The organism is Cesiribacter andamanensis AMV16, assembly GCF_000348925.1.
Lineage (GTDB): Bacteria > Bacteroidota > Bacteroidia > Cytophagales > Cyclobacteriaceae > Cesiribacter > Cesiribacter andamanensis.
The window spans coordinates 1-43,601 of the sequence record NZ_AODQ01000026.1; the positions used below are offsets into that span (position 1 = coordinate 1).

Below are 43,601 nucleotides of genomic sequence, written 5' to 3' on the forward strand. Positions count from 1 at the left end.
CTCAATTGCGCTTTGATTCAAAAGTTGCTCTAACGTTCTAATTCGTGGTGCATCTGCATCAAACTCATTTTGCCCGATAGAATCACTTTCAATTGGTCCCTCAGCAGAGTTCCCTACCGGATTGTTCCCACTAACTTCTAGTAAAACCTGATTAGGAAGCTTCCCTATGCTTACAGAATAGTTATCATTCACCTCTGATCCAGATGCCTCTTGACCTGCAAGTTGAGAACCATCTAAGGTACTTCCTTGGCTCCATTCTGATTTTAGACCCTGGATCATATTTTCTGGGACATCAAAGAGTATTTCAGGGCTACTTTCTTTATTCGTATCAATATTTCTATTTGTAATTAAATTCATTTTTGATATTATTTTTATAATTTTTTGTTTTATTTAACTAGAATGTTCATAAACTATTAAAGCATTTACCCAAGAAGCCGCTACTCCTTCAATCACCTTATTTAATGCTTATATAAGCGGTTTTAGGCAAGGGGCAGGGTATATTGCTCTAAGAAGATTACAGGATTGATTTTGGCCCAATTGGTAGATAAGGCCTATTGGGTACTACTAAATGGGTTGGCAGGAATAAGTAAGGGTATTATACTACCCCTACTTCATTAATGCTTTCGCAGAGAAAAATGGAGCATCTTGGGTGAGCTCAATTAAAGTTCTCCTACTGCCTGATTTAAGCCAAGCTGTAAGCTCTTTCTTGGAAAAGAATAAGCGCTTCCCTTTTTTCATAAAGGGGATAGCCCTACGGTTTACCAGGCCATAGATCGTTGGCACAGCTAAGTGGAGGAATTGACTTGCACCCTCTACTGTAATAATCTCTTCTTCAGGAGCATTTGTTATATTATTAACCTGGCTCTCCTTTATGAGGATCTCGAGCTGGTCTAGCCGCTTCAGGATATGTTCAAATGGGTTCGACATATGAGTGTGTTTTAATTACACTCAAATATCAGGAGATGATCAGTTCCAATATTTCCCCTGGTTTTCCATGGAACAAATGGAACAAAAAATTACTGATTCAAGATCTGAATGATTATTTCTTTCTTGGCGGCTACCGGTTTTTCAAGATCTTTCTTTATAGCATTATTATCTCTGTGATTCGGATCATTTCTTTTATAAGCTTCGGTGAAGCCTTTTCTACCAAACTTGACCTTTAAATCCTCATTGATGGCATTAAATAGAGTTGATTGCTTTATCTGAGAGCTTCCAGGCAGAAACCCCAAACTTTGCAAAGCAAGTATCGTAAGTGAGATATCATTACAAGTGTCCGCTCCAGCATAGTTACGGAGAAGCACAGGCATTAACTTCTCTGCATGCTTTCCTAAATAATCTCTTAAAGAAGGTAGGCTCTGTTTTAAGGTGTTCTCGGATAAATGTTCAGTACTGCCTTCAGGCGCATTTGTTGGAGAACCAATAAGCCGATCATATTGGGGGTAATCATCTAAAAAAGTACTATCGTAGTCTTCTAGCAGAAGAGATATCGTCCTTTCATAGGTCTTGTGATAATCGAAGCCAAATTCTCCAATATAATCTCCTACTAGGTCCATTGTAGTGTTGAGGGATGAATAGAATGTACATAAGGTAAAGTATATGTCATCTTCCTCAATCAATTCTTCATGTGGCTTCCTCCTAACCAGCAGGTAAAGATAAGTGACATCCCTATACCCTTCATCCAGGGGGACAAGCCCTTTCATGAAGAGGTCTCGAAAATACCTGTCGTAATTTACATTTGTGTAATAGAGGTTTTCCTTCAACTCCTCAATGAACAGCCTTGTCAACTCATCCAGGGCTAAAAAATTTACTGTACCTGGGTCAAGAGACTGCTCCGAAGAACGCACAATCCCTTTGAACGAATCTATAGCTTTCGTATGGTACTCTACCAATGCTTTTCTTTGACTGAACTTCAGCATTTCACTTAAGATTTTATTTTTTCTGGAAATTTGTGAGCAAGCCTGCATAATGTTTCTTCACATCATCCTCAAAGCTATCCAGGTAATGCTCCGTTGTCTTCAGATCATGATGCCCTAAAGATTCACTGATAAATTCGATGGGAGCACCAGATCTTTTAAGTATGGTAGAGAAGCTGTGCCTGGCTGTATAGGTGGTAACATCTTTATCTATGCCTACTGATGTAGCGATCTTCTTAACATACTTATTGATCGTCTTGGTAGCCTGCTGCACTAAAGCTCGCTCACGTTCTGGTGTCACCCCATCGGCAAGTATTCCAAAAACATAGGCCTCTGGAAGTGCAGGAGACTTTCCCCACCTGCTTATTATTTGCAGTGCTTCAGGTGTAAGCATAGCCACAATAGGCTTGAGATTCTTGATACTGGTACGCTCTGTCTTCGCCCTAATGAAGGTTATCTTGTCTTTTCCAATATTGGAGTACTTGAGCCTGGCCACATCCTTTATATTGATCCCATTACACAGGTAGCTGAAAATCCAGAGATCCCTGCTCCAGCACTCAGTATCTGATTGAGCCTGGAAGTCCATGATCTTTTTGATATCATCCAGCGTCAGTGCTTTCTTGATATTACGCCCAGCAGGGATCTGGTACTTTCTTTTACCAAAGGGATATGCTTGCATGTCTATTGCCCCTTTTTCTATCCCCAGGTTACAGATAGTTCTTAGTGCCCTCAGATAAATACCTACTGTGGTGAGGCTATTGCCTTCTGCTACCATCCATCGCTCATATTCCTTTAGGAGCTCAGGAGTTACTTTATCGAAATAGAGCTTTCTGGCATGAAATGACTTCAGGGATTTTAGGCTGCAGCTGTAGCTACTGGCAGTGCCTACCCTACCCTCCTTTGACAGCATTTTAATATAGTGATCGTAGAGCGAATAAACATCTTGCTCCACCTGTGTTTGACCCAGGTATTTTTTCTCAAAGGCACCAAAGGTAAACTCCGGTAGATCCTTGATGATATCAGCTGCTCGTTTCTCCAATGTATTGAAGCGCAGCTGAAGTTCTTTAAACTCCTGCCTGGGCCTGCTGCCATACACCTTTTGAAAGTCCTCTTCTGTCAGATCAAACCCAGTACTGTAGTACTTGCGCTTTCTTTGATAAGTAATCCGGAGCTTTACAGGATAAGACCCATCCTGCTTTGCCCGACGTGTATCCAGGATTATAGCTGTGGTAGTCAACATATTACTCGTGTCTCAAATGATAGTACAAGATAAGAAATTTGCACACAATTTGATACACAACTATAATAAATATCTGTTAGTGAGCACAAAAGATGAAGTCAAAAAATGGGCTTAAAATAGCTCTAATACGATTTTTACAAACTATATTTTCCTAACGATAAATATAAACATCTGACTACGGATCAGAAGGTTTCAGGTTTGAATCCTGACAAGGTCACTCAAAGCCCTTTAGCGAAATGCTGAAGGGCTTTTTCGTTTTTGCACATCGCCAAAGCCCTTTCCTCCAAAAGAAAAAGTGGCCCGGCTGCGGTAAATGACAGGCGAGCCCTTATTTTTAAGGACCGGTACGCTGGAAGAAGCTATCGCAGGCGCCCCCCTTTATTAGCCGTACCTACAAGGGGGCAGCAGCCAGCAGAATAGCGCCAGCACGTTTTTTTCTTCCTGCTCTGCCGGCAACAGTCCTGAACCTCTCCACAGCATGAAAAAACATTTCGCTCTTGCCAGCCTTATTGCCTTAGCAGGTGTATACTGCTGCGCGCCTGCCTCTGAACAGCAAGAAGTTATGCCTAATCCTGAACAGCAAAAAGTGGTTGTCTATCAAATTTTTACCCGCCTTTTTGGCAATACCAATACTGCCAACATCCCCTGGGGCACCCCGGAGCAAAATGGGGTGGGCAAATTCAATGATATTACTGACAAGGCCCTGGAAGAGATTCGGGCCCTGGGCGTTACCCATATCTGGTACACCGGCGTGCCGCACCATGCCGTGATCCGCGATTATACCGCCTACGGAATCTCCAACGACGATCCGGATGTGGTAAAAGGGCGGGCCGGCTCACCCTATGCCGTAAAAGATTACTATACGGTAAACCCCGACCTGGCCGAAGACCCCGCCCGGCGCCTGGAAGAATTCAAAGCGCTGCTGGAGCGTACCCACCGGGCCGGCATGAAAGTGCTCATCGACATTGTGCCCAACCATGTAGCCCGCCGTTACGAGGGCAAAAACAACCCGGAAGGGGTAAGTGATTTTGGGGCGAACGATGATACTTCCGTTACCTACGCCCGCGATAATAACTTCTACTACAATCCCGGCGAATCCTTCCGGGTACCCGAGCCGCTGGATGGCTACCGGCCCCTGGGGGGCGAGGCACATCCCCTGGCCGATGGGCAGTTTGAAGAAGTGCCTGCCAAGTGGACAGGCAACGGCTCCCGCCTGGCACAACCCCATTTCCACGACTGGTACGAGACCGTAAAAATCAATTATGGCATCCGGCCCGATGGCAGCAAGGATTTTGACGAGCTGCCCCAGGACTTTGCCGGCAAGGGCTACCAGGAGCACCAGGCCTTCTGGCAGGACAAGTCCGTGCCCGATTCCTGGAAGAAATTCCGCGATATAGCCCTGTACTGGATCGATATGGGAGTAGATGGCTTCCGCTTTGACATGGCCGAAATGGTGCCGGTAGAGTTCTGGAGCTACCTCAACTCGGCCATCAAAACCAAAAATCCTGATGCTTTTCTGCTGGCTGAAGTATACAACCCCTCGCTCTACCGCCAGTACCTGCACATGGGCAAAATGGATTACCTCTACGATAAGGTAGAGCTGTACGATACCCTTAAAAACATCATGCAGGGCCACGGATCTACCGATCATATCGTTCACATTCAGAATGGCCTGGCCGATATTGAGCACCACATGCTGCATTTTCTGGAAAACCACGACGAGCAGCGCATTGCCAGCCCCGATTTTGCCGGCAGCGCCCAGAAGGGCAAGCCAGCCATGGTGGTATCGGCTACCATCAGCACCTCCCCTACCCTTATTTACTTTGGGCAGGAGGTGGGCGAACCCGGCGCCGAACGGGCCGGCTTTGGCAGCCCCACCCGCACTTCCATCTTCGATTATATAGGGGTGCCCCACCACCAGCGCTGGGTAAACAACCACCAGTACGATGGCGGCCAGTTGCGGCCGGAAGAAAAGGAGCTGCGTGATTTTTACCAGCGCCTCCTCACCTTTACCCTGAACAGCCCCGCCCTGATGGGCCGCTACCAGGAGATCCACAGCCACAACCGCGCCCATACCGAGTACTACAACGACCGCGTATTTTCCTTTGCCCGCTGGTCGGATGGCGAAAAGCTGCTGATCGTGTCTAATTTTGATGCAGAGAATACCTTTGGCTTTGATCTTGCTTTGCCCCGGGAGCTGGTAGCGGCCTGGGGGCTCGCCGATGGGGACTATATGCTGAAGGATCAGCTGTACCAGACGGCAAGCACCCAGCTGCAGATCAGGAATGGGGAGGGCCGAACCCGGGTAACGCTGCCACCACTGGCCTCCATGATCTACCAACTGCAATAATCAACACTATACCCTTTGCCCATGCGCCCCTACCTATTGGCCGAAAGTAACTGGAAAGCGGTAAAAGAGCAGCCCATTGAGCTGGTGATACTGCCCTGGGGCGCTACCGAGGCACACAATTACCACCTCCCCTACGCCACCGACATCATCGAGGCCGATGCCATTGTCGCCGAGGCCGGACGCCTGGCCTGGGAGCAGGGGGCCAAGATCATGATCCTGCCCACCCTGCCCTTTGGCGTAAATACTGGCCAGCCCGACATTCGGCTGGACATTAACCTGAACCCCAGCACCCAGCTGGCCATCTTGCGTGATATTGTGGAGATGCTGAACCGCCAGGGCCTGCGCAAACTGCTAATCCTGAACAGCCATGGCGGCAATGATTTTAAGCCCATGCTACGGGAGCTGGGCCTGGCCTACCCCCAGATGCTGCTGGTAAGCTGCAACTGGTTTCAGTCTGTGGATAAAAAAGCGTTCTTTAAGGCCGCCGGCGACCATGCCGATGAAATGGAAACCAGCCTGCTGCTGCACCTGCGGCCCGAGCTGGTGCTCCCCCTTGCCGAAGCCGGTGATGGGAGTGAGCGAAAATCAGTGATCAGTGGCATTCGGGAAGGCTGGGCCTGGTCTGAGCGCAAATGGTCCATGGTAACAGCCGATACCGGGGTAGGCAATCCCAAGGCGGCCACAGCCGAAAAAGGCGCCCGTTACTTTGCCGCCGTTTGCGAAAAAATGGCGCAGCTGTTTGTAGAGCTGGCCGCTGTAGACCCCGAAAAACGATATCAATAATCACGTTCCCCACTAATCTCCCCTTACCCTTATGCCCGTTTCTCAAGTCTGCGTATACTGTGCCTCCAGTCCTAAAATTGATCCGGCCTATTTTGAGGCCACCGATGTGCTGGCGGATGCCCTTGTTCAGGACGGTGTAAAGGTGGTATTTGGCGGTGGCGCTACCGGGCTGATGGGCCGCCTGGCCGATCGGGTGCTGGCGCTGGGCGGGCACATTACCGGCATCATGCCCAATTTTATGAAGGAGGTAGAATGGGCCCACAAGGGGGTGCAGCATTTTCACTTTGTGGGCGATATGCACGAGCGCAAAAAGCGCTTTCTGGACGGCACCGATGCGCTCATTGCCCTGCCCGGCGGCTGCGGCACGCTGGAAGAACTACTGGAGGCCATTACCCTCAAGCGGCTGGGCCTCTTTACCAAGCCCATCATCATCCTGAACATCAGGGGGTACTACGACCCCCTGCTGGCCATGCTGGAGCGCAGTGTGGAGGAAGGATTTATGAACCCGCAGCACCGCCAGATGTGGACGGTGCTGGACGATCCGGCCGGCATTATTGCCGCCATAGAGGCCGCGCCTCCCTGGAGCGAAGAGGCTATCCGCTTTGCGCCAGTACGCTGAGAAGGGGTCTGAAAAGGGCTGAGAAGGATCAGCTGCCCGTCTGATGAGGGTCATGGATCGAGACTTGTGGGAGCGGTATTTTTAACTATCGCAACTCCTAACCCCCTACTGCCATGAAAAGACTGCGAAACCTTCTGATCCCGGTAGATTTTACCCCCCATGCCGATAATGCCCTGCGCTATGCCATTGCCCTGGCCAGGAGCATTCCCATGACGCGTCTTTACATTCTGCATACCTACCACATTCCGGCCGCCGTTACCGGCGCTGGTGCTATGGCCGTGGCTCCCTATTATGAGTCCGAGCTGCGCCAAAGCACTGAGGAGAAATTTCAGGAGCTGGAAGCGCGAATGCTGAAGAATTGCCGCGTCCCCTACGAGTTTGTAGGGGAATATGGCCCGGCCGTACCGGACATCTGTGAGGCCTCTGCCCGCCTGGAAGCCGACCTGATCATTTTACCCGCCCACCCCACCAACCGCCTGGACGAATATTTTGGCAATGTCACCACCGCCACCATCCGCAGCAGCCCGGTGCCGGTGCTGGTAGTGCCTCCCCATTTTGAGTTCAGGGCACCTAAACAAGTGGTGCTGGCCACCGACTGCCAAAATGCCCAGCGGAAGAACTGGTACCAGGAGCTGCGCCCCTGGCTGAGCAACTTTAATCCCGACCTGATTCTGCTGCACACCAACGAAGATCCCCAGCACATGGAGGAAGAAAAAGCCCTGCAGCTGCTGGTGATCAAAAATCAGCTTACCCCCTATGTAAAGGATTTTGTGGTAGAAGAGGCAAAGGACCCCCAAAAGGGCATCACCAAATGGGTAGAGGAGCATCCGGCCGATATGCTGGTGGTGGTACCCCAGGAGCACAGCCCGCTCTATCACCTGCTCAACAAGAGCGTAACCCACCGGCTGGCCTTCCATACGCCCATCCCCATGCTGGTGCTGGTGTAGTGAAAAACAAAAACAGAAATCATAGTGACTGTTGAAGGGCTGAACAACAGAAACAAAAAGCGGCTTTGGGATTATTCAAAGCCGCTTTCTCTTTCTAATACCGAATTAACTTATAAAGCCGGGTAAGTTTCCAGGGGCTGTGGTGCGGCCATCTGGCCGGTTGTGAGCAGCAAGCCGGCAGACATACCGCAGCCCTAAACCCCTATCCTTTTAACTTTAGCCGGCAGCGCTCGCCCTTGAGCTTTTTGGCTTCTTCCGACCAGTTGAACTGCTGCTTGGCCTGCTGCATCAGCTCCCGGCTCTGGAAGTAAATGCGCCTGCGCTCCCGGGCCTCTACAAAGCGGCGCACATCTTCCTGGCTTTCCAGAATAAGCGGCGGCACCTCAAAGGGCTTGCCGTCTGCACCTTTGGCTACCATGGTAAAGTAGCTGGTATTGGTATGCTTTACTTCCCGGCTTACCACATTCTCGGCCGTTACCCGTATGCCCACTACCATGCTGCTTTTGCCCACATAATTGACCGAGCCCCGCAGGGAAACCAGCTCCCCCACCTCTACGGGCTGCATAAAGTCCACATTATCCACCGATACGGTCACACAATAGGCCCCGCTGTGCTTGCTGGCGCAGGCATAGGCTACCTTGTCCATCAGGCTCAGCAGAATGCCGCCATGGATCTTTCCGCCAAAATTGGCATAGGAGGGGATCATCAGCTCGGTAAGGGTGGTGCGACTGTCGTTTACAGAGCGGGCAGCGGCGGCGGGGCGATCGTGGGTCATAAAAATACTTGGCTTTTGAGTTGCGCCCACCCCTAAAAAAGGGACTAGATGCGGGCTGCTTAGTTACTGTACCACTTTCTGGGGCAATTGTTGGGTTTTTCGCCAAAAGCGCACCGCCAGCAGCACAGCCGCCACCGTAAGGCCGGTCAGCAGCCCCCACCAGACCCCATTGATGCCCATGTCAAACACAAAGCCCAGCACGTAGCCCAGCGGCAGGGCCAGCACCCAATAGGCAAAGAGGGTGATCCAGGTAGGGATGCGCACATCTTCCATGCCCCGCAGAGCGCCTAGTCCCACCACCTGCACCCCATCCGATAGCTGAAAGAAAGCGGCAATCACCAGCAGACCGGCAGCCACCTCAATCACCTGCTCATTATCAATATAGAAGGTGGGTAGCAGGTAACGCCCGAACAGAAAGATAAAGGCAAAAAGGGTCTGCAGGCCCAGCACCAGTACCGTGGCGGTAATACCGGCCATGCGTACGCCCGGCAAGTCTTTGCGCCCCAGCAGGTTGCCTACCTGCACGGTAGCTGCCGCGCTAATGCCGGAGGCAATCATATAGCTCATGGAGGCCAGGTTAATGGCAATCTGGTGGGCCGCCTGTTGCGTATCGCCCATCCAGCCGGCCATGATCACCGCGCCACTGAAGGCCCCTACCTCAAAGACAAACTGCAGGCCCATGGGGATGCCCAGCTGCATCAGGCGCAGGGAGAGTTTTCGCTTAAAACGCTTCAGCCCAAAAAGGGCTCTGTAGGGTGCAAAGCGGGGGCTTCGGTAGCAGTAGTAGCCCATGCCCAGCACCATCATCACCCGGGCAAAGAGCGTAGACCAGCCGGCCCCCTCCAGCCCCATGGCCGGAAAGCCCAGCTTGCCATAAATAAGCACCCAGTTAAAAAAGATGTTGACCCCATTGGCGGCCAGGGTAATGTACATGGCCTTGCGGGTAAAGCCCAGCCCCTCGGCAAACTGCTTAAAGGCCTGAAACAGCATAAGGGGTACCAGCGAAAACGCCACAATGGCCAGGTACGGCCCTACAATGGCCACCACATCGGGCGGCTGGTTCATCTCGTCCAGAAAGGGAAGCACCAGCAGCGAAAGACCGGCAAGCGCCACCCCGGCACCCAGGTTGATCAGCAGGCTGTGCTGCAGCAGCTTGGCAATGCGGCGGGTGTTGCCCTGCCCATCGGCACTGGCCACCAGGGGGGTAAGGCCGTAACTGAGGCCCAGGCCAAACATCATGGGCAGCACCACTATGCTGTTGGCCAGCGATACGGCTGCCAGAGGCACTTTGCCCAACTGGCCTACCATCATGCTATCGGCAGTGCCCACCAGCACATGCCCCAGATAGCTGAGCATTACCGGCAGGGCAATCTGCAGCAGGCGGCGGGCCTGCCAGCCAAAAGCAGTGGTAGTGGGTTGAGCTGCGAGCATGGCGGTATTAGAGTCCCTTCAGGCGGGCCACTTTCAACAGGCCGGCAATGGAAATACTATCGGTGATCCTTTCTTCCATTACCCAGGCAATGGCTTCGGCCAGGGGAAGTTTTTTTACCACCAGCTGCTCGGTTTCTTCGGGCTCCACGTCGCCGGGGGTAAGCTCCTCGGCCAGAAATACGTAGCCGACCTCATCGGTTACCGAGTTGGAGGTGTGGATGCGCATGATGTTGGTCCAGCGGGCGGCTGTGTAGCCGGTTTCTTCCTTGAGCTCCCGCTGGGCAGATTCCAGCACATCCCGGCCCATGGGGCCGCCGCCCATGGGAATTTCCCAGCTCCACTCATTGAGCGAGTAGCGGTACTGGCCCACCAGCCAGGTGTTATTGTCGGCATCCAGGGGTATAATGCCCAGGGCCAGGTTTTTGAAGCTGACTACCCCGTAAATGCCGGGATTTCCAGAAGGGTTGATGATCTTATCTTCCCGCACCCGTATCCAGGGGTTTTCGTATACAGGCTGGCTGCTTACGGTTTTCCAGGGGTTATGGGTAGGGTCGAAGCCTTTTTCCTCATTCATGGCCACAAAAGTAAGCGGAAACTCGTAGCTTTTCGGCATAAACCCGCAGCATTGGCACAGGCAATTTTTCACTACAGCATGCACTTTCTGGTACCGGGCCTGCTGGCCTGGCTGCTGTTTCGTCCGGTCTGGAAGGGGGCCTGGATGATCATGCTGGCCAGTATGCTGGTAGATGCCGACCATCTGCTCAGCACCCCTATCTTTTCTGCCGGGCGTTGCAGCATTGGCTTTCATCCCCTGCATACCGGCTGGGCCATGCTGGTCTATGGGATCATGCTGCTGGTGCCCCGCCCGTGGGTACGCATGCTGGCGGTGGGCCTGCTGTTTCACATGCTTACCGATTTTATCGACTGCCTGTGGATGTTTAGCAAGTGCGCCGGCTGCTGCCAGCACTCCTCAGTACAGTGGGTGTGCGGGTTTTTCCGGTAATAGAGCCCACATAGCTGTCAGACCAACGCGGCCCGGTTTCTAAAACCTGACAGCTAGTATAGAGGGGTAGTATAGAAGGGGGCAGCTCAGATCTCCAGGCCCAGGCTGCTGGTGTCATTCACACTTTCCAGCCGCTCCAGCCGGATCAGCTGTCCTTTTTCCATCAGCAGGTACTCGGCCCCCTGCCAGCTAAACAGGTCAATGATTCTGGACGATACCTGCACGGAGCTGCCATCGTCCTGGCGGTAGCGGATCTTGCAGGCCTGCTGCTGTTTCATCCAGCTTTCCAGATAGCCATGGAAGGTACAACTAATGGGGGTATAGGCAGATGTGGTCATGTACATTCGGATAAGAGGTAAAAAAGTGTTTGTCAATCCCGGGACTCCCGGTGCTGCTGCTCCCCAGGAGCGCGCCAGCGGCAAAAAATGGCCGGGCTTTCTTTTACGCAACTGTATGCCAATGGGTTATCCGAATGCACCCGATGCTGCAGGCAAAACCTTTGCCTGGCGCCTGCGTTATACATAACGTTCTGGCGCCCAAGACTCATACCAAACGGGTGCCGCTCAACTTAATTTTTTAGAACATGAAAAAGCTATTTTTAATCTTTTTGATGGCCGGTGGCACACTGGTCGCCTGTAATACCGATACTTCTGAGCGCGATGGGGCACGCCCCGGCGATCCGGACTATGTAAGCGTGCAGGGTCAGGGGGTAGAATCCAACCAGGACCTGGAAACCGATGAGTATGATGCCAACACCAGCGCCAGGCTGGAGGCCGAGCGCCAGCGCGTAGCCAACTGGACCCTGGAAGATAACCGCTTTGATGAGGTAAATGCCCAGTCGGTGGAAGCCAACATTGGCCAGATGGAGCAGAACTTCAGCCGCATTGAAGCCGATATACAGCGTGCCAGCAATGGCGCCTTCAACCAGACCGATGCCAACACTACCGACCTCAACACCAGCGATGCACAGGCCATGGCCGGTGAGCTGAGCAAAGATGCCCGCGAAAAACTGCAGGAAGCCCAGGAGAAACTGGACGAAGCCCGAGAAAAAATGCAGGAAGCCCGCCAGAAGCAGCAGGCCGGCGATCATGACGATGCCTCTGAAAAACTGAAAGATGCCAATGAAAAAATTGGTGAGGCCCGGGAAAAATACCTGGAAGTAATTGAGAAACACACCGGTGTAGATCAGGACTAATCCCTGCCCTACCCCTGGTAAGCAAATACTGAATAGGAAGCAGTCGGTGGCCGTACAGGCTATGCAGACTGCTTCTTTTTTTAGCCCTGCTGCTCCCGGAAGCGCTGCATCTGCTGCAAATAGTCGGGATGCTGGCGGGCTTTATCATAATAGGTCTTGAAGACGGCTGCTGCACGGGCCTTTTCGTTGGTGAGGGCATCGGCCTGCTGGGGCAGCACCTCATTGCCTTTGTGTGGACTACCACTGCTATAGGGGTAGGCCAGGCCTTCACTATGGTCCTTGCCATCAGCAGTGTACTTGCGTCCGCCGGCATGGTTGGCATAGCGCCGGGCCCGGGTAAAGCCCATCTGCAGGTATTTGCGGGCCATATCGGCTCCCACAAACTCTCCGGCAGCCAGGTACTCCTCAAACATGTGGTAAATGGTCTGGGCCGATTCCCGGGCAATGGCCTCGGTACGGAAGCGCCAGTGCGGCAGCAGCTCCGATTTATAGGGCTGCACCAGCAGCACCCCCTGCTCACCTACGCCAATGCGGTACAGCTCAGGATGTTTCCTGAAATCGGTGCTGGCAAAATCCAGCGAATAATCAAAGGCTTTTTTAGACCTGGGCATAGGGGTATGAACGTGCCCCCCGGGCCAGGGGTTGGCCGTATGCCGGCCAGTGTGTATTTTTGAACGTATGCTGCGCCCTTATTATCAAATCCTGGTGCCGGAAGCCGGCTGCGACGAGGCCGGCAGAGGCTGCCTGGCCGGTCCGGTAGTAGCTGCTGCCGTAATGCTGCCTGCAGATTTTCACCACCCCCTGCTGAACGATTCCAAGCAACTGAGCCCGGCCGACCGGCAGCAGCTGGCTCCCCTGATCAGGGAACAGGCCCTGGCCTGGGCAGTAGCCTCCTGTAGTCCGGCCGAGATCGACCAGATCAACATCCTGCAGGCCAGCCTGCTGGCCATGCACCGGGCGGTAGACCAGCTGCCACTGCGGCCGGAGCTGCTGCTCATCGATGGCAACCGCTTTAAACCCTACCCCTTTGTACAGCATATCTGCGTGGTGAAGGGCGATAGTATTTATGCGTCCATAGCGGCCGCCTCGGTCCTGGCCAAAACCCATCGGGATACGCTTATGGAGGAGCTGGCCCTGCAGCACCCCCACTATGGCTGGGAACGCAACATGGGCTACCCCACCCCCGAACATAAAGAAGCCCTGCTGCAATGGGGCCCTACCCCCTGGCACCGCACCAGCTTTAAGGGGGTACGGCTATAAGCGTTTTGCCCTCATTTCGGCACCCGCACCCTCCCAAGCGGTAAAGCAAGTCAGAAAACATAATCCGCAGTCGGATCGAATCGTTATATTTAGGCGCCAAAATCAACTACATTATCATTAGCATATGATCGTACGACCCACGAATGGCCTGAGCGTATTGCTGGCCCTGCTTCTGCTGGCCCTGCTACCAGCCCAGGCACAACAGCGAAAATCCCCCAGCCTGGAAGAAATATTTCAGCAAAACCTCTTCGGCCAGCAATCGGTATCCGGCATTAACTGGATGAATGACGGCCGCTACTACAGCTCGCTGCGCCGCGCCACCGGCTCCAGTCCGGCCCAGCTTATTAAATATGACATTACCACCGGCGAACCGGTAGCCACCCTGGTAGATGGCAGTAAGCTAACGGCTCCCGGCCAAAGCCAGCCCCTCTCCTTCTCGGGCTACAGCCTGAGCGCCGATGAGAGCAAAGTGCTGCTGGCCAGCGAAGTGGAAAGCATCTACCGCCGCTCCTCCAAAGCCTACTACTATATATACGACCTGAAAAGCGGGGCCCTTACCCCCCTGGCCGAGGGCGATAAGCAGCTGTATGCCACCTTTTCGCCCGATGGCAGCAAGGTAGCCTATGTGCGCAACAACAACCTGTACTATAAAGACCTGGCCAGCATGCAGGAGGTAGCCGTAACCACCGATGGCCGCTTTAACGAGATCATTTACGGCAGCGCCGACTGGGTGTATGAGGAGGAATTCTCCTTTGCCAAAGGCTTTTTCTGGTCGCCCGATAGCCGCAAAATAGCCTTTTACCGCTTTGATGAGCGCCAGGTGCCCGAATTCAACATGCAGCTATGGACCGATGTGCGCAAAGGCCAGCTCTATCCCGAAGATTATAAGTTCAAATACCCCAAAGCGGGCGAGAAAAACTCGGTAGTGAATATTCTGGTGCACCACCTGGCCGAGGGCAAAAATGTGCAGATAGACACCGGCCAGGAGACCGACATCTACCTGCCGCGCATCTACTGGACCAAAAACCCGGATGTACTCAGCTATATCCGCATGAACCGCCTGCAAAACCAGCTGGAGCTGCTGCATGCCAATGCGGCTACGGGAGTCTCCACCCCCATTATCACCGAAAAAGCCGCCAGCTATGTGGACCTGGACTACAACGACCAGCTGATCTACCTGGAAGATGGCAAGAGCTTTGTGCGCACCAGCGAGCAGGATGGGTATAAACACATTTACCACCACAGCCTCAACGGTGACCTTATCCGCCAGATCACCAGCGGTCCCTGGGAAGTAACCGAACTGGTGGGCGTAGATGAAAAAAGAGGGCTGGTCTACTACATTTCAGCCGAAGACTCTCCCCTGGAGCGGCAGTTTTACAGCATCAGCCTGAAGGCCAAAAAGCCGAAAAAGACCAGGCTGAGCAAAGAACCGGGTGTGGTAAGCATCAACATGAGTGATGATTTCAGCTTCTACATCCAGAACCACTCCTCTGCCACCGAGCCCCTTACCGTAAGCCTGCACCGCGCCCCCACCGGCGAGGAGGTAAAGGTGCTGGAGGACAACCAGCGCCTGAAACAGCGCCTGGAGACCCACCGGCTCAACACCAAGGAGTTCTTTGACTTTAGCACGGCCGATGGCACCCGCCTGCATGGCTACATGATACGCCCGGCCAATTTTGATGCTACCAGGCAGTACCCGGTGCTCATGTACGTCTATGGCGGCCCAGGCTCACAAACCGTGCTCAACAACTTCAGCACCCAGCGGGAGGTCTATCACAGCTACCTGGCCGATCAGGGCTACCTGGTGGTTTCGGTCGATAACCGCGGCACCGGCGCCCGCGGAAGAGATTTTAAGCACATCACCTATGGCCAGATGGGCAAGTGGGAGGTGCAGGATCAGATAGAGGCCGCCCGCTACCTGGGCAGCATGCCCTATGTGGATAAGGACCGCATTGGCATCTGGGGCTGGAGCTATGGCGGCTATATGTCGTCGCTGGCCCTGTTTGTAGGCAATGAGGTGTTTAAGACAGCCATTGCCGTGGCTCCGGTGACCAACTGGCGCTTTTACGACACCATCTATACAGAACGTTACCTGAAAACACCTCAGGAAAATGCCGAGGGCTATGATGCCTGGTCGCCCCTCTCGCATGTAGATAAGCTAAAGGGTAATTATTTTCTGATCCACGGCACCGGCGATGACAATGTGCATTTCCAAAACGCTGTGGCTCTGCAAGATGCCCTTATTTCGGCTGGCAAGCAGTTTCAGTCTTTTTATTACCCTAACCGAAATCATGGCATAAGAGGCGGAAATACCAGCCTGCACCTCTTTCAGATGATGACGGACTACCTAAAGGCCAATTTATAAGCCCCTAGCAGCATGCTTCTTATAGCCATCCGGTAACCGGATGGCTATTTTTTTTGCTTTTCTGTGGAAATATTACACACCTGCAAGCAGCCTACCAAAGGGACGATTCCCTTAAATCGGTAAATAATATTTATATTCCTTCACACAACAGGGGGTTACCTTTTGCCAAACAAGCGTATATACATACAAAAAGGCACCTGTGTATAAAATCCACACACAAGCCAAAAAACTTTAACCCAAAACTTAACACTAAACCGTATTGATAATGGAAACAGCTTTACAAACCTGGTATGAGATAGGCGCAACCGTGTCTATGGGCGTTGCGGGGCTAGGTGTTGCTATTTTACTAGCATATGCCATTCGCCTGGCGGCTCAGCGAGAGAAGAAAGAAAAGTATGATTTCATTAACCGGCTGGAAATTGATACCCTCTGGTATGTAGCCCTGGCCTTTATTGCGGCTGGTGCGCTCTATGCCAATACCTTTTATGTAGAAGCTGAGCCCCTTTGGGTGTTTGTACGCCTGTTTGTTACCGTTATGATGGGCATTATCATTGGGGTGATCGCACAGAACATCCTGCGCTTTTACTACCCCTTCTTTGTAGAAAAGCGCCTGAAAAAACTGCGCTACTCGGCCCGCATCAACCCCAGCAACGGCAACCGCATGACGCTGCTGAGCGAAGATGAAGAAGACGTACACCTGGAGCCCGGCATGCAGGCCGAAGAAGACCTGCACTCGGTAGACTATGATGTATGGATTGACCCTGCCACCGGCTATACCCGTATTGAAAAGTACAATGGCCACCTGCATGCCCTGCAGTGCCCTGAGTGCAACTACCAGACCTTTAAGGTAAAACGCGAAGAGCTGATCGTAGCCCCAACCGCCACACAGGAAGGCGAACTGGTAAAACACTACAGCTGTGCCTACTGCGATCATAAATCCAGAAAATCATTTAAGGTAGCCCGCCTTGAATCCGATCCGGCAGCCAGCCTGCTGAATACCCCGCAGCACACTGTTGCCGGCGTATAAACGCTCAACTCCTCCTCTTCTGGAACCGGTAGCGTTTTGCTACCCCTCAAATGAGAAGAAGCCGCCCAAATCCGGGCGGCTTCTTTGTTTTTTAGGCATTCAGCAGCAGCGCTTATCCCCTGTCGCCTGGCCACTGGAACAGAAAGCCCACATTGATCACATTCCGGAACTGGGTTTTCTGCAGCACATCATGGTCGTAGATCAGCTGGGTAGCAATGGTGGTGTTGATATAGCGGTTTACCTTCATCATCAGGGTAGCTTCCCAGTTCACATCTACCCGGCTCAGCGTTTCATAATTGGCAAAGAGCAGCAGGCTGGTATTGAAATCTACATTGGTGAGCAGCTCTCGCTTGTAGTTAGAGACCAAGGAGGCACCAAACTCGGAGCGCATGCGCTCGCCGGCCTCTACGCCAAAAGCGCCTGCAGCAGACAGTACCGGATCCTGCACAAAGGTAAACTTGCCCGTAACGGGCGATACCGTAAGGGTAAAGCGCTCGGGTATCTTGTAGGTAGCCCCCAGCGAGGTGAGTAAAAATCCCGGCGCCATAAATTCCGAGATCTTGCTGCGGGTGGTTTCGCCGGCGGCTTCGCCATACTCATAACCGGGCCCCATCTGCGTCCTGAAATCGGCCAGTAAGGTCATGTACAACGTAGTATCCTTTATGCTGCGGTTGTATTGCGAGCGCAGCTCCAGAATATCATCAGTCTTGCGAAAACGGCTCTGCTCCCGATCGCCCTGCCGGATCAGGCCATAGGCAATATTGGCCCGGTTTTCCCAAAGCGAGGGGCCCTTCTTATAGTTTGCCTCCAGCTTTAAGAGGCTGGCAATGGAGATGGAGCTTTCGCCACCCCCTGCCCAGTTGCTTAGCTTTACCTGTGAAAAATTAAGCCCGGTGCTTCCGCCGGTGGTCCAGGCGGGTGCCGGGCTGGCAGCCGGCGGATCGGCTTCGGTGGTTTGGGCAGCTGTGCCAAGAGAGAGCAGAAGAGCGGCAGCCAGCAGGCTGCAGGGTAAAAGGTGTTTCATGATCGGTAGAAATCGTAAAATCGTAAAAAGTAAAAAGCTTCCGGGTCCCCTAGGGGCCGGAAGCTATAAAATAGGGTAGTAAGAACAAAATCAGCTGGCCAGGTCGTGCATTTTAATATCAGACAAGGCACTTTCGGTAAGGGGCTTGGTAATGAATTTGATCACATGATCGTTGTTAACGATCTTGTCGATATCGCGCTTATTGTCGGAAGACGACAGGATGATAACCTTGCACTTATCCTTAATGGTGTCGGAGAATTTCTCAAACTCATAGAGGAATACAAAGCCATCTACAATGGGCATGTTAATGTCCAGAAAGATCAGGTTGGGCAGGCGATCAGGATTGTCCTTGTGTTTTTCCAGATATTCCAGCGCGCTTTTACCACTATTTTTGATCTCTACCTCCTTGGCAAATTTTGTGATCTCGATGATCCGCTTACTGATAAAGTTATCGGTATCGTTATCATCAACTAACATCACCAGATCTATCGCTGTAGGTGCATTCATGAGCAAAGCCTCTATTATACTCTCGTTAAGGGTTCTATAGCCCGGGCTGGCCAGTGCCGGAGCACCCCCTGTCCACAGGCAATATGATTTGTAAAAATAAAAGAATAAACGGTAGATAGTGGTGAAAAAACGGCTCGTTTATTACTTCGGTCAATTAAAGCCAACTTCTGCTGATTCGCTCTATTTCCCGGCCGGGGGCCTTATTTTTTTCCTACAATAAGGGTTTCGCCCGGCTTAAGGGCAAAGTCCTGCTTCTTGTTCCACTCCATAATATCCTTGATGGTTACGTTGTATTTGCGGGCCACCCGGTACATGGTTTCGCCTTCGGCCACGGTATGGTAGGTAAAGCGGCCATCCTCCAGCGGAGCTTCAGGTGCGGGCTGTTCGGTCAGGGCTACTGCTGCCGGCTGCTGGGCCACTGCCTGCCGGGCTGCAACAGGGGGGATCAGACGCAGCGGCTGGCCAATGCTGAGCACCGCATCTGCATTCATATTGTTATACGTGCGCAGCTCCTGCACAGATAGCCCATAGCGGCGGCTCAGGCTGTAGAGCGTTTCGCCGGCCTGCACCACATGTACGCTATCGCGGGCGGCCGCAGGGGTTTTGGGGGTTTCCTGAGCGGGAGTGACTGTTTGCGGCTGTGGCAGGGGCTGGGTAGCCGTATCGGCGGCCGGCTGGCTGCCTGGCTGCACCGGCAGGGGCTGCTGCGACCCGGGGCTCTCTTCGTTCTTTAGGGGACGGCCCTGCTCATCAATAAAGGTTACGGTGGTCTGCGCAGCAAAAGGATCAACTACCGGGCTTCCAGCCGGGCTGCCAGCCGGACTTCCAGCCGGACTTCCAGCTGGTACAGGGCTCGCTCCTTTTCCTTCAATTTCCGGCGAAACATTACGTTGTCCCTCACTGGTACCGGGGTAGAGGTGCCGCTCGGGCTGGGTGCTTTTTACACTGTCCTGCTTCGCCGGCCGGGCTGTTTCGGCCTGCTTCGGCAACAGGGCCGGTGCTTTCTTTACAGCAGGGGTATCGGCCGCCAGGGCAGGCTGCTGCAGGGGGGGTACGACTGGCTCAGGCTGCGTCCCTCCCGTTCCCTCTGCCACACGTTCTTTTTCCAGCGCAGGCAGGGTCCCGTTGGCGGCAGAAGCTACCAGTTCCTGCTGTGGAGCTTGCTGCACGGGCTGCGGGCTTGCCGATGGCTGCTGTGGCTGGGCGTTTGGCTGCGGCTGGGGGTGTACGGGCGGCTGGGCGGGTGCTGGCGTTGCTGCTCGGGCTTCTGCCTTCTGGGGTACGGGCTCAAACGCTACGGGCTCATGGGCAGGGCGTATGTAGCGCAGCCATACTACCTGGCCGGCCTTGATCTGCTCCTGCTGCTTCATGCGGTTTTTCTGCAGCAGCTTATCCAGGCGTACCCCATATTTTTGTGAGATATCCCAGAGGCTCTCATCCTGGGCTGCCACATGGCGGTAAACGGAGGCTTTCTTTTTCTTGCGCTGGAAATAGTAGACCTGCCCGGGCTTTAGCAGATCGCCGGGGCGGATATCATTATACTTCAGAAAATCGGCCACAGAAACAGCACCGGCTTTGGCCAGGTCCCGGGCATTGTCGCCGGGGCGGGCCACTACGGCCTTCATCTTATTGATGCGGGTGATCACCAGCTTATCCATTTCGGCCGGCGGCACATCGGGCTGCTTCTGCTTCTCGCCAAAGAGCTTGTCTTCCAGGCTCTGGCGCTTGCCATCCTGTTTGGGCTTGCCCTGGCTCTCGGCCAGCAGGTTGGGAGCCTCCTCAATCTGAACAGGGATCAGCACCACATAGGATTTATCTTCCGGAATACGAGCCGTTTTTAGCCATTTATTGTATTCTTCCAGCTGTTCTAAAGGGGTATCAAACTCCTGCGCAATGCTGGCCAGGGTCTTGTTGGCACCCCCCTTGTACTGGTAGAGCATCTGACTGCGGGGCTGCTTGCCTACGGCATCCCGAAAGGCTACCAGGTGCGAAAGAAATTTCTTTACATACCAATAGGTGTCGCTGTCGATCTTAAGCTCCCGGGCGCCGTAGTAGCGTTTGTCCAGAGCCCGCGTGGCGCCGCCCTGCCCCATCTGGTAGGATTGCAGGGAGTATAGCCAGTTATCAAAAGCAGCATTGCTGCGCAGCAGGTAGCGGGCCGCTCCGGTGGTGGAGCCTACAATGTTCATGCGTTCATCTACATGGCGGTCTACCCGCATGCCCACTTCGGTGGCCGAGGCTTCCTTAAACTGCCAGAAGCCCACGGCATTGGAGCTGGAGACGGCATCGGAGATAAGGGCGCTTTCCTGGATTACCAGGTACTTAAAATCATCGGGGATGCCCAGCTCGGCAAAGATGGGCTCAATGATGGGCAGGTAGAGGTCTACCCGCTCCAGTTTCATGTAAAAGTATTTGGGGCTGCGGTAGAGCGCATCTACATCGGCCTGTATTTCGCGCTGGGCCTTTTCGGTCAGGTGCAGCGTCATGTCGGCAAAGCGAAGGGTGGCCGGCACCTGCGGCACATCGGGGCTTTGAGCCAGAAGGGGGCCTGCTGCCAGGAGCACGGCCAAAAAAATGCCCGCAAGCCTGCTTGCGGCACTAAATGAAATTACCTGCTTCTTCCTCATTTCTTTCTGATTATCATCAAGCCGTCCCGTACAGGCAGCAATACATTTTCTACCCGAGTATCTTCCTGTATCATGCGGTTAAAAAGGCGCAGGGCCTCTGTATCTTTATCGCTTGCCTGCGGATTGGTTACCTTGCCGCTCCAGAGCACATTATCGGCAATCAGAAAACCGCCCGGGGCCATCTGCCCGATCACCAGCTGGTAATAGGCCGCATAGTTGCGCTTGTCGGCATCAATAAACACCAGCTCCCAGGGCAGTTGCAGCTGCGGCACTACCTCCAGCGCATTGCCAATATGGTAGTGAATCTGGGCTGCCTGCGGCGAGCGGGCAAAATACCCCCGTACCCGGCTTTCCAGCTCTTCATTGATATCAATGGTGTGCAGCTCCCCTTCAGGGGCCAGCCCTTCGGCCATGCACAGGGCCGAGTAGCCGGTATAAGTACCGATCTCCAGCACGGCCCTGGGGCGGATCATCTGGGCCAGCATGGCCAGCAGCCGCCCCTGCAGATGGCCGCTGAGCATCCGCGGCATCAGCACATAGGCATGGGTATCGCGATTGATCTGCTGCAGCAGGGCCGGTTCCGGTGAGCTGTGGTCTTCTGCATATGCCTGCACATCCTTATCTAAAAACTCCATACCATAGGGGTTATTGTGAACAGACCGCGTGCAGGGTAGGCCCGGGCCTGGCAGAACCACAAAGTTAAAAGTTCTGGCGGCCTGTGGTACAACAATTTACAGATTTTTACTACAACAACACGCAGCCCTAAAAAAATGGGGCTAGGCCTGCAGAGGCTGCAGGGTAAGGCTGCTGAAATTGGCCGGCTGCAGGGTCTGGCAGGCCATATCCTGCAGCTCGGCAGCCGTAATCTGGCGAATACGCCCAAAAATATCGTCCAGCGAATCAATGCGGTCCAGGTCCAGAATGCTCTTGCCCATCATCAGCATCAGGCTGGCGTTGTTTTCTTCGGCCATGGCCAGCTGGCCGATCAGCTGCTCCTGAGCGGCATGCAGCTGCAGGCTGCCCAGGGGCTTCTCGCACAGCAGGCGAAACTCCCGCTCTACCAGCCGGATGCTCTTTTGCAGCTGCCCGGGCTCGGTGGCAAAGCTTACGCTAAACAGGCCGGTATCGATATAGGGGGTATAGCTGGCATCTACATTGTAGACAAATCCTTTTTTCTCCCGCAGGGCCATGTTGAGCCTGCTGGTATTGGCCGGACCGCCCAGCAGGTTGGTGAGCATCACAAAGGGCAGGCGGCGTTCGTCGTGCAGGGGGTAGGCCGGGCAGCCCATGGCAAAGTGAGCCTGCATGATGCTGCGCTCCTGCTGCTCCTGCACCGGGCTATAGCCTGAGAATGGCAGGCGCTGGCGCTCAGCCCGAAAGCTGGGCAGGGGTGCCAGGTATTTTTCGGCCAGGCGAATGGCTTTTTTAAGCGAAATATTACCTACGCAGGAAAAAATCAGGCGCCGGCTATCCAGGTTCTGTTGCACAAATTCCAGAAAATGCTGCCGGCCAAAGCTCCTGAGCGTTTCAGTAGTGCCCAGGATGTTGTGCCCCAGGGGGTGGTTGGGAAATACCAGGCTGTCAAAGAGATCCTGAAGCGCATCCTCGGGCGAGTCTTCGTACATCGACATCTCTTCCAGGATCACCCCGCGCTCCTTGTCGATCTGCTTTTCAGGAAAGGTAGACTGGAAGGTAATATCGGTCAGCAGCTCCAGGGCATTCTCCAGATACTGGTCCAGCACGGAGGCATAGAAGCAAATCTTTTCCTTGGTGGTATAGGCATTGAGTTCGCCCCCCACGGAATCCAGCCGGTTAAGGATATGAAAGGCCTTGCGCTTATGGGTGCCTTTAAAGGCCATGTGCTCCCAGAAATGGGCCAGGCCCAGCTGGTGTGGTTTTTCGTCCCGGCTGCCAATGTCCAGCACAAATCCGCAGTGTACAATTTTGGTATGTACCACCTGCTTGTGCACCATGCGTATACCGTTGGGAAGTTCGTGCAGATTAAAGTCTTGCATCATAAGGGGATGCAAATATAATAATAAGCGGCAAAAAACCCTTGATATACAAGCGGGTGCGCAAGAATTCAGCTGCTGGCACAAACAATGGCCGTCCGCCCATGCTTTATAACTAGTCCCGGGCGGGTAGTCCCGGGCGGGTAGCCCCAGGCGGGTAGCCCCAGACGGGTAGCCCCAGACGGGTAGCCCCAGACGGGTAGTCCCGGGTGGAAAGTGATTGCTGCAGGGTTTTTGAAAATTTATAGTAGCTTAGCGCAGTTTCTTTAAGACGCTAGCCCGAAAAGTACGTAGGTAACAGGCAAGTACTCTTCTATGCCCCTATTGCACGGGTCTTTTTAAACTAGATATGAAAATAGGTTTTGATGCCAAGCGCGCTTTTTTCAACCATACCGGTTTGGGAAATTACAGCCGCTTTGTGCTGCGTACGCTTACCGATCATTTTCCGCACCACCAGTACCTGCTCTACAGCCCCCGGGCTGCCGGCAAGGTGCATCCCGAGCTGCAGCCCCTGCTGGAGCTGCCTAACGTGCAGGCCAGCACCCCCTCGGGTGTTATGGCCCAGTTTGGGCTGTCTGCCCTCTGGCGAAGCTACTCGCTGGCCAAGGTAGCCGCTGCCCATGGGGCTGACCTGCTCCATGGCCTGAGCAATGAGCTGCCTTTTGGCAAAAGCACTAAACTAAAGCAGGTGGTAACCATACATGATGTGCTGTTTTTGCGCTATCCGCACCTGTATAACCTGCTGGACCTGAGCATTTACAAGCAAAAGACGGCCTGGGCCTGCAAGGCGGCCGACAAGATCATAGCCGTAAGTCAGCAAACTGCCCAGGACCTGATTGATTTCTACAAAGTACCCGCCAGCAAGATTGAGGTGGTGTACCAGGGCTGCCACCCCAGCTTTCGGGAAGAGTACGACTCCTATGTGCTGGACCGGGTAGCCTCCAAGTACAGCCTGCCGCAGGATTTTATCCTGAATGTAGGCACACTGGAGCCCCGCAAAAATGCCCTGCTGATCCTGAAGGCGCTTACCCAGCTGCGCAGCAAAACCAAGCCTTCGCTGGTGCTGGTAGGCAAGGAAACAGAGTATAAAAATGAGCTGATCGCTTATGCCCGTAAGGAAAACCTGATGGACCAGCTCTATTTCCGGCACAATGTAAGCTTTGAGGACCTGCCCAAAGTGTACCAGCTGAGCCGCATGTTTGTGTACCCTTCGGTTTTTGAAGGCTTTGGCATTCCCATCCTGGAGGCGCTGTGCAGCCGCGTGCCGGTAATCACAAGCAAGGGGTCCTGCTTTGATGAGGCCGGCGGCCCGCATTCCCTCTACATCAACCCCAATGATCCCGAAGAGCTGGCCGATGCCATACTGCGCATTTACAACAACGCCACCATGGCCACCAAAATGACCATCGATGGGGTGGCGCATTCGCTGAACTTTGAGGAAGAGCGCCTGGCCGGGCACCTGATGCAGGTGTATGAAAAGGTGCTGGGCAGCTAGCTGCCACCGACAGCCGCTCTTCTGTGCCTAAGCAGCAAGGGGAGCAGGTGTACTGCAACGAACTTAAAAAAAGCGGCCCCCGATGTGTGTCAGGGGCCGCTTTTGGTATTATGGTGGTCTTACCCCCTGTAGGGGTGCCTGCTTATGGCCTGTGGGAACTAAAGTTGCACACGGGGAATATATCGGTATTTAGATTTTACAAACATAAAAATACCATAACAGATCAGGCCCAGCGCCACAGCGGCCAGCAGATAAGGGCCGCCGCTCATAGACAGGAAGTTGAGGGCCTCTCCGGTACCCCCGGCTTCGCTGGAATCAGACTGCATGGCTGCCTGTACCAGAAAATAGCCCAGAATAGCAAACACCACACCACGCGCTATATAGCCCATGCGGCCGGTTTTCATATAGACTTCATGCTCCTTATGGTTCATGTGCTGCTCATCTACATGCCCTTTAAACTTGCCGGTGATGCCCCGGTAAAGTTGGAAAATACCCTTGCCAATGACAATGGCCGCAAAGATTCCCAGCAGGATTTGTCCAAAGGGTTGCTCCAGCACTTTGGCAATCAGCAGCTGGCGTCCCTCGCCACCACTGCCACTACCGCTCCCAAGCTCGGGAATAAGCATGCGGGCAGCCGAAAAGGCAAAGAATAGATAGACCAGCCCGCTAAAGAAAAAGCCAGCCCGCTTAAACATGGCTTTGGCATCGGTACCCAGGCCATCGGGATCCTTAAATGCCATGATCATGCGCCAAACCACATAGCCTAAGAGGCCAAGAATCACAATGCCCAGCAGGATCTGTCCAAAGGGCTGCTGCAAAATCCACTGGAAGGCGTTTTGCTGATCCCCAACCTTGCCCCCCTCGCCAAACACCGCCATGGCAGCCAGCAGACCAATCAGCAGATATACCAGACCCTTGGCTGCTATGCCCACCCGGGCGTAGGTATCAATCCATTTAGGGGTACGTTGTCGGGCAGAATGTGCCGCATGTCGAATAGTAGAGTTCATATGCGTAGTCGTTATGTCAAAAAATAGTTGATTAAAAAAATTATCCTGTACTGCTCTACTTTTACGTAAGCTCCCCCTGTGAGTTACTGTAGGGCCTCTTGCCCCCTCTATCGCCCATAAAATCCTCTTTCAGATAGTTGGCCTACAGAAGCGCATTTTATACCTTTAACGTTTTGGAGAAAACACCCCTGCTATGCGCTATTTTCCTATCAATAACGAGCTTTTTAGTAAGAACCGTAAAAAGCTGGCCGCTCAGCTCAAACCCCGGAGCATGGCCATTTTTCATTCCAATGACATCATGCCCACCAGTGCCGATGGCACCATGCCCTTTCGGCAGGCAACCGATATCTTCTACCTTTCCGGCATAGACCAGGAAGAAAGCATTCTGCTGCTCTTTCCCGAGCATCCCGATCCCAAGTACCGGGAGGTGCTCTTTCTGCGGGAAACCTCAGAGCTGATCGCCATCTGGGAGGGCCACAAATACACCAAAGAAGAGGCTACCCAAACTTCAGGCATAAAGACCGTGCTCTGGCTGCAGGAATTTGAACCCCTGCTCAATAGCCTGATGACGGAGGCCGAACGAGTATACCTGAACTCAAACGAGCACCTGCGCAACAGCTCCCTCACCCAGACCCGGGAGATGCGCTTTACCAAATGGTGCCAGGAGCGCTACCCCTTGCACAAATGGGAGCGGGCCGCCCCGCTGATGCACCAGCTTAGGGCCGTAAAGGAAGAAGCGGAGATAGAGCTGCTGCAGACTGCCTGCGACATTACCGAAAAGGGATTTCGCCGGGTGCTGAAGTTTGTGAAGCCGGGCGTCATGGAGTATGAGGTAGAGGCTGAGTACATTCATGAATTCCTGCGCAACCGCAGCAACGGATTTGGCTATACCCCCATTATTGCCAGCGGCGCCAATGCCAATGTGCTGCACTATATCGAAAACAGCCAGGAGTGCCGGGCCGGCGAGCTGTTGCTGATGGACGTAGGTGCCAGCTATGCCAACTACAATGCCGACATGACCCGCACCATACCCGTAAGCGGCCGCTTTACCGACCGCCAGCGGCAGGTGTACAATGCCGTATTGCATGTAAAGCGCGAAGCCATGAAGCTGCTGCGCCCGGGCAACAGCATCCCCGAGTACCACAAGCAAGTGGGCGAGATCATGACCGAGCAGCTGCTGAAGCTGGGCCTGCTGAGCCGGGAAGAGGTTCAAAATCAAGCCGAGGATAAACCCGCCTACAAAAAATACTTCATGCATGGCACCAGCCACCACCTGGGCCTGGATGTGCATGATTATGGCCGCGTTTGGCGCAAATTTGAGCCGGGCATGGTCTTTACCGTAGAGCCGGGCATCTACATCCCGGCTGAAGGCATCGGCATCCGCCTGGAAAATGATGTGGTGATTCGGGAAGAAGGGGTCTTTGACCTGATGCGCAACATCCCCATTGAGGCAGATGAGATTGAAGAGTTGATGAATGCTTAATAGGCTAAGCCCTCCCGCTGACGGAGGGCTTCTTTTTCTTTTACCCTCCTGGCTTCTGCTACCTATGCGCTCTCCTACCCATGGTCTTTTTATACTGTTGCAGCTCATCATCGGATTGAGCATTATAGGCTGCTCGCCCATGACCAAAATACCTGCAGCCCTTGCTCCGAAAGAAGCAATTTCAATCCCCTTTTCTGTTACTGCTATCTCTTTACTGGATAGTCGCCCCGATACCGCCAGTGCCGAGATGAAATTGCCCCTGATTTCTGCCAGGCAAAGAGAATGGATCATAAAGCCAGGCATAACAGAATCGCAAAAGCAGCAGGCATTTCTGCAGATACAAAATGCCAGTAGAGAAGACCGACTTCAGACACATGCCGTCCTGGAGATTCTGGATGGCTATTACAAGGTTGAGGGAAACAGCCATAGCGTAAGCGAGCATACCCACTTCAGGTGCAAGCTCCATCTCATTGATCCTGCTACTGGCAATACCTGGTTTGCCATAGCAGAAACCTCCTACGTTCACCAGACAATCAATGCTACAGAAAAGCATGCCAAGATGTTATATGAGGCAACCATTCTTAAATGTGTGTCTGTAGCGCTTCAGTATCTGGCCGAAACTCCCCCTCCCCTTTGCCTCAGGGCGGGCTGTAGGCGTGGTGTTTAGTAGCACAAAAGGGTACTCCAATCTTGTATTTTCTGTCTGTGAATATTCCAGATTATAAAAAAGAGGTAATGCCTTGCAGCTAGGGCTGATCTTCTGCGTACATCCTCTTTAATCCCGTTTGCGTATACAGAACATGCAGCTAGCTTCTCCTGCAACATATTCCGTATTTTACGTTTGGTTTCTGATGAAGAAAATCTTACCCCTGCTTCTGCTGCTGACTGGCCTGGGCTATACTGCTGCCGCGCAACTTACCAGCCAGGCGTATGGCCAGCCCCTGCTGGTGCTAACTGAGCTAGATCCCGGCCTGCGGGTACCCGGCTCCGATGTGCCCTCCTTTGCCCTGTATGATTCGGGGCATATCATTTACCGGCAGCAGCAGAAAGGGGGTGTGCGCTACTACCAGACCCAGCTGGCACAGGAGCAGCTGCAGGAGCTGATCGGCAGCCTGGGCATCAGCAATGAGCTGCTGGAGTTGCCCCAGCCCCCCTCCCCTGTAAGCCGACGGCGCCCCCTACGCCAGACCGAACTTTACATTAACCTGGATACTACCGTGGTGAAGCAGGTAAGCGGAAACCTGCGCCAGGACGAGCGCGCCCGCAAAGCCGCCCCCCCGGCCTTCCTACGGGTGTACGACAAGCTGGTGGCCTATGCCGATGAGCAGGCGCTGGAATGGGTTCCGGAAAAAATCGAAGTCCTGTTTACGGATGCGCTGAAACCGCCCAGGAAAACGCTGAAATGGCCGGCCCACTGGCCAACCCTAAAATCACCGGATACTATCTGGCGGTCGGAGAAGCTCTACAGTGTGTACCTGGATAAAGCCCACTATGCAGAATTTTTAGAGCTGATGCAGCAGCTGGACGATAGCCAGGCGGTGGAAGTGAATGGTAAAACCTTTACGGTCAGCTACCGGCTGCCCTTTCCCAACATTGTGCAGACCAGCGCAGACTAAGCCTGGCTGGGGAAGTCCGGCTGGGGAAGCCCCCAGGACATTTCCTACTCCCGAAGAAGGCTGGCATAACAGCTTGCTTTAGACATGCTTGGACATGCAGAGGCGGCAGGTTGCTGCTGCCGGTCTCTCCCCCTGCTCTCTTCCCAAAACGCATGCGCTGCACCCCTGCCAGCGGGGCATGGGGTGTGTTTGGGCAAAGGCCTGCCTCCCGGGCGCTGGCAACTGGTCCGGCAACACTGGCAAATAAGAGAGCCTCGGCTGTAGTCTACAGTCGAGGCAATCCTGTCATATAAGCGGGGGCTGCTTTAGCGCCCTCGTACCAAGTGCATGATTAGCGAAATTACCAGGAGTACTAAGAAAATGTAGAAAATGATCTTAGCAATGCCGGCTGCTCCTGCTGCGATACCGCCAAAACCTAGTACGGCGGCAATCAGCGCAATAACAAGAAAAATTACAATCCAACGTAACATAGTTTTAAAAATTTGATTGAAAGATGTTCTATTAAGCATATTTCAACGCAAAATGTTTTGGAGGGTTGTCGGCAGACCGTTCAGCAAGCCCTCCAAAACAAGAAAAGCCCGACCTAACGATCGGGCTATCAAAGAGTTAGCACATCAGCAAATTAACCGATTTGCACGCGCTTAAACTTGGTAACCGTCATGCCCTTGTTCACAGAATCAAGGTACTTCTCTACTGTTAGGCTGTTGTCTTTCACAAACTGCTGCTCCAGCAGGGTGTTGTCTTTGTAGAACTTGTTGAGCTTGCCCTGGGCAATTTTATCGATCATGTTCTCGGGCTTGCCTTCGGCACGTACTTGGTCGCGGGCAATCTCCAGCTCCTTTTCAATGGTAGAGCTGTCTACGCCAGAGCGGTCTACGGCTACGGGATTCATGGCGGCAATTTGCATGGCCACATCCTTGCCGGCACCTTCGTAATCGCCGCCTACCGTGGTAAGAGCTACCATTACCCCCAGCTTGCCGTTGGAGTGAATATAGGGAACCACCTTTTCGCCGCTCATACGCTCATAGGCCAGAATGTCGATCTTCTCGCCGATCTTGCCCACCATTTCAGTGATTTTTTCTTCTACCGTGCGCCCATCGGCTGTCTTGGTCTGCTTCAGGTCCTGAGTAGTAGCCGGGCTGTTTTTAACGGCAGTTTCCAGAATCGCCTGGCCCAGTTGCTGAAAGTCGGCGTTTTTGCCTACGAAGTCTGTTTCGCAGCCCAGAGCAATAAGCACGCCTTCAGAAGCGTCGCCATTGGTTTGCACAAAAACAGCTCCCTCTGAGGTTTCACGGTCGGCGCGGCTGGCGGATACTTTCTGACCTTTTTTACGCAGGATATCGATCGCTTGCTCAAAATCTCCGTTGGCTTCGGTGAGGGCTTTTTTGCAGTCCATCATACCGGCGCCAGTCATCTGGCGGAGCTTGTTCACATCTTGTGCGGTAATAGCCATTATCTAGAATTTTTGGGTTGAAAAATGCAGTGCAAAGATAGTAAAAACAAAAATTGAACACCAATTGGAATCAGTGTTCAATTTTTGTAACAGATTGAGTATAGGATTGTTAAGATTCGGTTGTTGTTTCTTCCGCTTCGTCTAGGGCACGCTTCTCAGCTTCGCCTTCCTTCTGCTTGGTATCTTCCTTATCCTTTTTACGCTCCTGCAGACCTTCTTCAATAGCTCTGCCAAAGGCATGTACCAGCAGGCTGATTGATTTGAAGGCGTCGTCGTTGGCGGGGATAGGGTATTCTACCTGCGTAGGGTCAGAGTTTGTATCCACCAGCGCAAACACCGGAATGTTGAGTTTCTGAGCTTCTTTAACGGCAATATGCTCCCGCTTAATGTCTACCACAAACAGGGCAGCTGGCAGGCGGCTCTGGTCGGCAATACCGCCCAATACGCGCTCCAGTTTCTCGCGCTCGCGGCCGATCATCAGACGCTCGCGTTTCGCAAGATTTTTTACTGTCTGCTCATCCTTCATCATCTTATCCAGATTGGTCATCTTTTTAAGTGATTTGCGGATGGTAGCAAAGTTGGTAAGCATACCACCTAACCAACGCTCAGTCACGAAAGGCATTTTAAGGCGTTCTGCCTCCTGCTTCACGATGTCTTGCGCCTGCTTCTTGGTGGCAACAAACATGATTTTTTTGCCTGAACGAACGATTTGTTTAACAGCGTTGGATGCTTCGTCAAGAGCTGCTAAGGTTTTGTTCAGGTCGATGATATGGATACCGTTCTTCTCCATGAAGATGTACGGCGCCATTTTTGGGTCCCACTTTCTTGTTAAGTGTCCGAAGTGAACACCAGCATCCAGTAAGTCTTTATAGGTAATTTCAGCCATTATAAATGATTACAAGAGATATATGAATATTAGCGCTTGCTGAACTGGAATCTTCTGCGGGCTTTTCTGCGACCGTATTTCTTACGCTCCACCATACGGGGATCACGGGTCAGGAAGCCTTCTTTCTTCAGTTCAGGGCGGTTGTCGGCATCTGCCTCAACCAGTGCGCGGGCAATGGCCATGCGAATGGCTTCTGCCTGGCCTTTAATGCCGCCGCCATCAACATTGATGTTGAGGTCGTAATTGCCTACCACCTCAATGGTGGAAAGGGGCTGCTTAACGATGGTTTGGAGTACCTCTGTTGGGAAGTAGGTAGCCAAATCCCGCTCGTTAACAGTAATCTTACCGCTGCCGTCCTGCATGTACAGGCGGGCTACGGATGTCTTACGTCTACCGATGGTATTGATCATGTCCAATCCTTACTCTTAAAGTAGTTTAATTTCTTTTGGCTGTTGGGCAGCATGCGGATGCTCGGCACCGCCGTATACAAATACGTTGCGGAAGATCTCACGACCCAGACGGGTGCGCGGCAGCATGCCTTTTACAGCTTTTTCTACAACCAATGCAGGGTTTTTGTCCATCAGCAGGCGAGGAGAGGCAAAGCGCTGTCCACCTGGGTACCCAGTGTGGCGAATGTACACCTTGTCTGTCATCTTCCGGCCGGTGAGCTTTACCTTCTCGGCATTGATAACGATTACGTTGTCACCGCAATCGACATGCGGAGTAAAGCCAGCCTTGTGCTTTCCCCGTGCGATTTTTGCGATCTGACTGGCCAAACGGCCCAGAACCTGGTCAGTAGCGTCAACTACCACCCACTCTTTCTGGACAGTCGCCTTGTTCAATGAAGCAGTTTTGTAACTAAGCGTATCCACGTTTAGACGATGGTTTGAAATAATACAACAACCCTAAAAAAGGGACACAAAGATAGAAATTCCCTTTTGAATTTGCAAATGTAGGCAATTTTTTGAAAATCACCTACTTGCCCCTCCTCCTATTGCCACCTGCTGAGCTGCTTTACAGCTACGGCAAAATCTTTGAAGTAGGGCGCTTCTACCTTAATCTCGCTGCCATCCAGGTCTGCAAAAATAAGCGAGTAGGCATGCAGGGCCACCCTGCGGATCAGGGGCAGCTCTTCGGTATGCTTCTTCAGGTTGTAGTTGCGCTTGATCTCGCTTAACAAAAGGGGCTTGCCGCCATAGGCCTCATCGCCGCTGATGGGTGCCCCAAGCGATTTCAGGTGAATGCGGATCTGGTGCTGGCGCCCGGTGATGGGGCGGCACTCTATAAGGGTATGGGCCCGGTAGGCCTCCAGGGTGGTAAACAGGGTTTCGGCCGGCTTGCCCTCCAGCTTGTTAATGGTCACCAGCCCGTTGTTCATCTGCAGAATGGGCAGCTCTACCCGCTCCTGCCGAAACTCGTGCAGGCCATCGGCAATGGCATGGTAGATCTTCTGCACCTGCCGCTTTTCAAACTGTATGGCCAGGTGACGGTAGGCCTCCGGTACTTTGGCAAAGGCTATACAGCCGCTGGTTTCCTTATCCAGCCGGTGGCAGGCCTGGGCATCGGGCACCAGCTCCCGCACCCAGTCCAGCAGGTTGTTGGGATCGTTTCGATCGCTGAGCGTAGCCACAAAAGCGGGCTTGTTGAGCACCAGATAGTGCTCATTCTCAAAAAGTATAAGGTCCTTAAGGTGGGGCTGTTTCATAGAGGGGCCAAAGTTGCAGCTTCTGCTTTTTAATACAAACAAGCTCCCCCTTTTTTGTTATATTTATATAGGTAAGGGGTATGAGGTATGGGGTACCTGCCTCGCCGGCAGGCGGGTGAGGCGGAGGCAGCCATTACCTTTTGTCTGGGGAAGCAGGCTTGAGGAGCTTCTGCTGCGCATGCTCCCCTTTGCGCACGGCGGCCTCTCCAACCCCTATACCTCGTACCTGATACCTCACACCCCATACCCCATACCCCTATGGACCCCATTGCACACTTCATTGAGCGCCACACGGCCGAACAGCGCCGGCTGATGCTGCAGCTGCGGGAGCTGATTCTGCAGGCGGCGCCGGCCATAGAAGAAAGCCTTAAGTGGAAGATCCCCTTTTATGCCCATCAGGGCCTGCTCTGCTATCTTAATCCTACCCCTGGCGGCATTTGCCTGGGCTTTTGCCGGGGCGCCCTGCTGAGCAATGCCGGGGGCCTGCTCACAGGGGAGGGAAAAGAAGTGCGGCTGCTCCACCTCACCTCCGATACTCCCCTGCCCCTGGATGCCATCCGGCAGCTGCTCCAGGAAGCCCTGCTGCTGAACGAAACAATGCAGCGCCGCAAAAATTATTATGTATAGCGGAGCATCAAGCGCTGCGGGCTCCTGCTAGCTTTGCAGCGCTTTAATCAAGAGCCTCCGCGTCTTTTTATGGACATCAATACACAGTATACTACTGACCCTGCCGCCCTGGAAAGGGCCTACGATGCCCTGGCAGATAGCCTGGCCGAAAAAGGATATGCCCTGCTGGATGCCTTTCTTTCAGCGGAAGAATGTGGAGAGATCCGCGCCATCATAGACCGGCATGAGGAAAACGGCCGCCTGAAAAAAGCCGGGATCGGCACCGGGCAGGATTTCCAGGTAGACCGTAGCATCCGCGGCGACCTGATCCGCTGGATTGAGCCCGAGCAGGTAGCCCCTGTTACCCAGGCCTACCTGGCCCGCCTGCACCAGCTCATGGAGTTTCTGAACCGCACCCTCTACCTGAGCCTGAAAGATTCGGAGCTGCACTATACCGTATACCCCCCGGGTAAGCGCTACCAGCGCCACCTGGACCAGTTTCGCCTCAACGACCACCGCCGCCTGTCGGTGATCTGCTACCTGAACGAGGACTGGCAGCCCGAGCATGGCGGCGAACTGCGCCTGTACCTGCCCGACGGCCAGGGGGGTGAAACCATCAAGGATGTGCTGCCGGTGGCCGGCCGCTTTATTTGCTTTCGGAGCGATCTGCTGGAGCATGAGGTACTGCCTGCCACCCGCCACCGCTACAGCATTACCGGCTGGCTGCTGGACCAGCTGGCGGAGCTTACGCATTTGTAGGGAGGGGTGCAGAGGCTGGGGAGCAGACTCCTGCGCAGAAAAAGGATGCATCTGGTATAGGGTACAAGCAATAGGGTATAGGGATAACCTGAGGAGAGAACCTCCCCTGTACATTTTTAGTATCTTCAGGGAATCTCCTGTACCTGCCGGCCAACCAGGTGCCCTATACCTTGTACCCCTTCTTACCTAAAGTCCCTACTGCCACTACACCTTTAGAAGCGGTACTGAAGCGCCAGCCCATCATACGGCCCGGAAATAGGCATCAGGCTAAAATTCTGCCTACCGCTCACTTTGTGCAGATGCGGCACCAGAATGCCAATGGAGGCGCCAAGGGCATAGCCCACCAGGTTATCGCTTAAAAAGTGCTTGCCCGCATGAAGACGCCCGGCCCCAACGGCCGCCGGAATAATGGCCGCTCCGGCCCATACCCAGGCCCGGGCCCGGCTGTTGGGATAATAATCGTTAAATACCTTGGCGGCAAAAAAAGTAGCACTGGCCGTAGCGGCCGTATGGCCTGCAAAAAAGGAGTTGGTGGCTTTAATGTCGGTGCGGTCGTCATTATCAGGATCGGCATTGTAGACCAGGGGGCGATGGCGGTTGAGCCAGCCCGCCGAATGGGTATAGAATGTACCGGTAATGGACATGGTCTCCAGGTAAAGCAGGCCAATCTGCCAGAAATCCTTTCGGGTGCGCTCGCCCCCCAGGGCTACTACCAGCGGCAGGCCAAAGGAACCGTAGAAAGGAATATCAGTGAGGTCGGAGATCCGGGCATCGAAATTGCCCGCCGCCCAGCGATCAAACTTGGGCACATTGGCTTTTGCCTGCTCGGGGTACAGGGCTACCCAGTCCAGGTACTCTTCTGACAGGGGGTCTTTGGCATTCATGATGCTGAGGCCCCAGGCACTCATGCCAATGCCGGCAGCGCTTATAACGCCATCGGTCCAGCTGGTTTTATATACTTTAGTGGGGGCAGTAGTAGTTGCGCCAGAATCCTGCGCAATAAGGGGTAGGGCTGCCAGTAGGTAGCAGCTTATAAAAAGTGCACTAAAACGCTTCATAATACTGTCGGCTCAAAAAATAGGCTGTTTGATAAACTCGTTACATAAGTTAACGGTGTACTTACAGCTAGGTTAGGCTAGGAGGCTTCTGCCAGACAACATTTTTTGTACTTTTCCCCACTGCCGCAGGGGCAGGGGTCGTTTCGGCCGGGTTCCTTGCTGGTGTCCAGCACTTCTGGCCCCAGCTGAGCTTCCAGCCGGGCCTCCAGCTGAGCAGGATTCTGGTTAAAGACCCGGCTGAGCAATTTGTATACCCTGGGGTGGTTTTCCAGCAGTTTACGGGGCCGTTCAAAAAAGTATTCGGTCATTACGGCAAAGAATTCGGCCCGGTTGGTAGCGCCATAGGGGTTGATCTCGGATTTGCCTTTTTTGATGAGCCTGGTTTTTTCCCGGATCAATTCTTCCCAGGCTTCGGTCATTTCGGGACTCAGGAAGTGCTCGGGCAGGCCATCGGTGCTGCCGTCCTGCTCATCGAGCAGGTGGGCGAATTCATGCAGGCCTACATTGCGGCTGTCTTTGGGATTGGCAAAGCCCTGCACCAGCGCCTGTTTGCTAAAGACCACCATGTGCTGGTTGCCCTGGGGCTTGATCTGCCCGGCCACTATGTTTTGCCGGCCGGGCTCCGGCGAGTGTACCGATACGGCCCCGTCGGTTAGGTATACCTCGCCCAGGTTGGGGTACTCCCACTCCCGGTAACCCCAGGTGGGGATCACGGCGGCAGCCGCTATCAGTAAGCGGCTCAGGTCATCTACCTCTGTCTTGATGCCTACAATAGAGGTCTGGGCCAGAAACACCAGAACGCGCTGCTCAAAGCGCCGCTTGCCACGCCGGCCCAGCCCCTTGTAAAAGGCCACTTTGGAGGCCAGCTGGTGGCGCCATTCCCTGGAGAATTCTTCCCGAAGCGCCTTTTTGGCCAGGCGCTTTTTGCGGGTGGCCCAGCGAATGTAGATAAAAAGTATGAGGCCCATAAAGGCCAAAAATGCCAGTAAGCGTGGGGTATCCATAAGAGGTAACACTGCCAAAATACGGCAGCAGCTCTTAGCTTACGAAAAAAGGCTTTTGAGGTTGATAGCCCGGGGGCTGGCAGCAGGGAGCATTTTGGCGTGGCTCTGGCTACTCCGCCAGCTCGGTCTGCTGGCTTCTGCTGCGCTTATCTTTGCGCTTCTTAAGCCTGAAGCTGAACACCGAGCCCTTGCCTACTTCGCTCTGTACATCAATCTGGCTTTTATGCGCCTCCAGGATATGTTTTACAATGGCCAGCCCAAGGCCGGTGCCGCCACTAACCTTGGCCCGGCTTTTCTCTACCCGGTAGAAGCGCTCAAAAATGCGGTTGAGGTGCTCGGCCGGAATGCCCCGCCCGTTGTCTTTAATCAGCACCCGTATGCGGTCGCCTTCTTCCCGCACCTGGGCCTCTACCCAGCCGCCCCCTTCGGGGCTGTCGTTGGAGTATTTGATGGCATTGGAGGTAAGGTTGGTAATCACCTGCTGAATGCGCTGCTTATCGGCCCATACCCAGAGCTGCTCGGGAAAATCAGCCGGCAGGCGCAGGGCTATGCCCTGGCTTTCGGCTTTGCCTTCCATCTGGTCAAAAACTGCACGGATAAGCTCGGCCAGGTTAAAATAGCTGTAATACATCCGGATCTGCTTGGTCTCCAGCTGGGAGAGCATCAGCAGGTCCTGTACCAGCACATCCAGGCCATCCAGGCTATTGGCCGCTTTTTGCAGAAAGCGGGTACGTACCGCCTCATCGTCTGCCGCACCATCCAGCAGGGTGTAGATGTAGCCCTGGGCGGCAAAAATGGGGGTCTTGAGCTCGTGCGACACATCGGCCAGAAACTCCCGCCGAAAGTCGGCCATGCGCTTGAGCTCTTCTATCTCGCGCTGCTTGAGGCCGGCAAAGTTAAAGATCTCCTGGTTGATGCGCCGCAGGGGGTTGCGCGTATCCTTGGCGCTGGCCTCCTGCAAAAAGCTCAGGTCTTTTTTCTTGAGCTTGTGCAGCACTTCATGAATGTGATTGATCTCCCGGAAGATAAAAAACTCCAGGGTGATAAAGGAAAGCAGGTAGGTAGCCGCCCCGGCCACCAGAAAACTAACCAGTACGCCCAGGGAAGAGACCCCATCTACCAACGAAAGAAAGGCTGCGGTAATGCCGGCAACCGAAAGCGCCAGTAAAATGGCAACCGCCCGAGCTGTATGTAACATCGTAAAGGCCTTGATGGCGCTGCTACTAAGTTAGTTCAATTCAAATTTATAGCCTACCCCCTTTACGGTGGTGATGTAGCCCTCGCCTATTTTTTCGCGCACCTTGCGGATGTGCACATCTACTGTACGGGCCAGCACATATACATCGCTGCCCCAGATGTTGTGCAGGAGATCATCGCGGCTAAACACCTTGGTGGGATTCTGGGCCAGAAAATAAAGCAGCTCAAATTCTTTTTTGGGCAGGGTAACCTGCTCTTCACGGATGCTTACGGTGTAGCTGGAGCGGTCTATGACCAGGTCGCCAATGCTGATCTTGCTGTCGGATTTTTTCTTTTTGGTCTCGCGCCGAAACAGGGCGCTCAGGCGGCTCATCAGGGCGCGGGGCTTTATGGGCTTGATGATGTAATCATCGGCCCCCACCTCAAACGCGGCAATTTCGGAGTACTCCTCAGCCCGGGCGGTTAGAAAAATAATGTAGGCATTCTGCATCTCGGGCAGCTCCCGCAGCTGGCGGCAGGTCTCTACCCCATCCTGCTCGGGCATCATAATATCAAGCAATACCAGATCAGGCGAAAAATGGCGGGCTTCTTCTACTCCTTTTTTGCCATTGAGGGCGGTGCGCACCTGGTAGCCTTCTTTTTCCAGGTTGTATTGGAGCAGTTCCAGAATATCGGCCTCATCATCTACTAAAAGTACCTTGTGCTGGGGCTTCATAGGGGGTATGGCAACGGTTCGTTTACCTAAATGTACGCCCTTTTTAGCAAGTGCCCAAAGCCCTGCGGGGATGTTACGCCGATTTAAACTGCCGGTAACATTGACATAACCTAGCGCCGCTTGCTCTTGTGAAAATCGCGGATATCGATCTCTACGGCGCCCACCATCATTTCGGCTTTTATCTTCAGGGGGATCTTGTTCTCATCGTCCGAGATCCAGATGCGCACGGCATTTTCACCTTTGAACAGTTTGTTATCAGGCAGGATGGGGGTGAGCACCAGGGCATCCATCTTGCCCATCTCGGTCTTGATGGTTTCCCGACCCAGAAAGCGCACCTTAAAATCGTAGACCTCCTTATCAAAAAAGGCATCTACCTTCAGGATCTCACCGGTTTTGATGGTGGTATAATTGAGCGTACGCAGGTAATAGTAGCCGCTTACCAGGTCCTGCACATAGGCAGGCACATCAAATACCTCGGTGCTTTCAATCTCCCGGCCGTTTTTAGACAGGTTGGACACTACTGCCTTGCGGTTGAGCTGCTGAAAGTGCACCATTTCATTTTTGCGGTACTTGCCCTCCCGAATGTGGCGATAGAACTGGTGAGGGGCCATGGCGGCGGTGTCCATATAGGTGCCCCAGTTGTCCTTTACGTTAAAGAGCTTATCGGCCAGACCGGTGGTGCGCCCGTGGATATCGATCTTGTAAGTAGGCCGATTGTTGATGATGTGGATCTTTTTATCAATGGAGAGCTCGGCCTCACCCGCCGTTACAAAGCCATAGTGCACCCGGTACATGATTTTCTCGCCGGGGCCAAAAGCAGTGCTGGGCAGGCGCCGGTAGCCATCGTTGCTGGCAGCGCTTACCAGCAATATCGGGAGCAAAAGTATAGGAATCAGTCGTTTCATACTAGCAAGACAAATCAACATCCGTACCAAAATAGTACGACTAACGCCCGTAGCGTTTTTTATAGTATGTTAAAAATTGAGTCAGGTCGCCGCCAAATTCTTCCTCAAAGGCTGTTTCCAGCTCCTCAAGTCCGCCGCTATACCTTTCATACGACATAAAATAGGCATTGTTGGGCTGCTGCTCGGCAAAGAACCGGCGCCAATCTTCGGCCCGGTGCAGCGGCAGGGCGGCCGTTTCGTCTATGATCTGCTGAATGAGCGCCTGCTTTTGGGCCTGTTTCTGAGGCTCGGGCAGGCTTTCCGGAAAGCTGCTGTAGAGGCTATCCAGGCGGCTCAACCCCCTGAGTACATGCTGGCTAAACAGATGCCGGTCCTGATACCGCTCCTGGTAGCGCTGCAGGGGCTCGCCCTGGGGGCCAAAGCGGTCTTTCAGAAACAGCAGGGCCCCCTGGTGGCCGATAAAGGAGGCCAGGTTTTCATTGAACATAAGCGAATCCTTTACAAAAATGGTGGCATGGGTTAGCTCATGCAGCACGGTATTGGCTACATCGCCCTCGGGCCTGAAGAGCATGTTGCTGAGAATGGGGTCTCTGAACCAGCCCAGCGTGCTCCAGGCGCTTACCGGGCGAATGTGCGTATCCCAGCCGGCGGCATCCAGCTCGGCCTTTTCGGCCAGGGCCCGCTCATGGTCAAAGAACCCTTTGTAGGAAACAGTGCCCACAACAGGAAAGCGCCACTCCCTATTCTCCAGCTTGTAGGGGTGGCAGGCGGTAATTACCCAAAGGATCTCCTGCCCCTTCTGGTCATAGAGTGTGGTGTAGTTGTTGGTTTCCTTCAGGCCCAGCCGGGCTACGCCCCATTCCCGTATGTCGCCGATGAGCAGCAGGCGTTGCTTCAGGCTGTCGGGCACAGCGGGATCCTGCAGCACCTCCTCCAGCGGGCGGGCATTCCAGAGTACCTCCAGCTGGCCTCTGCCCTGCATAAGCCCGTAACTGATCAGCTCCCGCTGCCAGAGGATGAGCACCAGCAACACCCCCCCAGGGCAAGGGCTATTTTTTTCCACATCCTGCTATTTCTTTTTGTGTTTGTTCCAAAGCCCAAAGCCCGCCCGATAGTTCAGGTAAATGCTGTTGGCAAAATCGAGCCGGCCTTCGCCAAAATCATAGAACGGTTCCAGGCGCAGGCTTAGTGCCAGGTGGCGGCCTATGGGAATCTCATTCAGCAGCCGCAACATCAGCAGGCGCCGCTGTCGGCTTACCGCATTGGGGTTTACAAAGGTATCGGAATCGGAGCTGAACAGGGGCGCCCCCTTGATGGGGATGTAGCTGTCACCCTGCCAATACGTCAGCATAAAGCCGCCCAGTTTGGTGTAGGCCGCCGCATTCAGGTACAGGCCCCAGCCCTGCTTAAAGGGCGCCCGCAGTTCATGGGAGGCATCATGATAGGCCAGCACATAGGGCTGCAGGCTCCAGCTGTGCAGAAACCGCCGGTCTACAGCCCGCTGCAGCTCCAGGCCCCCGGCCAGGTTTACCCGGGTGATCAGGGGGGTAGGTCGGTATCGATTTGCCCGCCCTGGTGAAAAGCCAGCATCTGCAGGGGCAGCACCAGGCGGGTCTTTTCTTTTTTGGCCAGATCCAGCCGGCTGGAGAAACCACCCGACACCCGCTCCTGAAAGGGGCTGCCCAGGTAAATGGTGCGTTCCCAGTCGATCCACACATCCAGCCAGAAGCGCTCCTTTTCATACAGCAGCTGCAGCCCTTCTTCAAGGCGGTCTACCATTACCCGCTCAAAATCATACATAGGCTCAATCAGCTGGTGGTTAAGGCTGCCCTGCAGGGTGCCAAAGATCAGCTGCAGGCTATCAAAACGGGCCTGGATGCGAAAAACGGGTTGCACCTCCTGCAGGCGGTTGGTGCCAAAATCATCGCGCATGAACAGGCCGCCCCATACCCGCACCCGCGCATCGGGCTGGTAGCTGAGCCAGGCCATGCCCTGGTAGCCAAAGTAGGTGTAGCCATCGGCAAAGCGCTGAAAGTACTCGTTGTTTCGGCTAAAGCCCAGCGCATAGGTGTGCAGCTGCAGTTTGCCGCTGTCGGCTGCCACTACGGGAAAGCGCAGGTAAAAGGCCTCGTTGTTGAGCTGCCCCCGGGCCGGCAGCCCAAGGCCTAGCAGCAAGAGCATCAGCGCTTTAAAAAAAAGGGAAGCAGGCGGGGCTTCTGAAAAAATTTCAATAGATTGAACAAGAGGCTTGGAGGTCTCAAAAAGACGTTTATATTTGCGAAAAATATTAGCAAAAACCATTAGCAAAAAAGGGGTTAAAAAGGCTGCGGCACCGAACTTTTAGGCAGCCAAAAACCTTTGTATAGAGTGCGGGTACATTGCCCTGACACAACAGCAAAGCTAAAAATTTTAGTGCATACCATGAGTGATAATCAGGAAAAATTAAAAGCCCTTCAGCTCACCCTTGACAAGCTGGAGAAAACCTACGGCAAAGGTACCATCATGAAGCTCAGCGATGAGAAGGTGGTAGACGTGCCTGCCATCAGCACCGGTTCGCTGGGGCTTGACATTGCCCTGGGCATTGGCGGTATTCCCCGCGGCCGTGTGATCGAGATCTACGGTCCGGAATCCAGCGGTAAAACCACCCTTACCCTGCATTGTATTGCCGAAGCGCAAAAACAAGGCGGCATGGCGGCCTTTATTGATGCCGAGCATGCCTTTGACCGCACCTATGCCGAGAAGCTGGGCATCGACACCCAGAACCTGCTGATCTCACAGCCCGACAATGGCGAGCAGGCCCTGGAGATTGCCGAGCACCTGATCCGCTCAGGCGCTATCGACATTATTGTGATCGACTCCGTGGCGGCCCTGGTACCAAAAGGCGAGCTTGAAGGCGAAATGGGCGAGAGCAAAATGGGTCTTCAGGCCCGTTTGATGAGCCAGGCCCTGCGTAAGCTCACCGGCGCCATCAACAAGACCAACTGTACCTGTATCTTCATCAACCAGCTGCGCGAGAAAATCGGTGTGATGTTCGGCAACCCCGAAACCACCACCGGTGGTAACGCCCTGAAGTTCTACGCCTCGGTGCGCCTGGACATTCGCCGCATTGGCCAGATCAAGGAAGGTGCCGACAACATTGTGGGCAACCGCACCCGGGTAAAGGTAGTGAAGAACAAGGTAGCGCCCCCTTTCAAGCAGGTGGAGTTCGACATCATGTACGGCGAAGGGGTATCCAAAGCCGGTGAGATCCTGGATTTGGGCGTAGAGCTGGACATCATCAAGAAATCCGGCAGCTGGTTCTCCTACAACGATCAGAAGCTGGGCCAGGGCCGCGATGGTGTAAAACAACTGATCAAGGACAATCCCGAGCTGACCGAAGAACTGGAGAAAAAGATCCGCGCCAAGATCAAGGGCGAGCACCTGGAAGAGCCCATTCCGGCAGCGGAGTAGGTTTGTTGGAGAAGTTAGAAGATAGACGTTAGACGTTAGAACTTCGGTGCTATAGAAAAGCCCTGCTGAGTGATTCGGCGGGGCTTTTTTTGTGCTGGGTGGTGAAGGTGGTTTTAGAGGCTGCCTTGGGATTGTTGGTGAAAACACCAACAATTGGGGGGGCTTAGGCGGCGTTTTGTTCTATTGGTTTTATGTTATCAAGCTCATCTTTTTGCTGCTCTCTTTCCTCTTCAAGATCATAATCATCCTGAAGGCCCATCCAGAATTTAGCGGATGTTCCAAAATACTTGCTTAGGCGAAGGGCTGTGTCCGCAGTTATTCTTCTTCTGCCTTTGATGATCTCACTAATGCGGGTCTGCGGGATAAACGTCTCTTTGGATAATCGGTAGGCAGAAATGCCCAGCGGCACCAGAAACTCTTGTTGCAATATTTCGCCGGGATGTATATTTTCCAACTTGTTCATATGTTGCTGCATTAATGATAATCCACAATTTTCACCTCGAAAGCATTGCTGCCATTCCAGCGGAATATGATTCTCCACTGGCTGTTAATCCTGATGCTGTAGAACTCTTTCAGGTCGCCGCTAAGCTTCTCCAGTCTGTTGGATGGCGGGATTCTCAAATCCTGAATATCCTGTGAGTTGTTCAGCATCCTCAACTTGCGCCTGCTTATCTGCTGAATCTCGTTGGGCAATCTTTTTGATCGCTCACCATTCCATATCTTCTCTGTTTCCTTATCGCCAAAAGTGCTGATCATAGTTACGCGCTACGATAGTAACGCTAAAGATAAGTAGGATGTTCCGCATGGGCAAGTCTGTGCTACAGCTTCAGTCCCTATCCCACTGCCTTTAAACTTCCTTTAAATGAAAAAATCAAAAAGTTCATAAGCGGATAGGCTATCTTGCGGTTATACCATAGAACGGATACAACACCTTACCAGATGAGATATATTTTACTCCCCCTGGCCTTTCTTTTTTCCCTCTCCGCCCTTGCCCAGCAGGTAGCCCTTACCTTTCGGGTGGATATGCGCCAACAGACGGTGTCCGCAAAGGGGGTGCATGTGGCGGGCTCCTTTCAGCAGGCGGCAGGTTTTGGCAGTAACTGGAATCCGGGGGGTACACCCCTGAGCGATGCCGATGGCGACGGCATCTGGGAAACTACGGTACAGGTACCGGCCGGCCGTCT

Annotated in this window: 48 protein-coding genes; 17 read left to right on the plus strand and 31 right to left on the minus strand. The window is 53.5% G+C overall.

What is annotated here, in order from left to right; translation table 11 throughout:
- The 4 genes from ADICEAN_RS06740 to ADICEAN_RS06755 all read right to left on the minus strand — a co-directional run.
- Window positions 1-357: hypothetical protein (locus ADICEAN_RS06740; protein ID WP_040396430.1), on the minus strand; the 357-nt coding region annotated here is incomplete at its 3' end.
- 249 nt (window positions 358-606) lie between these two features.
- A complete protein-coding gene (locus ADICEAN_RS06745) occupies window positions 607-927 on the minus strand; it encodes a helix-turn-helix domain-containing protein (protein WP_009194816.1) in 321 nt (106 codons plus the stop codon).
- 89 nt (window positions 928-1,016) lie between these two features.
- Window positions 1,017-1,916: a hypothetical protein gene (locus ADICEAN_RS06750; RefSeq protein ID WP_009194817.1), complete on the minus strand. Its 900-nt coding sequence runs from the start codon at window positions 1,914-1,916 to the stop codon at window positions 1,017-1,019.
- Between the two features lie 13 nt (window positions 1,917-1,929).
- Window positions 1,930-3,153: a site-specific integrase gene (locus ADICEAN_RS06755; RefSeq protein ID WP_009194818.1), complete on the minus strand. Its 1,224-nt coding sequence runs from the start codon at window positions 3,151-3,153 to the stop codon at window positions 1,930-1,932.
- Between the two features lie 562 nt (window positions 3,154-3,715).
- Here ADICEAN_RS06755 and ADICEAN_RS06760 point away from each other — a divergent pair.
- From ADICEAN_RS06760 to ADICEAN_RS06775, 4 genes are all read left to right on the plus strand, one after another.
- Window positions 3,716-5,503, plus strand: coding sequence for an alpha-amylase family glycosyl hydrolase (locus tag ADICEAN_RS06760; RefSeq protein WP_009194819.1), 1,788 nt, complete (start codon window positions 3,716-3,718; stop codon window positions 5,501-5,503).
- Window positions 5,504-5,524: 21 nt separating this feature from the next.
- Entirely contained in the window at window positions 5,525-6,286 is a 762-nt protein-coding gene (locus tag ADICEAN_RS06765; protein WP_009194820.1) for a creatininase family protein, read from the plus strand.
- Window positions 6,287-6,317: 31 nt separating this feature from the next.
- On the plus strand, window positions 6,318-6,905 hold the full coding sequence (locus ADICEAN_RS06770; RefSeq protein ID WP_009194821.1) for an LOG family protein: 588 nt from the start codon (window positions 6,318-6,320) through the stop codon (window positions 6,903-6,905).
- Between the two features lie 113 nt (window positions 6,906-7,018).
- Complete coding sequence (locus ADICEAN_RS06775; RefSeq protein WP_009194822.1) at window positions 7,019-7,852, plus strand: universal stress protein; 834 nt, start codon at window positions 7,019-7,021, stop codon at window positions 7,850-7,852.
- 202 nt (window positions 7,853-8,054) lie between these two features.
- Here ADICEAN_RS06775 and ADICEAN_RS06780 read toward each other — a convergent pair whose 3' ends face one another.
- From ADICEAN_RS06780 to ADICEAN_RS06790, 3 genes are all read right to left on the minus strand, one after another.
- Complete coding sequence (locus tag ADICEAN_RS06780; RefSeq protein WP_009194823.1) at window positions 8,055-8,627, minus strand: acyl-CoA thioesterase; 573 nt, start codon at window positions 8,625-8,627, stop codon at window positions 8,055-8,057.
- Between the two features lie 63 nt (window positions 8,628-8,690).
- Window positions 8,691-10,058, minus strand: coding sequence for an MATE family efflux transporter (locus tag ADICEAN_RS06785; protein WP_009194824.1), 1,368 nt, complete (start codon window positions 10,056-10,058; stop codon window positions 8,691-8,693).
- 7 nt (window positions 10,059-10,065) lie between these two features.
- Window positions 10,066-10,671 carry an NUDIX domain-containing protein gene (locus ADICEAN_RS06790; protein WP_009194825.1) on the minus strand — a complete coding sequence of 202 codons (606 nt, stop codon included), beginning with the start codon at window positions 10,669-10,671 and terminating at the stop codon, window positions 10,066-10,068.
- 12 nt (window positions 10,672-10,683) lie between these two features.
- On the opposite strand from ADICEAN_RS06790, the gene ADICEAN_RS06795 reads away from it, so the two are divergent.
- On the plus strand, window positions 10,684-11,061 hold the full coding sequence (locus tag ADICEAN_RS06795) for a DUF6122 family protein (protein WP_040396435.1): 378 nt from the start codon (window positions 10,684-10,686) through the stop codon (window positions 11,059-11,061).
- A gap of 86 nt (window positions 11,062-11,147) precedes the next feature.
- Here ADICEAN_RS06795 and ADICEAN_RS06800 read toward each other — a convergent pair whose 3' ends face one another.
- Window positions 11,148-11,399, minus strand: coding sequence for a hypothetical protein (locus ADICEAN_RS06800; RefSeq protein WP_040396436.1), 252 nt, complete (start codon window positions 11,397-11,399; stop codon window positions 11,148-11,150).
- Between the two features lie 245 nt (window positions 11,400-11,644).
- On the opposite strand from ADICEAN_RS06800, the gene ADICEAN_RS06810 reads away from it, so the two are divergent.
- Window positions 11,645-12,256, plus strand: coding sequence for a hypothetical protein (locus ADICEAN_RS06810; protein WP_040396438.1), 612 nt, complete (start codon window positions 11,645-11,647; stop codon window positions 12,254-12,256).
- Window positions 12,257-12,336: 80 nt separating this feature from the next.
- Here the strand turns inward: ADICEAN_RS06810 and ADICEAN_RS06815 are convergent, their stop codons facing one another.
- Window positions 12,337-12,867, minus strand: a complete 531-nt coding sequence (locus ADICEAN_RS06815) for a DUF4385 domain-containing protein (protein ID WP_009194829.1) — start codon at window positions 12,865-12,867, stop codon at window positions 12,337-12,339.
- Window positions 12,868-12,934: 67 nt separating this feature from the next.
- On the opposite strand from ADICEAN_RS06815, the gene ADICEAN_RS06820 reads away from it, so the two are divergent.
- From ADICEAN_RS06820 to ADICEAN_RS06830, 3 genes are all read left to right on the plus strand, one after another.
- The gene (locus ADICEAN_RS06820) at window positions 12,935-13,516 is read left to right on the plus strand and encodes a ribonuclease HII (protein ID WP_009194830.1); all 582 of its coding nucleotides are present in this window, start codon (window positions 12,935-12,937) and stop codon (window positions 13,514-13,516) included.
- Window positions 13,517-13,640: 124 nt separating this feature from the next.
- On the plus strand, window positions 13,641-15,881 hold the full coding sequence (locus ADICEAN_RS06825; protein WP_009194831.1) for a S9 family peptidase: 2,241 nt from the start codon (window positions 13,641-13,643) through the stop codon (window positions 15,879-15,881).
- A gap of 265 nt (window positions 15,882-16,146) precedes the next feature.
- Window positions 16,147-16,908: a hypothetical protein gene (locus ADICEAN_RS06830; protein WP_009194832.1), complete on the plus strand. Its 762-nt coding sequence runs from the start codon at window positions 16,147-16,149 to the stop codon at window positions 16,906-16,908.
- A gap of 112 nt (window positions 16,909-17,020) precedes the next feature.
- Here ADICEAN_RS06830 and ADICEAN_RS06835 read toward each other — a convergent pair whose 3' ends face one another.
- The 5 genes from ADICEAN_RS06835 to ADICEAN_RS06855 form a co-directional block, all read right to left on the minus strand.
- A complete protein-coding gene (locus ADICEAN_RS06835) occupies window positions 17,021-17,932 on the minus strand; it encodes a DUF3078 domain-containing protein (RefSeq protein WP_009194833.1) in 912 nt (303 codons plus the stop codon).
- Between the two features lie 90 nt (window positions 17,933-18,022).
- Complete coding sequence (locus tag ADICEAN_RS06840) at window positions 18,023-18,439, minus strand: response regulator (RefSeq protein ID WP_009194834.1); 417 nt, start codon at window positions 18,437-18,439, stop codon at window positions 18,023-18,025.
- A gap of 200 nt (window positions 18,440-18,639) precedes the next feature.
- Window positions 18,640-21,003, minus strand: coding sequence for a LysM peptidoglycan-binding domain-containing protein (locus ADICEAN_RS06845; RefSeq protein ID WP_009194835.1), 2,364 nt, complete (start codon window positions 21,001-21,003; stop codon window positions 18,640-18,642).
- Between the two features lie 59 nt (window positions 21,004-21,062).
- Complete coding sequence (locus tag ADICEAN_RS06850; RefSeq protein WP_009194836.1) at window positions 21,063-21,701, minus strand: O-methyltransferase; 639 nt, start codon at window positions 21,699-21,701, stop codon at window positions 21,063-21,065.
- Window positions 21,702-21,842: 141 nt separating this feature from the next.
- Window positions 21,843-23,081: a M16 family metallopeptidase gene (locus ADICEAN_RS06855; protein ID WP_040396450.1), complete on the minus strand. Its 1,239-nt coding sequence runs from the start codon at window positions 23,079-23,081 to the stop codon at window positions 21,843-21,845.
- A gap of 346 nt (window positions 23,082-23,427) precedes the next feature.
- Here ADICEAN_RS06855 and ADICEAN_RS06860 point away from each other — a divergent pair, with 346 nt between their 5' ends.
- On the plus strand, window positions 23,428-24,573 hold the full coding sequence (locus tag ADICEAN_RS06860) for a glycosyltransferase family 4 protein (RefSeq protein ID WP_009194838.1): 1,146 nt from the start codon (window positions 23,428-23,430) through the stop codon (window positions 24,571-24,573).
- 158 nt (window positions 24,574-24,731) lie between these two features.
- On the opposite strand, the gene ADICEAN_RS06865 is transcribed toward ADICEAN_RS06860, so the two are convergent.
- Window positions 24,732-25,580, minus strand: a complete 849-nt coding sequence (locus tag ADICEAN_RS06865) for a DUF1206 domain-containing protein (RefSeq protein ID WP_009194839.1) — start codon at window positions 25,578-25,580, stop codon at window positions 24,732-24,734.
- A 193-nt stretch (window positions 25,581-25,773) separates the two neighbouring features.
- Between ADICEAN_RS06865 and ADICEAN_RS06870 the strand changes: the two genes are divergently transcribed.
- From ADICEAN_RS06870 to ADICEAN_RS06880, 3 genes are all read left to right on the plus strand, one after another.
- A complete protein-coding gene (locus ADICEAN_RS06870; RefSeq protein WP_009194840.1) occupies window positions 25,774-27,063 on the plus strand; it encodes an aminopeptidase P family protein in 1,290 nt (429 codons plus the stop codon).
- A gap of 64 nt (window positions 27,064-27,127) precedes the next feature.
- A complete protein-coding gene (locus tag ADICEAN_RS06875) occupies window positions 27,128-27,730 on the plus strand; it encodes a hypothetical protein (protein WP_009194841.1) in 603 nt (200 codons plus the stop codon).
- A gap of 184 nt (window positions 27,731-27,914) precedes the next feature.
- Window positions 27,915-28,679, plus strand: coding sequence for a hypothetical protein (locus ADICEAN_RS06880; RefSeq protein WP_009194842.1), 765 nt, complete (start codon window positions 27,915-27,917; stop codon window positions 28,677-28,679).
- Window positions 28,680-28,984: 305 nt separating this feature from the next.
- On the opposite strand, the gene ADICEAN_RS21820 is transcribed toward ADICEAN_RS06880, so the two are convergent.
- The 6 genes from ADICEAN_RS21820 to ADICEAN_RS06910 form a co-directional block, all read right to left on the minus strand.
- Window positions 28,985-29,149 carry a DUF1328 domain-containing protein gene (locus tag ADICEAN_RS21820; protein ID WP_009194843.1) on the minus strand — a complete coding sequence of 55 codons (165 nt, stop codon included), beginning with the start codon at window positions 29,147-29,149 and terminating at the stop codon, window positions 28,985-28,987.
- A gap of 152 nt (window positions 29,150-29,301) precedes the next feature.
- Window positions 29,302-30,132 (minus strand): translation elongation factor Ts, encoded by an 831-nt coding sequence (tsf, locus tag ADICEAN_RS06890; RefSeq protein ID WP_009194844.1) that lies wholly within the window; start codon window positions 30,130-30,132, stop codon window positions 29,302-29,304.
- A 109-nt stretch (window positions 30,133-30,241) separates the two neighbouring features.
- Window positions 30,242-31,018, minus strand: coding sequence for a 30S ribosomal protein S2 (gene rpsB, locus ADICEAN_RS06895; RefSeq protein ID WP_009194845.1), 777 nt, complete (start codon window positions 31,016-31,018; stop codon window positions 30,242-30,244).
- A gap of 29 nt (window positions 31,019-31,047) precedes the next feature.
- The gene (gene rpsI / locus ADICEAN_RS06900) at window positions 31,048-31,434 is read right to left on the minus strand and encodes a 30S ribosomal protein S9 (protein ID WP_040396444.1); all 387 of its coding nucleotides are present in this window, start codon (window positions 31,432-31,434) and stop codon (window positions 31,048-31,050) included.
- 9 nt (window positions 31,435-31,443) lie between these two features.
- On the minus strand, window positions 31,444-31,890 hold the full coding sequence (rplM, locus tag ADICEAN_RS06905; RefSeq protein ID WP_009194847.1) for a 50S ribosomal protein L13: 447 nt from the start codon (window positions 31,888-31,890) through the stop codon (window positions 31,444-31,446).
- Window positions 31,891-32,009: 119 nt separating this feature from the next.
- A complete protein-coding gene (locus ADICEAN_RS06910; RefSeq protein WP_009194848.1) occupies window positions 32,010-32,723 on the minus strand; it encodes an RluA family pseudouridine synthase in 714 nt (237 codons plus the stop codon).
- Window positions 32,724-32,981: 258 nt separating this feature from the next.
- Here ADICEAN_RS06910 and ADICEAN_RS06915 point away from each other — a divergent pair, with 258 nt between their 5' ends.
- Entirely contained in the window at window positions 32,982-33,350 is a 369-nt protein-coding gene (locus ADICEAN_RS06915; RefSeq protein ID WP_009194849.1) for a DUF1801 domain-containing protein, read from the plus strand.
- A gap of 69 nt (window positions 33,351-33,419) precedes the next feature.
- Window positions 33,420-34,088, plus strand: a complete 669-nt coding sequence (locus ADICEAN_RS06920; RefSeq protein WP_009194850.1) for a 2OG-Fe(II) oxygenase — start codon at window positions 33,420-33,422, stop codon at window positions 34,086-34,088.
- A gap of 212 nt (window positions 34,089-34,300) precedes the next feature.
- On the opposite strand, the gene ADICEAN_RS06925 is transcribed toward ADICEAN_RS06920, so the two are convergent.
- The 8 genes from ADICEAN_RS06925 to ADICEAN_RS06960 form a co-directional block, all read right to left on the minus strand.
- Window positions 34,301-35,146, minus strand: coding sequence for a phosphatase PAP2 family protein (locus ADICEAN_RS06925; protein WP_009194851.1), 846 nt, complete (start codon window positions 35,144-35,146; stop codon window positions 34,301-34,303).
- Window positions 35,147-35,223: 77 nt separating this feature from the next.
- Entirely contained in the window at window positions 35,224-36,114 is an 891-nt protein-coding gene (locus ADICEAN_RS06930) for a zinc-dependent peptidase (protein ID WP_009194852.1), read from the minus strand.
- Window positions 36,115-36,259: 145 nt separating this feature from the next.
- Complete coding sequence (locus ADICEAN_RS06935) at window positions 36,260-37,348, minus strand: sensor histidine kinase (protein WP_009194853.1); 1,089 nt, start codon at window positions 37,346-37,348, stop codon at window positions 36,260-36,262.
- Window positions 37,349-37,378: 30 nt separating this feature from the next.
- Window positions 37,379-38,062 (minus strand): response regulator transcription factor, encoded by a 684-nt coding sequence (locus ADICEAN_RS06940; RefSeq protein WP_009194854.1) that lies wholly within the window; start codon window positions 38,060-38,062, stop codon window positions 37,379-37,381.
- Between the two features lie 110 nt (window positions 38,063-38,172).
- Window positions 38,173-38,967 carry a DUF3108 domain-containing protein gene (locus tag ADICEAN_RS06945; RefSeq protein ID WP_009194855.1) on the minus strand — a complete coding sequence of 265 codons (795 nt, stop codon included), beginning with the start codon at window positions 38,965-38,967 and terminating at the stop codon, window positions 38,173-38,175.
- A gap of 40 nt (window positions 38,968-39,007) precedes the next feature.
- The gene (locus ADICEAN_RS06950) at window positions 39,008-40,000 is read right to left on the minus strand and encodes an aminopeptidase (protein ID WP_236612875.1); all 993 of its coding nucleotides are present in this window, start codon (window positions 39,998-40,000) and stop codon (window positions 39,008-39,010) included.
- A gap of 36 nt (window positions 40,001-40,036) precedes the next feature.
- Window positions 40,037-40,420 carry a hypothetical protein gene (locus ADICEAN_RS06955; protein ID WP_009194857.1) on the minus strand — a complete coding sequence of 128 codons (384 nt, stop codon included), beginning with the start codon at window positions 40,418-40,420 and terminating at the stop codon, window positions 40,037-40,039.
- Window positions 40,421-40,506: 86 nt separating this feature from the next.
- Entirely contained in the window at window positions 40,507-41,148 is a 642-nt protein-coding gene (locus ADICEAN_RS06960; RefSeq protein ID WP_152426338.1) for a hypothetical protein, read from the minus strand.
- Window positions 41,149-41,388: 240 nt separating this feature from the next.
- Between ADICEAN_RS06960 and recA the strand changes: the two genes are divergently transcribed.
- Window positions 41,389-42,417, plus strand: a complete 1,029-nt coding sequence (recA, locus tag ADICEAN_RS06965) for a recombinase RecA (protein ID WP_009194859.1) — start codon at window positions 41,389-41,391, stop codon at window positions 42,415-42,417.
- Window positions 42,418-42,580: 163 nt separating this feature from the next.
- Here recA and ADICEAN_RS06970 read toward each other — a convergent pair whose 3' ends face one another.
- Entirely contained in the window at window positions 42,581-42,880 is a 300-nt protein-coding gene (locus ADICEAN_RS06970; RefSeq protein WP_009194860.1) for a HigA family addiction module antitoxin, read from the minus strand.
- A gap of 11 nt (window positions 42,881-42,891) precedes the next feature.
- A complete protein-coding gene (locus ADICEAN_RS06975) occupies window positions 42,892-43,173 on the minus strand; it encodes a type II toxin-antitoxin system RelE/ParE family toxin (protein WP_009194861.1) in 282 nt (93 codons plus the stop codon).
- Between the two features lie 183 nt (window positions 43,174-43,356).
- Here ADICEAN_RS06975 and ADICEAN_RS06980 point away from each other — a divergent pair.
- The coding region (locus ADICEAN_RS06980; protein ID WP_040396445.1) for a hypothetical protein at window positions 43,357-43,601 on the plus strand (245 nt) is incomplete at its 3' end.

Coding starts and splice junctions, on each gene's coding strand:
- ADICEAN_RS06745 (WP_009194816.1), bottom strand. CDS start 927: ATGTCGAACCCATTTGAACATATCCTGAAGCGGCTAGACCAGCTCGAG.
- ADICEAN_RS06750 (WP_009194817.1), bottom strand. CDS start 1,916: ATGCTGAAGTTCAGTCAAAGAAAAGCATTGGTAGAGTACCATACGAAA.
- ADICEAN_RS06755 (WP_009194818.1), bottom strand. CDS start 3,153: ATGTTGACTACCACAGCTATAATCCTGGATACACGTCGGGCAAAGCAG.
- ADICEAN_RS06760 (WP_009194819.1), top strand. CDS start 3,716: ATGCCTAATCCTGAACAGCAAAAAGTGGTTGTCTATCAAATTTTTACC.
- ADICEAN_RS06765 (WP_009194820.1), top strand. CDS start 5,525: ATGCGCCCCTACCTATTGGCCGAAAGTAACTGGAAAGCGGTAAAAGAG.
- ADICEAN_RS06770 (WP_009194821.1), top strand. CDS start 6,318: ATGCCCGTTTCTCAAGTCTGCGTATACTGTGCCTCCAGTCCTAAAATT.
- ADICEAN_RS06775 (WP_009194822.1), top strand. CDS start 7,019: ATGAAAAGACTGCGAAACCTTCTGATCCCGGTAGATTTTACCCCCCAT.
- ADICEAN_RS06780 (WP_009194823.1), bottom strand. CDS start 8,627: ATGACCCACGATCGCCCCGCCGCCGCTGCCCGCTCTGTAAACGACAGT.
- ADICEAN_RS06785 (WP_009194824.1), bottom strand. CDS start 10,058: ATGCTCGCAGCTCAACCCACTACCACTGCTTTTGGCTGGCAGGCCCGC.
- ADICEAN_RS06790 (WP_009194825.1), bottom strand. CDS start 10,671: ATGCCGAAAAGCTACGAGTTTCCGCTTACTTTTGTGGCCATGAATGAG.
- ADICEAN_RS06800 (WP_040396436.1), bottom strand. CDS start 11,399: ATGACCACATCTGCCTATACCCCCATTAGTTGTACCTTCCATGGCTAT.
- ADICEAN_RS06810 (WP_040396438.1), top strand. CDS start 11,645: ATGAAAAAGCTATTTTTAATCTTTTTGATGGCCGGTGGCACACTGGTC.
- ADICEAN_RS06815 (WP_009194829.1), bottom strand. CDS start 12,867: ATGCCCAGGTCTAAAAAAGCCTTTGATTATTCGCTGGATTTTGCCAGC.
- ADICEAN_RS06820 (WP_009194830.1), top strand. CDS start 12,935: ATGCTGCGCCCTTATTATCAAATCCTGGTGCCGGAAGCCGGCTGCGAC.
- ADICEAN_RS06825 (WP_009194831.1), top strand. CDS start 13,641: ATGATCGTACGACCCACGAATGGCCTGAGCGTATTGCTGGCCCTGCTT.
- ADICEAN_RS06830 (WP_009194832.1), top strand. CDS start 16,147: ATGGAAACAGCTTTACAAACCTGGTATGAGATAGGCGCAACCGTGTCT.
- ADICEAN_RS06835 (WP_009194833.1), bottom strand. CDS start 17,932: ATGAAACACCTTTTACCCTGCAGCCTGCTGGCTGCCGCTCTTCTGCTC.
- ADICEAN_RS06840 (WP_009194834.1), bottom strand. CDS start 18,439: ATGAATGCACCTACAGCGATAGATCTGGTGATGTTAGTTGATGATAAC.
- ADICEAN_RS06850 (WP_009194836.1), bottom strand. CDS start 21,701: ATGGAGTTTTTAGATAAGGATGTGCAGGCATATGCAGAAGACCACAGC.
- ADICEAN_RS06855 (WP_040396450.1), bottom strand. CDS start 23,081: ATGCAAGACTTTAATCTGCACGAACTTCCCAACGGTATACGCATGGTG.
- ADICEAN_RS06860 (WP_009194838.1), top strand. CDS start 23,428: ATGAAAATAGGTTTTGATGCCAAGCGCGCTTTTTTCAACCATACCGGT.
- ADICEAN_RS06865 (WP_009194839.1), bottom strand. CDS start 25,580: ATGAACTCTACTATTCGACATGCGGCACATTCTGCCCGACAACGTACC.
- ADICEAN_RS06870 (WP_009194840.1), top strand. CDS start 25,774: ATGCGCTATTTTCCTATCAATAACGAGCTTTTTAGTAAGAACCGTAAA.
- ADICEAN_RS06875 (WP_009194841.1), top strand. CDS start 27,128: ATGCGCTCTCCTACCCATGGTCTTTTTATACTGTTGCAGCTCATCATC.
- ADICEAN_RS06880 (WP_009194842.1), top strand. CDS start 27,915: ATGAAGAAAATCTTACCCCTGCTTCTGCTGCTGACTGGCCTGGGCTAT.
- ADICEAN_RS21820 (WP_009194843.1), bottom strand. CDS start 29,149: ATGTTACGTTGGATTGTAATTTTTCTTGTTATTGCGCTGATTGCCGCC.
- tsf (WP_009194844.1), bottom strand. CDS start 30,132: ATGGCTATTACCGCACAAGATGTGAACAAGCTCCGCCAGATGACTGGC.
- rpsB (WP_009194845.1), bottom strand. CDS start 31,018: ATGGCTGAAATTACCTATAAAGACTTACTGGATGCTGGTGTTCACTTC.
- ADICEAN_RS06910 (WP_009194848.1), bottom strand. CDS start 32,723: ATGAAACAGCCCCACCTTAAGGACCTTATACTTTTTGAGAATGAGCAC.
- ADICEAN_RS06915 (WP_009194849.1), top strand. CDS start 32,982: ATGGACCCCATTGCACACTTCATTGAGCGCCACACGGCCGAACAGCGC.
- ADICEAN_RS06920 (WP_009194850.1), top strand. CDS start 33,420: ATGGACATCAATACACAGTATACTACTGACCCTGCCGCCCTGGAAAGG.
- ADICEAN_RS06925 (WP_009194851.1), bottom strand. CDS start 35,146: ATGAAGCGTTTTAGTGCACTTTTTATAAGCTGCTACCTACTGGCAGCC.
- ADICEAN_RS06930 (WP_009194852.1), bottom strand. CDS start 36,114: ATGGGCCTCATACTTTTTATCTACATTCGCTGGGCCACCCGCAAAAAG.
- ADICEAN_RS06935 (WP_009194853.1), bottom strand. CDS start 37,348: ATGTTACATACAGCTCGGGCGGTTGCCATTTTACTGGCGCTTTCGGTT.
- ADICEAN_RS06940 (WP_009194854.1), bottom strand. CDS start 38,062: ATGAAGCCCCAGCACAAGGTACTTTTAGTAGATGATGAGGCCGATATT.
- ADICEAN_RS06945 (WP_009194855.1), bottom strand. CDS start 38,967: ATGAAACGACTGATTCCTATACTTTTGCTCCCGATATTGCTGGTAAGC.
- ADICEAN_RS06960 (WP_152426338.1), bottom strand. CDS start 41,148: ATGCTCTTGCTGCTAGGCCTTGGGCTGCCGGCCCGGGGGCAGCTCAAC.
- recA (WP_009194859.1), top strand. CDS start 41,389: ATGAGTGATAATCAGGAAAAATTAAAAGCCCTTCAGCTCACCCTTGAC.
- ADICEAN_RS06970 (WP_009194860.1), bottom strand. CDS start 42,880: ATGAACAAGTTGGAAAATATACATCCCGGCGAAATATTGCAACAAGAG.
- ADICEAN_RS06975 (WP_009194861.1), bottom strand. CDS start 43,173: ATGATCAGCACTTTTGGCGATAAGGAAACAGAGAAGATATGGAATGGT.